The organism is Micromonospora sp. NPDC005174, assembly GCF_040608495.1.
Classification (GTDB): Bacteria; Actinomycetota; Actinomycetes; order Mycobacteriales; family Micromonosporaceae; genus Micromonospora.
On record NZ_JBEXIJ010000020.1, the window covers coordinates 7,156 to 64,826 of the forward strand.

51 protein-coding genes (1 of these 51 running past the window's edge) are annotated in these 57,671 nt (G+C 72.0%); 48 read left to right on the forward strand and 3 right to left on the reverse strand.

The features are described from left to right. Positions 1-204 precede the first annotated feature (204 nt). The gene (locus tag ABZU91_RS21405) at positions 205-1,620 is read left to right on the forward strand and encodes an MFS transporter (RefSeq protein WP_355243058.1); all 1,416 of its coding nucleotides are present in this window, start codon (positions 205-207) and stop codon (positions 1,618-1,620) included. Here ABZU91_RS21405 and ABZU91_RS21410 read toward each other — a convergent pair. Further along, the gene (locus tag ABZU91_RS21410) at positions 1,617-2,366 is read right to left on the reverse strand and encodes a GNAT family N-acetyltransferase (RefSeq protein ID WP_355243061.1); all 750 of its coding nucleotides are present in this window, start codon (positions 2,364-2,366) and stop codon (positions 1,617-1,619) included. The two genes, ABZU91_RS21405 and ABZU91_RS21410, sit on opposite strands and share 4 nt — an antisense overlap. 252 nt (positions 2,367-2,618) lie before the next feature. Here ABZU91_RS21410 and ABZU91_RS21415 point away from each other — a divergent pair, with 252 nt between their 5' ends. The 28 genes from ABZU91_RS21415 (at position 2,619) to ABZU91_RS21550 (ending at position 36,280) form a co-directional block, all read left to right on the forward strand. Next, entirely contained in the window at positions 2,619-2,840 is a 222-nt protein-coding gene (locus ABZU91_RS21415; protein WP_355243064.1) for a hypothetical protein, read from the forward strand. Between the two features lie 75 nt (positions 2,841-2,915). Continuing rightward, on the forward strand, positions 2,916-4,493 hold the full coding sequence (locus ABZU91_RS21420) for a replication-associated recombination protein A (RefSeq protein ID WP_355243066.1): 1,578 nt from the start codon (positions 2,916-2,918) through the stop codon (positions 4,491-4,493). A 2,519-nt stretch (positions 4,494-7,012) separates the two neighbouring features. Further along, the gene (locus tag ABZU91_RS21425) at positions 7,013-7,711 is read left to right on the forward strand and encodes a hypothetical protein (protein WP_355243313.1); all 699 of its coding nucleotides are present in this window, start codon (positions 7,013-7,015) and stop codon (positions 7,709-7,711) included. A gap of 150 nt (positions 7,712-7,861) precedes the next feature. After that, complete coding sequence (locus ABZU91_RS21430; RefSeq protein ID WP_355243069.1) at positions 7,862-8,326, forward strand: DUF948 domain-containing protein; 465 nt, start codon at positions 7,862-7,864, stop codon at positions 8,324-8,326. 28 nt (positions 8,327-8,354) lie between these two features. Next, positions 8,355-8,660, forward strand: a complete 306-nt coding sequence (locus tag ABZU91_RS21435) for a hypothetical protein (RefSeq protein WP_355243072.1) — start codon at positions 8,355-8,357, stop codon at positions 8,658-8,660. Then, a complete protein-coding gene (gene alaS, locus ABZU91_RS21440; RefSeq protein WP_355243075.1) occupies positions 8,657-11,335 on the forward strand; it encodes an alanine--tRNA ligase in 2,679 nt (892 codons plus the stop codon). The genes ABZU91_RS21435 and alaS overlap by 4 nt, the downstream gene beginning before the upstream one ends. Positions 11,336-11,408: 73 nt before the next feature. Further along, positions 11,409-11,867, forward strand: a complete 459-nt coding sequence (ruvX, locus tag ABZU91_RS21445) for a Holliday junction resolvase RuvX (protein WP_355243078.1) — start codon at positions 11,409-11,411, stop codon at positions 11,865-11,867. Next, the gene (mltG, locus tag ABZU91_RS21450; RefSeq protein WP_355243081.1) at positions 11,867-13,060 is read left to right on the forward strand and encodes an endolytic transglycosylase MltG; all 1,194 of its coding nucleotides are present in this window, start codon (positions 11,867-11,869) and stop codon (positions 13,058-13,060) included. Before ruvX ends, mltG begins: the two co-directional genes overlap by 1 nt. A gap of 236 nt (positions 13,061-13,296) precedes the next feature. Next, positions 13,297-14,130 (forward strand): shikimate dehydrogenase, encoded by an 834-nt coding sequence (locus ABZU91_RS21455; RefSeq protein WP_355243084.1) that lies wholly within the window; start codon positions 13,297-13,299, stop codon positions 14,128-14,130. Between the two features lie 194 nt (positions 14,131-14,324). After that, the gene (locus ABZU91_RS21460) at positions 14,325-15,581 is read left to right on the forward strand and encodes an ammonium transporter (protein WP_355243087.1); all 1,257 of its coding nucleotides are present in this window, start codon (positions 14,325-14,327) and stop codon (positions 15,579-15,581) included. A 50-nt stretch (positions 15,582-15,631) separates the two neighbouring features. Next, positions 15,632-16,717: a hypothetical protein gene (locus ABZU91_RS21465; RefSeq protein WP_355243090.1), complete on the forward strand. Its 1,086-nt coding sequence runs from the start codon at positions 15,632-15,634 to the stop codon at positions 16,715-16,717. Beyond that, positions 16,710-19,379 carry a nitrate- and nitrite sensing domain-containing protein gene (locus tag ABZU91_RS21470; RefSeq protein ID WP_355243093.1) on the forward strand — a complete coding sequence of 890 codons (2,670 nt, stop codon included), beginning with the start codon at positions 16,710-16,712 and terminating at the stop codon, positions 19,377-19,379. Before ABZU91_RS21465 ends, ABZU91_RS21470 begins: the two co-directional genes overlap by 8 nt. Beyond that, positions 19,376-19,810, forward strand: coding sequence for a roadblock/LC7 domain-containing protein (locus tag ABZU91_RS21475; protein WP_355243096.1), 435 nt, complete (start codon positions 19,376-19,378; stop codon positions 19,808-19,810). Before ABZU91_RS21470 ends, ABZU91_RS21475 begins: the two co-directional genes overlap by 4 nt. 62 nt (positions 19,811-19,872) lie before the next feature. Next, positions 19,873-20,199 (forward strand): DUF742 domain-containing protein, encoded by a 327-nt coding sequence (locus tag ABZU91_RS21480; protein ID WP_355243099.1) that lies wholly within the window; start codon positions 19,873-19,875, stop codon positions 20,197-20,199. Next, positions 20,177-20,797 carry an ATP/GTP-binding protein gene (locus tag ABZU91_RS21485; protein ID WP_355243102.1) on the forward strand — a complete coding sequence of 207 codons (621 nt, stop codon included), beginning with the start codon at positions 20,177-20,179 and terminating at the stop codon, positions 20,795-20,797. Before ABZU91_RS21480 ends, ABZU91_RS21485 begins: the two co-directional genes overlap by 23 nt. A gap of 169 nt (positions 20,798-20,966) precedes the next feature. Continuing rightward, complete coding sequence (locus ABZU91_RS21490; protein ID WP_355243105.1) at positions 20,967-22,673, forward strand: glycosyl hydrolase; 1,707 nt, start codon at positions 20,967-20,969, stop codon at positions 22,671-22,673. A 225-nt stretch (positions 22,674-22,898) separates the two neighbouring features. Further along, positions 22,899-24,836, forward strand: coding sequence for a hypothetical protein (locus ABZU91_RS21495; RefSeq protein ID WP_355243316.1), 1,938 nt, complete (start codon positions 22,899-22,901; stop codon positions 24,834-24,836). 94 nt (positions 24,837-24,930) lie between these two features. After that, on the forward strand, positions 24,931-25,482 hold the full coding sequence (locus tag ABZU91_RS21500; protein ID WP_355243108.1) for a DapH/DapD/GlmU-related protein: 552 nt from the start codon (positions 24,931-24,933) through the stop codon (positions 25,480-25,482). Positions 25,483-25,567: 85 nt separating this feature from the next. Next, positions 25,568-27,073 (forward strand): lipopolysaccharide biosynthesis protein, encoded by a 1,506-nt coding sequence (locus ABZU91_RS21505; protein WP_355243319.1) that lies wholly within the window; start codon positions 25,568-25,570, stop codon positions 27,071-27,073. A gap of 93 nt (positions 27,074-27,166) precedes the next feature. After that, on the forward strand, positions 27,167-28,435 hold the full coding sequence (locus tag ABZU91_RS21510) for an O-antigen ligase family protein (RefSeq protein WP_355243322.1): 1,269 nt from the start codon (positions 27,167-27,169) through the stop codon (positions 28,433-28,435). Further along, positions 28,432-30,042: a lipopolysaccharide biosynthesis protein gene (locus ABZU91_RS21515; protein ID WP_355243111.1), complete on the forward strand. Its 1,611-nt coding sequence runs from the start codon at positions 28,432-28,434 to the stop codon at positions 30,040-30,042. Before ABZU91_RS21510 ends, ABZU91_RS21515 begins: the two co-directional genes overlap by 4 nt. An 8-nt stretch (positions 30,043-30,050) precedes the next feature. Further along, positions 30,051-30,953, forward strand: a complete 903-nt coding sequence (locus ABZU91_RS21520) for a sulfotransferase domain-containing protein (RefSeq protein WP_355243325.1) — start codon at positions 30,051-30,053, stop codon at positions 30,951-30,953. Further along, positions 30,950-32,212, forward strand: coding sequence for a hypothetical protein (locus ABZU91_RS21525; RefSeq protein WP_355243114.1), 1,263 nt, complete (start codon positions 30,950-30,952; stop codon positions 32,210-32,212). The genes ABZU91_RS21520 and ABZU91_RS21525 overlap by 4 nt, the downstream gene beginning before the upstream one ends. A 215-nt stretch (positions 32,213-32,427) precedes the next feature. Further along, positions 32,428-32,904: a UDP-N-acetylglucosamine--LPS N-acetylglucosamine transferase gene (locus ABZU91_RS21530; RefSeq protein ID WP_355243117.1), complete on the forward strand. Its 477-nt coding sequence runs from the start codon at positions 32,428-32,430 to the stop codon at positions 32,902-32,904. After that, positions 32,901-33,578 carry a glycosyltransferase gene (locus tag ABZU91_RS21535; RefSeq protein WP_355243120.1) on the forward strand — a complete coding sequence of 226 codons (678 nt, stop codon included), beginning with the start codon at positions 32,901-32,903 and terminating at the stop codon, positions 33,576-33,578. Before ABZU91_RS21530 ends, ABZU91_RS21535 begins: the two co-directional genes overlap by 4 nt. Continuing rightward, on the forward strand, positions 33,575-34,495 hold the full coding sequence (locus tag ABZU91_RS21540) for a glycosyltransferase family 2 protein (protein WP_355243123.1): 921 nt from the start codon (positions 33,575-33,577) through the stop codon (positions 34,493-34,495). The genes ABZU91_RS21535 and ABZU91_RS21540 overlap by 4 nt, the downstream gene beginning before the upstream one ends. Before the next feature lie 103 nt (positions 34,496-34,598). Continuing rightward, positions 34,599-35,777 (forward strand): chorismate synthase, encoded by a 1,179-nt coding sequence (gene aroC, locus ABZU91_RS21545; RefSeq protein WP_355243126.1) that lies wholly within the window; start codon positions 34,599-34,601, stop codon positions 35,775-35,777. Further along, complete coding sequence (locus tag ABZU91_RS21550) at positions 35,777-36,280, forward strand: shikimate kinase (protein ID WP_355243129.1); 504 nt, start codon at positions 35,777-35,779, stop codon at positions 36,278-36,280. The genes aroC and ABZU91_RS21550 overlap by 1 nt, the downstream gene beginning before the upstream one ends. 71 nt (positions 36,281-36,351) lie before the next feature. On the opposite strand, the gene ABZU91_RS21555 is transcribed toward ABZU91_RS21550, so the two are convergent. Next, on the reverse strand, positions 36,352-37,080 hold the full coding sequence (locus tag ABZU91_RS21555) for an alpha/beta hydrolase (RefSeq protein ID WP_355243132.1): 729 nt from the start codon (positions 37,078-37,080) through the stop codon (positions 36,352-36,354). 80 nt (positions 37,081-37,160) lie between these two features. Here ABZU91_RS21555 and ABZU91_RS21560 point away from each other — a divergent pair, with 80 nt between their 5' ends. The 5 genes from ABZU91_RS21560 (at position 37,161) to nusB (ending at position 41,083) form a co-directional block, all read left to right on the forward strand. Then, positions 37,161-38,159: a YafY family protein gene (locus ABZU91_RS21560; protein ID WP_355243135.1), complete on the forward strand. Its 999-nt coding sequence runs from the start codon at positions 37,161-37,163 to the stop codon at positions 38,157-38,159. Positions 38,160-38,169: 10 nt separating this feature from the next. Continuing rightward, positions 38,170-39,249 (forward strand): 3-dehydroquinate synthase, encoded by a 1,080-nt coding sequence (gene aroB, locus ABZU91_RS21565; protein WP_355243138.1) that lies wholly within the window; start codon positions 38,170-38,172, stop codon positions 39,247-39,249. Continuing rightward, positions 39,246-39,677, forward strand: a complete 432-nt coding sequence (gene aroQ, locus ABZU91_RS21570) for a type II 3-dehydroquinate dehydratase (RefSeq protein WP_355243141.1) — start codon at positions 39,246-39,248, stop codon at positions 39,675-39,677. The genes aroB and aroQ overlap by 4 nt, the downstream gene beginning before the upstream one ends. A gap of 414 nt (positions 39,678-40,091) precedes the next feature. After that, complete coding sequence (gene efp / locus ABZU91_RS21575; protein ID WP_355243144.1) at positions 40,092-40,649, forward strand: elongation factor P; 558 nt, start codon at positions 40,092-40,094, stop codon at positions 40,647-40,649. Between the two features lie 23 nt (positions 40,650-40,672). Beyond that, the gene (gene nusB / locus ABZU91_RS21580; protein ID WP_355243328.1) at positions 40,673-41,083 is read left to right on the forward strand and encodes a transcription antitermination factor NusB; all 411 of its coding nucleotides are present in this window, start codon (positions 40,673-40,675) and stop codon (positions 41,081-41,083) included. 72 nt (positions 41,084-41,155) lie between these two features. On the opposite strand, the gene ABZU91_RS21585 is transcribed toward nusB, so the two are convergent. Next, positions 41,156-41,644 (reverse strand): transcriptional regulator, encoded by a 489-nt coding sequence (locus ABZU91_RS21585; protein ID WP_007458348.1) that lies wholly within the window; start codon positions 41,642-41,644, stop codon positions 41,156-41,158. Between the two features lie 289 nt (positions 41,645-41,933). Between ABZU91_RS21585 and pyrR the strand changes: the two genes are divergently transcribed. The 14 genes from pyrR to ABZU91_RS21655 all read left to right on the forward strand — a co-directional run. Further along, a complete protein-coding gene (gene pyrR / locus ABZU91_RS21590) occupies positions 41,934-42,518 on the forward strand; it encodes a bifunctional pyr operon transcriptional regulator/uracil phosphoribosyltransferase PyrR (RefSeq protein ID WP_355243147.1) in 585 nt (194 codons plus the stop codon). Further along, positions 42,515-43,441 (forward strand): aspartate carbamoyltransferase catalytic subunit, encoded by a 927-nt coding sequence (locus ABZU91_RS21595; RefSeq protein ID WP_355243150.1) that lies wholly within the window; start codon positions 42,515-42,517, stop codon positions 43,439-43,441. The genes pyrR and ABZU91_RS21595 overlap by 4 nt, the downstream gene beginning before the upstream one ends. Beyond that, positions 43,438-44,715: a dihydroorotase gene (locus ABZU91_RS21600; RefSeq protein ID WP_355243153.1), complete on the forward strand. Its 1,278-nt coding sequence runs from the start codon at positions 43,438-43,440 to the stop codon at positions 44,713-44,715. Before ABZU91_RS21595 ends, ABZU91_RS21600 begins: the two co-directional genes overlap by 4 nt. After that, on the forward strand, positions 44,712-45,881 hold the full coding sequence (carA, locus tag ABZU91_RS21605; protein ID WP_355243156.1) for a glutamine-hydrolyzing carbamoyl-phosphate synthase small subunit: 1,170 nt from the start codon (positions 44,712-44,714) through the stop codon (positions 45,879-45,881). Before ABZU91_RS21600 ends, carA begins: the two co-directional genes overlap by 4 nt. Then, positions 45,874-49,221 carry a carbamoyl-phosphate synthase large subunit gene (gene carB / locus ABZU91_RS21610; protein ID WP_355243159.1) on the forward strand — a complete coding sequence of 1,116 codons (3,348 nt, stop codon included), beginning with the start codon at positions 45,874-45,876 and terminating at the stop codon, positions 49,219-49,221. Before carA ends, carB begins: the two co-directional genes overlap by 8 nt. Further along, complete coding sequence (locus ABZU91_RS21615; RefSeq protein ID WP_355243162.1) at positions 49,218-50,276, forward strand: quinone-dependent dihydroorotate dehydrogenase; 1,059 nt, start codon at positions 49,218-49,220, stop codon at positions 50,274-50,276. The genes carB and ABZU91_RS21615 overlap by 4 nt, the downstream gene beginning before the upstream one ends. 289 nt (positions 50,277-50,565) lie before the next feature. Then, a complete protein-coding gene (locus tag ABZU91_RS21620; protein WP_355243165.1) occupies positions 50,566-51,840 on the forward strand; it encodes an adenosylmethionine--8-amino-7-oxononanoate transaminase in 1,275 nt (424 codons plus the stop codon). 67 nt (positions 51,841-51,907) lie between these two features. Beyond that, positions 51,908-52,744, forward strand: coding sequence for an orotidine-5'-phosphate decarboxylase (gene pyrF / locus ABZU91_RS21625; protein ID WP_355243168.1), 837 nt, complete (start codon positions 51,908-51,910; stop codon positions 52,742-52,744). Positions 52,745-52,922: 178 nt separating this feature from the next. After that, complete coding sequence (gene mihF, locus ABZU91_RS21630; protein ID WP_007458370.1) at positions 52,923-53,240, forward strand: integration host factor, actinobacterial type; 318 nt, start codon at positions 52,923-52,925, stop codon at positions 53,238-53,240. Positions 53,241-53,265: 25 nt separating this feature from the next. Further along, positions 53,266-53,799, forward strand: a complete 534-nt coding sequence (locus ABZU91_RS21635; RefSeq protein WP_355243172.1) for a guanylate kinase — start codon at positions 53,266-53,268, stop codon at positions 53,797-53,799. 64 nt (positions 53,800-53,863) lie between these two features. Further along, the gene (gene rpoZ / locus ABZU91_RS21640; protein ID WP_074318577.1) at positions 53,864-54,127 is read left to right on the forward strand and encodes a DNA-directed RNA polymerase subunit omega; all 264 of its coding nucleotides are present in this window, start codon (positions 53,864-53,866) and stop codon (positions 54,125-54,127) included. A 14-nt stretch (positions 54,128-54,141) separates the two neighbouring features. Continuing rightward, complete coding sequence (gene coaBC, locus ABZU91_RS21645) at positions 54,142-55,350, forward strand: bifunctional phosphopantothenoylcysteine decarboxylase/phosphopantothenate--cysteine ligase CoaBC (protein WP_355243175.1); 1,209 nt, start codon at positions 54,142-54,144, stop codon at positions 55,348-55,350. 86 nt (positions 55,351-55,436) lie between these two features. Beyond that, positions 55,437-56,630 carry a methionine adenosyltransferase gene (gene metK, locus ABZU91_RS21650; protein WP_355243178.1) on the forward strand — a complete coding sequence of 398 codons (1,194 nt, stop codon included), beginning with the start codon at positions 55,437-55,439 and terminating at the stop codon, positions 56,628-56,630. Continuing rightward, positions 56,627-57,671, forward strand: the 5' portion of a protein-coding gene (locus tag ABZU91_RS21655; RefSeq protein WP_355243331.1) for a primosomal protein N'. The gene runs 938 nt beyond the window's last position; the window shows 1,045 of its 1,983 coding nt (coding positions 1-1,045); the start codon lies at positions 56,627-56,629; the stop codon falls past the right edge of the window. Before metK ends, ABZU91_RS21655 begins: the two co-directional genes overlap by 4 nt.

The following is a 57,671-nucleotide window of genomic DNA, read 5'->3' on the forward strand; positions in this document are numbered from 1 at the left end:
CCCGCAGTCGCGAATCGGGGTGGCGTCGTGAGCGCGAGGAGTGAGCCGGGTTTGCGAGCCCCGCAGTCGCGAATGGAGGTGGCGTCGTGAGCGCGAGGAGTGAGCCGGGGTTGCGAGCCCCGCAGTCGCGAATCGGGGTGGCGTCGTGAGCGCGAGGAGTGAGCCGGGTTTGCGAGCCCCGCAGTCGCGAATGGAGGTGGCGTCGTGAGCGCGCTGACCGTACGCCAGGTTCGGCGTCGCTACCTGACGTTGTACGGCCTGCGTTGGCTGCCCACGGGGTTGATGATCCCGGTGATGATCCTGCTGATGCAGGAGCGCGGCCTGTCGCTGCCGCAGATCGGCCTGGTCAGCACCGCGCAGGGGCTGCTGGTGCTCGCGCTGGAGCTGCCCACCGGTGGGTTCGCCGACGCCCTCGGCCGCAAGCCGGTCCTGCTCGCCGCCGGAGCCCTCAACCTCGCCTCCCTCGCGGTGTTCGCGGTGGCCGACTCGTTCGCCCTGTTCTTCCTGGTCTGGGCCCTGCAGGGCGTCTACCGCGCGCTGGACAGCGGCCCGCTGGAGTCCTGGTACGTCGACGCGACACTGGCCGCCGACCCGCAGGCCGAGTACGAGAAGGGCCTCGGGTACGCAGGCACCGTCGTCGGTGTGGCCATCGGCGGCGGCGCGCTGCTCAGCGGTGGCCTGGTCGCGCTCGGGCCGGTCGGTCCGGTCAGCGCGCTCACCGTGCCGGTGCTGGCCGCGATCGTCGCCCAGGCGGCCGCGCTCGTCGCGCTGCTCGTCCTGCTGGTCGAGGAGCGGCCGGCCACCGGGGTCGCGGCGGTGCGGGCGTCGGTGGTCCAGGCGCCTCGGATGATCGGCGAGGCGGTCGGGCTGCTGCGCCGGTCCCGGGTGCTGCTGGCCCTGGTGGCGGTGGAGCTGTTCTGGGGCTTCGGCATGGTCACGTTCGAGTCGTTGCTGCCGGTCCGGCTCGCCGAGGTGATCGGCAACCCGGACCGGGCCGCCGCGCTCCTCGGGCCGGCCAGCTCGGCCGCCTGGATCGCCAGCGCGGCCGGCGCGGCACTGACCCCGCTGCTGCTGCGCTGGTTCGGGGCGGCTCCGGGCGCGGCCCTGCTGCGCATCCTGCAGGGCGTCACGGTGGTCGGGATGGGGCTGTTCGCCGGGCCGGTCGGCGTGCTGGTGGCCTACCTGGCCTGCTACGCCGTGCACGGCGCGTCGAACCCCCTGCACAGTGGTCTGCTGCACCGCCAGGTCGACGGCCCGTACCGGACCAGCGTGCTCTCGCTGAACTCGATGATGGGACAGCCGGCCGCAGCGTTCGGCGGGGTGGTGCTGACCGCGCTCGCGGCCGCCACCAGCGTGGGTACGGCGATGGTGGTCGGCGCGGTCGTGCTGGCCGTCGCCGCCCCGCTCTACCTGCCCGCCTGGCGGGCCGGCCGACGGGCCGCCTCCGACCCGGCCGGCGTTCGGCCCGCGTCGGACCCGGCTGTCCCTCGGCCCGCGTCGGACCCGGCCGGCGAACAGGTCGCGGTGGACCCGGCCGGCCCTCGGACCGCCGACGCCCTGCCCGGCCCGCGCCGCGACGGCACGGACCCCACCGCCGCCGTTCCGGTCGAGCGGCGTTAGCGCTCGGGGCCGAGGCGGATCGAGGTACGGGACAGGGTGCTGGTGAAGCCGAGGCGACGGTAGAGACGGACCGCCCCGACGTTGTCCGGGTAGACGCCCAGCGCGACGGTGTCGTGCCGGGACAGCAGCGCCCGGGTCATGCCGGCGGTCAGCGCCGCGCCCAGCCCTCGACCGCGCTGGTCGGGGGCGACCGTCAGGCCGGCCAGGAACCCGATGTCACCCCGGCTGCGGTCCGCGCCGCACGCCACCACACGGTCGCCGGCTCGGATGCCGTACCAGTCGACGACGGTCGGGTCGCCCGGACGCGTGGTGGTGCTCGGGAACGCCTCGTCGACGAGCGCCTCCAGCGCAGGGCGATCGGCGGCGGTCAGCCGTACGACCCGCTGCTCGTCCGGCTGGCGTGGGGGAGCGACGGTGGTCCAGTGGAAGTCCCAGTCGACGTGGTGGGCCACCGCCACCCGCCCGACCGCCAGAGCGGGGTCGAATCGGGGCAGGTGCAGCCGGTGCTCCGGCCGTAGCAGCCCCTCGGCGACCAGCGAGGCGCAGAGGTCCAGCACCGGTCCGGCCGGGCCGACGGCGTCGGCGCCGAAGCCGCGCTCGGGTGGCAGCAACCACAGCACGGCGCCGTCGCGCCGCCAGCCGCGCGCCGGGATGCCCGGCGAGAGCGAGTGCCGGACGAACGGATGCGCGCCGGCGGCGGCCAGGATCGTGGCCCGGTCGTGGAGCGCCTGGTCCTCGATGATCATGCTGGTCAGCCTAGGAGCCGGCGTACCGGGCGACCGCGCCGGGCTGCCAGTGCGCCTCGCGCCTCGCGCCCGAGATCAGCACAACTTCCGGGATGTTGCTGCCTCAGCGGCGCCGGAAACAGCAACATCCCGGACGTTGCGCGGATCTTGATGGGGGAGCCGTCCGCACCCGATCCACGGTGGAGATTGGCGAGCCGACCGATTGGGTACATCACGCGCCGACCCACTGGGAACCCCCACCGGAGGACCGACATGCTCGCCATTCTCGCGGCCATCGTCTTTGGCTTCGCACTGCTGCTCGACCTGCTCGACACCGACTTCGGCGCGCCCGACCTGTTCAACTGGAACACCCTCGTACTCATCGGCCTCTTCCTGCTCTCGCTCTACCTCGGCGGCGTCGGCAGCGGCCCGCGCGGCGGTGGCGGCGGTGGCGGCGGCCGCTGGTACCGGGGTCGCCGTCCCGGTCGTGGCTGACCGAGACCGATCAGCGGTGGCCCGGCCCGCAGCGCGATTCCAGCGTCGCGGGTCGGGCCCGGTACTGTCTTCGTGATGGAGTCCGACGCTCTCTTCTCCCTCGGTGCCCCCACCGGGTCGCGCGGCGCGCCCGAGGGTCCCGCCGGTGTCGACGGCTTCACTCCGGTAGCGGACGATTCGCCCCTTCCTGTCCGCATGCGGCCCGCGAGCCTGGACGAATTGATCGGGCAGGACCACCTGCTCGCCCCCGGCGCGCCGCTGCGGCAACTGGTCTCCGGCGGCGCCGGGATGTCGGTCATCCTGTGGGGACCGCCGGGAAGCGGCAAGACCACCATCGCGCACCTGGTGGCCGGTGCCACCGACCGCCGCTTCGTCGCCCTGTCGGCGCTGTCCGCCGGCGTCAAGGACGTCCGCGCGGTGATCGAGACGGCCCGCCGCCAGCGCCGTTCGGGCGGCCCGCAGACGGTGCTGTTCATCGACGAGGTGCACCGGTTCAGCAAGACCCAGCAGGATTCGCTGCTCGCCGCCGTCGAGGACCGCACGGTCACGCTGCTCGCGGCGACCACCGAGAACCCGTACTTCTCGGTCATCTCACCTCTGCTCTCGCGGTGCGTGCTGCTCACCCTGCAACCGCTCGACGACGATGCCGTACGCGGCCTGTTGCGCCGCGCCGTCGCCGACGAGCGTGGCCTCGGCGGCACGCTCACCCTGGCCGCCGAAGCCGAGGACCATCTCGTCCGGCTCGCCTCCGGTGACGTCCGCAAGGCGTTGACCGCGCTGGAGGCGGCGGCCGCCTCCGCCTCGGCCCTCGGCGTCGAGCGCATCGACCTGGCCACCGCCGAGCAGGCGGTCGACGTGGCGGCGGTGCGCTACGACCGTGACGGCGACGCCCACTACGACGTGGTCAGCGCGTTCATCAAGAGCATGCGTGGCTCGGACGTCGACGCCGCGGTGCACTGGCTGGCCCGGATGCTGGTCGCCGGTGAGGACGCCCGGTTCATCGCCCGGCGGCTGGTGATCTTCGCCAGCGAGGACGTGGGCATGGCCGATCCCACCGCGTTGAGCGTGGCCACCGCCGCCGCGCACGCGGTGGAGTACGTCGGCCTGCCCGAGGTGCAGCTCAATCTCGCCCAGGCCGTGATCCACCTGGCCACCGCGCCGAAGTCGAACTCGGCCACCACCGCGATCGGCGCGGCCATCGCCGACGTACGGGCCGGTCGGGGTGGTTCGGTACCCCGGGGTCTGCGCGACGCGCACTACTCCGGTGCCCGCGGTCTGGGTCACGGCACCGGCTACCGATACCCGCACGATGACCAGCGCGGCGTCGTCACCCAGCAGTACGTCCCCGACGACCTCGTGGGCGTCGACTACTACCAGCCCGGCCCGCACGGTGCGGAACGGTCCGTGGCGACGCGGCTGCCGTTGCTGCGCCGGATCGTACGCGGGCTGCCGGCACCACCGGCCCGCCCGGAAGCCCCGACCGCCGCGCCACCCGCGGCGACCGCCGTAGCCGGGTCGTCCGACGGCTCACCGGTAACGCCGCAGGCCGCGCCAGCGCTTGCCGTTCGGAACGGTCGGGCGGCGACGGGTGTGGACGGTCCCGGCACGACGCAGGACGACGGCACGAACGCCGCAGGAGAGGGTCAACAGTGAGATCGCGTGGTGCGGACCGCCCCGACGAGGGCCCGGACGAGCGGCGTGATCCCCGCGCCAAGGGCCGCCGCTGGGGTCGAGGGCGAGCCGAGGCCGAGCCGGAGGAGCCGGTGGCCGGCGAGGAGTTCGGCTGGATCGACGACCTGCGCTCGGCCAAGCAGCAGCGCGGCGAGTTGAGTCCGGACGGCATGCCCGCCGAGCCCGTACCCCCGCGTGCCGGCCTGCCGACGCCGCCGGACGCGCCGCCCGGCCCACGTCGCCCGGACGCCGAGGCCGCCGGGGTGCGCCGCCCGGTCGACGGACCCTGGCCGGGCGAGGCGCCCCCACCCGGTCGTCGCCCGGACGCCCGCCCGCCCGCCGACCGGCCCCCTGTCGAACGGCCGCGTGATGCCGGGCCGCCCGGCGTCCCCGACCAGCCGGCGTCGCGTGGCCCACAGTCGGTTCCCGGTGTCGGCCCGCACCCCGCCGCCCCGCCCCGCACACCGCCGGCCGCCCGTCCAGGCGCGGGTGACCCGGCGAACCCCGCAAGCTCCCGCCCGGCCTCCGGCGCTCCCACCGGCCCGACGCGACCGCGTCCGACCGTGGGCCCGTCCGGCCCGCCCCCGGGGTCACCGGCCGCGGGTGCTCCGACCAGCCCCCGTCCAGAGATTCCCGCGCCGACCGGCCGGGCGGAAGCCGTTCCGCCGCTGCGCCGGCCGGACGCCGTACCGCCGGGTCGTCGACCCGCGCCCGATCCGAGTGAGGGCGGCCGGCCGCGCAGCGGTGACGGACTGCCCCCGCCGGGACGGCGTACGACCGAATCGGCCCGACCCGCCGCCGGCGCTCCCCGCTTCGACGGGCCTGCGCCCGGCGTCGCCGCGCAGGTCGCCGACGGTCTGCGACCCGACCCCGCGATCGCTCATGACCCGCGTACGGCCCGGCGTCGTCCCGGGCCCGTCGACCCGGGGGCACCGGAGCCAGGCCGCCCCGCCGGGGGCGGCCACCGCCGCGCCGCCGAACCGGACGAGCCGGTGGTGCCCCGCTCGGGTAACGCTCCACCGTTGCCCGCCGCGACGCCCACCGGCGCTGTCCCCACCGGCGGCACGGCCACCGATGGCACCGGTCGCCGTCGAGCGGTAGCCGACGAGCAGGACCGACGCGTGCCGACCGGCGCTGAGCCGCAGCCGGACCTGCGGGACCGTCCGGAACGACCGGCCGACTGGCTGCGCCAGGCCGGCCGGTTGCCGCACACCGACCCGGGCCTGCCGGTGGTCAACCGCCGAGGGAACGCCCCACCGGCCGGCGAGCGGCCCGTCGGCCGACGGGCCGCCACACCGCCTGCCGGTGACCTGAACGACCGCTCCGGTGGTCCGCTCGCCGTACCCGATCCGGCCGCGGAGCGTGCCACCGGCCGCCGTGCCGCCGGGCCGCCCGCCGACCCGGGCGCGGACGCGCCCACCGGCCGCCGGGCCGCCCGTGCTCCGGAATCCACCGGCGAGCACCCGACCGGTTCGGTGTCGCAGCCGTCGGTCACTGGTGAGCGTCCCGTCGGCCGCCGGGGTGCCCCGGGGACCGCCCCGGACCCGATCAACCGACGTCGCCGCCCGTCAGCCGAGCCCGCCTCCGAGGGACGGCCCGGCCCGGCGGGCGAGCGCGGCGACGACCCGTACGCCGGTCCGCCCGGCGGCGGACGAGCCGCGCCCGGCGCTCCCGTGCGGGGCGCCCGCTCCGGCCCGCCCGGCGGTCGGGCCCGGCTCGCGCCCGGTGACGCGCCGGTCTCCGGCGCCGGCCGCCGTGGGCCCGACGGTGCACCCCGACCCGACGTCGCCAACACCGACGGTCCGGCGCGTTCGGCGGTGCCGCCGGGTGCCGGCCCCGACGGTCCGTCCCGGTCCCGCCCCGACGGTCCGGCGCGCGCCGCTGTTCCGCCGGGCGGTCCGGACGCCGCGGCCCGCGCCGCTGCCCCACCCGGAGTCGATCCGCAGCGTGCGGCCCGTGGGGCGGCACGACCGGGCGTCGGCCCGGATGGTCCACCTCGGCCCGGTACGGCCCGGCCGCGCCCGGACGGCCCGGCGCGCGCTGCCGTCCCGCCGGGCGTCGGTCCGGATGGTCCACCCCGGCCCGGTACGGCCCGGCCGCGCCCGGACGGCCCGGCGCGCGCTGCCGTCCCGCCGGGCGTCGGTCCGGATGGTCCGTCCCGTCCCGACGGTCCGCCACGTCCGGACGGTCCGGCGCGCGCCGCCGTCCGCCCGCCAGGGGTCGCCCAGCCGCCTGGCGGTGACGTCCGTCCGGGCGCCGAGCAGACTGGCCCCGGGTCGCCCGTGGCCGCCCGTGCCGCTGCCCCGCGACCGGCGGACCGCGCTGCCGGCCGGGCCCTGCCGCCGCCTCGCGAGGGTGTCCGCCCCGAGCCCACCGGTGTCGCCAGCGTGCCGCCGTCCGGCCGTCCCGGCGAGCCGGTCGCCCGCGCCGCCGTCGTGCCCCCGGCCACGGCGGGTCCGCTGGACCGGCCGCCCTCCGAGCCGACCGATGGGCCGCCGGCGCTGCGCGCGGCTGGCCACGACGGCTCGGACGACGACGATGCGGCCCCGGGCGCCCGATCCGAGCAGCACCGGCAGTCGCGTGAACGACGTCGGCTGCGGGTCGCCGTCCTGGCACTGGTCAGCGTCGTGCTGCTCGGTGCGGTGCCACTCTTCTTCGGCATCCGCACGCTGGGCAGGGACCCGGTCTTCGACAATCTGGACCAGCTCGCCGTGCCCGCGTGGGCCGCGACGAAGACGGTCGACGACGTCAGCGGCAGCCGCTGGTGCCTGCTCGACTGTCGGCTACGCGAGCGCACGGTCACCTCGGAGAAGTCGCCGGAGGAGACGGCGACGGTCTACGAGGAGGCGCTGCGCAACGACGGTTGGCGACCGTGGAAGGTGAGCCGCTGCCCCGAGCAGGGGACGAAGGGCAGCTACACGTGCTGGCGTCAGGACGAGCTGACGCTTGACCTGTGGGTGCGCGCGCCGGCCTGCGTGCCGCCGCCGGTCGACGGGGAGCCGGCGATCGTGCCGTCACCCGCACCGTCGGCCGCTGCGGGGGAGTGCACCGGCTCGTTGGTGTCGGTGAAGGTGCGCAACGCGATCGACGACGAGCGGACCAGGCCGCAGCCCAGCACCGATCCGTCACTGACCGGGGAGGATCCGTTCCCGACGGTCAGCGGCGATCCGCTGGGCGACGTGACACCCTCACCGTCCTGAGCCGCTCTCCATCACGGACGGTAGGGTCTGGGGCTGGCGGACCCACCCGCGCCCGTCGACGGGCGACGGCCCGGTGGGTTCGGTGGGCACCACGGTTGTTGCGTTCCGAGGACGTCGGGTCCGGCGGAAATCTGCTTGAGGAGGACACGCGTGGGCGACATTTTAGAGGTCGCGGCGCTGATCGCGGCGAGCGCGTTCGCGGTGCTGGTGCTCATCCTGACGCTGCCGATCCTGCGGCTGCGGCACACGGTGGACGCCACCACCCGGATGATCAACGACCTCAACGACCGGACGGCACCGCTGCTCGGCGACGTCAACACCACGGTGAAGAACGTCAACATCGCTCTGGAGCAGGTGCAGACCTCGCTCGACGGTGTGAACCTGCAGCTGGCCAAGGTCGACACGATGACCAGCCACGCCCAGAACGTCACCGCCAACGTCGCCAACCTGGCGACGGTGGTCTCCGCCGCAGCCGCGAACCCGCTGGTCAAGGTCGCCGCGTTCGGCTACAGCGTGCGCCGGGCCGCCGCGAGCCGTCGGCACGCCGAGACCGAGCGCGAGGTGCGCGACACCATCAAGCAGCAGCGGCGGGCCGCCCGGCGCGGCAACCGCTGACCGGCCCGGCCACAGGAGGTAGCACGACATGAAGCGTCTGTTCTGGCTCGGCATCGGCGTGGCCGTGGGCGTGGTGGTGGTCCGCAGGGCGACCCGGACCGCACAGGCGTACACCCCGGCCGGCATCGCCAGCTCGTTGTCGGAATCCGCTGGCAGCCTGGCGGAGTCGGTGCGTAGCTTCGTGGAGGACGTCCGGGTCGGGATGGCCGAGCGCGAGCAGGAGATCCACCAGGCGTTCGTCCAGGGCGAGGCGTTCGACGACCAGTTCGCCGAGCTGCGGGAGTCCCCGCGGATCGGCGATCGAGAGATTTTTCCGGAGGAACACCAGCGATGAAGACGGCGGAGATCAAGCGGCGGTACCTCGCGCACTTCGAGGCGAACGGCCATGCCGTGGTGCCGTCCGCTCCGCTGCCCGCCATCAGCGACCCGAACCTGTTGTTCGTCAACGCCGGCATGGTGCAGTTCGTGCCCTACTTCCTGGGCCAGCAGACCCCGCCGTACCAGCGGGCGGTCAGCGTGCAGAAGTGCATCCGTACCCCGGACATCGACGAGGTCGGCAAGACCAGCCGGCACGGCACGTTCTTCCAGATGAACGGCAACTTCTCCTTCGGCGACTACTTCAAGGCCGGGGCGATTCCGCTGGCGTGGGAGTTGTCGACGAAGCCGGTCGCCGAGGGTGGTTACGGGCTTGATCCGGAGCGGATCTGGCCGACGATCTACCTGGACGACGACGAGGCGTACGAGATCTGGCGGTCGGTGGGTGTGCCGGCCGAGCGGATCGTGCGTCGGGGCAAGGCGGACAACTTCTGGTCGATGGGCATCCCCGGGCCGTGCGGTCCGTCGTCCGAGCTGTTCTACGACCGGGGCCCGGAGTACGGCGCCGAGGGTGGTCCGGCGGTCGACGAGGACCGGTACATGGAGTACTGGAACCTCGTGTTCATGCAGTTCGAGCGGGGTCCGGGCACCAACAAGGAGGACTACCCGATCCTGGGTGAGTTGCCGGCGAAGAACATCGACACCGGCATGGGCCTGGAGCGGATGGCCTCGATCCTGCAGGGCGTCGACAACCTGTACGAGATCGACGAGGTCCGGCCGATCCTGGCGCGGGCGGCGGAGCTGACCGGCAAGCGGTACGGCGCGCACTCCGGGCACGTGGCGAGCGAGTCGCACCCGGACGACGTGCGGCTGCGGGTGGTCGCGGATCACGTGCGGACCGCGCTGATGCTGATCGGTGACGGTGTGACCCCGTCGAACGAGGGTCGCGGGTACGTGCTGCGGCGGATCATGCGTCGGGCGATCCGGTCGATCCGGCTGCTGGGCTGGCAGGACCGGGCGCTGCCCGAGCTGCTGCCCGTCGCGCGGGACTGCATGGCGCCGTCGTACCCGGAGCTGGCGACCGACTTCGACCGGATCGCGCAGTACGCGTACGCCGAGGAGGAGGCGTTCCTGTCGACGCTGCGTGCCGGGACGACGATCCTGGACACGGCGATCGCCGAGACCCGCACGGCGGGTGGCACGGCGTTGTCCGGGGCGAAGGCGTTCCAATTGCACGACACGTACGGCTTCCCGATCGACCTGACCCTGGAGATCGCGGCCGAGCAGGGCCTGAAGGTCGACGACGAGGGCTTCCGCCGACTGATGGCCGACCAGCGTACCCGTGCCAAGGCCGACGCGCAGGCCCGCAAGACCGGGCACACCGACGTGTCGGCGTACCGGTCGGTGCTCGACGAGGGCGGCCCGGTGACGTTCACCGGCTACAGCGAGGTGGCCCGCGAGTCGCGGGTGCGCGCGCTGCTGGGCTCGGACGGGCGACGGGCGGCGGCGACCGAGGGCGAGACCGTCGAGCTGGTGCTCGACACGACCCCGTTCTACGCCGAGGGCGGCGGCCAGCAGCCGGACCACGGCATCATCACGGTCGGCGACGGTCAGGTCGAGGTGCTCGACGTGCAGCAGCCGGTGCCGGGCCTGATCGTGCACCGGGCCCGGGTGATCCGGGGCGAGGTGCACCCCGGCGACACCGGCTACGCCGAGATCGACGCCACCCGTCGACGGGCGATCTCCCGGTCGCACACCGCCACCCACCTGGTGCACCAGACCATGCGCAATTTCCTCGGCGAGTCGGCGACCCAGGCGGGTTCGCTGAACGCGCCGGGCCGCCTGCGGTTCGACTTCAACACCCCGACCGGTGTGTCGCCGACCGTCCTGCGCGACGTGGAGCAGCAGGTCAACGAGGTTTTGCTCGCCGACCTGGAGGTGCACGCCTTCATCACCTCGCTGGACGAGGCGCGGCGGATCGGCGCGATGGCGCTCTTCGGCGAGAAGTACGGCGAGGAGGTGCGGGTCGTCGAGGTGGGTGACTACGCCCGCGAGCTGTGCGGCGGCACGCACGTGGCCCGCTCGGCGCAGCTCGGTCTCGTGAAGATCCTCTCCGAGTCGTCGATCGGCTCCGGTGTGCGCCGGGTCGAGGCGCTGGTCGGCATGGACGCCTTCGGCTTCCTGGCCAAGGAACACCTGCTGGTGTCCCGGCTGGCCGAGCTGTACCGGGTGCCCAACGACCAGGTCGCCGACCGGGTGGAGCAGACCGTCACCCAGCTCCGCGACGCGGAGAAGGAGCTGGAGAAGCTGCGCGCCCAGCTCGTGCTCGGCGGGGCGGGTGCGCTCGCCGCGCAGGCCAAGGACGTGCGCGGAGTGGCGTACGTCGGCACCGAGGCGCCGGAGGGCGCGGCCGGTAACGACGTACGGACCCTGGCGCAGGAGATCCGCGGCAAGATCGACCCGGCGCGACCGGCGGTCGTCGCCGTGGCGGCCCGGGCGAACGGCAAGGCGTCGCTGGTGGTGGCGGTCAACGCGGCGGCCCGCAGTCGGGGCATCGCCGCGTCGGACCTGGTGAAGGCGGCGTTCTCCGGGCGCGGCGGGGGAAGCCCCGACCTGGCCCAGGGTGGCGGCCTGCCCGCGACCGAGGCGCCGAACCTCCTGCTCACGGTCGAGAAGGCGATCACCGAGGCGTGATGGACAGTCAGTGTCGACCAGGGCGGGCCATTCGGTCCGCCCTGGTTCGTCGACAGCCTACGGGTGACCGACGGTGACCGGGTTCACACGGGGCGTTCGCCTCGGTGTGGACGTCGGTCAGGTGCGCGTCGGCGTGTCGCGCTCCGATCCGCACGGGGTGCTGGCCACGCCGGTGGTCACCCTCGCCCGCGACCTCACCGCCGCGCCGGACGCGGTGCCGACCGACATTGCCCAGCTCGCGGCACTTGTGGTCGAGCACGAGGCCGTCGAGGTGGTCGTCGGTCTTCCGGTCAACCTGGCCGGTAAACACGGCCCGGCGGCGGTCAGTGTCAAGGCGTACGCTGACCGATTGGTCAATGTGATAGCGCCGATCCCGGTAACGCTTACCGACGAGAGGATGTCGACCGTGGTCGCTTCTCGTAGGCTTGCCGAGCGTGGCGTTCGTGGCAAGCGTCAACGTGCGGTTGTCGATCAGGCGGCCGCGGTGGAGATCCTGCAGAGCTGGCTGGATGCGCAGCGGAGGCGGACGTAATGATCGACGATCTGGACCTTGGGTTCGACGAGCCGGAGCGAGGTGAGAAGGGCCGGCACCGGCGTAGCTTCCGCAAGCGCAAGGGAGGCTCCGGCGGCAGCCGGGGCAAGACGTTCCTGGCTCTGTTGATGGCCCTGGTTCTGCTGGGCGCCATCGGCGGCGGCGCGTTCTACGGGTTCGACCGGATCCAGAACTACTTCGTCACGCCCGACTACGACGGCGCCGGGTCCGGTGAGATCACCGTCGAGATCAAGAACGGCGCGTTGCTGGCCGACATGGCCGACGCCCTGGTCGCGGCCGACGTGGTCAAGAGCCAGAAGGCGTTCATCGAGGCCGCCGAGGCCAACTCGCGCAGCAAGAACATCCAGCCGGGCACGTACAAGCTGCGCAAGCAGATGAGCGGCGCGAGTGCCGTGACGGCCATGCTCGACCTCAAGAACAAGATCGTCAACGGGTTGACCATTCCCGAGGGTCGCACCAGCAAGAACATCTACAAGCTGCTCTCCGACAAGACCAAGATCCCGGTCAAGGAGTTCGAGGCCGCCGCGAAGGACCCGGAGGGGCTCGGCGTCCCGGACTGGTGGTTCAAGCGCGACGACGGCAAGAAGGTCGTCAAGTCCGTTGAGGGCTTCCTCTACCCGGACACGTACGAGATCCCGCCGAAGGCCACCGCCGAGAGCATCCTCAAGCTGATGGTGGACAACTTCCTCTCGGTGACCGGTGAGATGAAGTTCGCCGACCGGGTGCAGAAGGAGCGCAAGGTCAGCCCGTACGAGGCGTTGATCGTGGCGTCGCTGGCCCAGGCCGAGGCCGGTAACAAGGACGACCTCGGCAAGGTCGCCCGGGTGGCCTACAACCGGGCGTACGGCGAGTTCCCGTGCAACTGCCTGGAGATGGACGTCACGGTCAACTACTACCTGGAGTCGATCGGCAAGCCGACCAAGTCGTCGAAGCAGATGACGGCGGCCGAGTTGGACGACCCGAAGAACCCCTACAACCGCAAGCTGTCCGGCATGATCCCGACCCCGATCAACAACCCGGGCAAGCAGGCCCTGGAGGGGGCGATGGCCACGCCGGTGGGCAAGTGGCTGTACTTCGTGGCGATCGACAAGCAGGGGCACTCGGCCTTCGCCGAGACATACGCCGAACACCAGCGCAACGAGGCCAGGGCCCGGGAGGCCGGCATCATCTGACGCTGCACACCGCGAAAAGGCTCCCTTTGCGGCGACCGGAGACATCGGTCGCGCTGGAAAGGGAGCCTTTTCGCGTCAGATCACCTGGGGTGCCACGGTCAGTGGCTCGTCCCCGTCCACGTGCCGGTGCGCGGGTTGAGGAACGTCAAGCAAATACCATCGCCACCGCCGGTGCTGGCTGGTGCGGTCGTCCGTGCGGTCGGTAGGGTCGAGGCGACGTGTACGAAGGGGCGGACATGACGCGGACCGGGACGGCCCGTCGGGCCGCGGTGCTGGGCAAACCCATCGCACACTCGCTCTCCCCGGTGATCCACACCGCCGGGTACGCCGCCGCCGGGTTGACCGGGTGGTCGTACACCCGGATCGAGTGCGCGGCCGCGGAGCTGCCGGATCTGGTCGCCGGCCTGGGCCCGGAGTGGGCCGGGCTGTCGGTGACGATGCCGGGCAAGGAGGCGGCGCTCGCCGTGGCCGACGCCGCGTCGCCCGTCGCCGTCGCCGTCGGCGCGGCCAACACGTTGGTACGCCGACAGGACGGCTCCTGGTACGCGGACAACACCGACGTCGGCGGCATGGTGGACGTGCTCACCGAGGCCGGCGTCACCACCGGCGCGGCGATGACCGTGCTCGGTGCGGGCGGGACGGCCCGCGCCGCGCTCGCCGCCGCCGCACGGTTGGCCTGCTCGTCGGTGAGGGTGGTGGCCCGTCGGGCCGAGGCGGTCGAAGGCCTGCGACCGGTCGCCGAGGCGGTCGGCGTTGCGGTGAGCGCCGGCGCCTGGGTGGACGCCCGCCGCCACCTCGCGGCCGACGTGGTCGTCTCCACGGTGCCGAAGGGGGTGGCCGACTTCCTCGCCGGTGAGGCGGACTGGCACGCCGGCGGGGTCTACTTCGACGCGCTCTATGACCCGTGGCCGACCCCCCTGGCGGCGTCCGCGCTCGGGGCCGACGTGCGGGTGACGTCTGGACTGGATCTCCTTCTGGCTCAGGCGGTGGGCCAGTTCGAACAGTTCACTGGCGTACGCGCCCCGGTGGGGGCCATGCGCGCCGCGTTGAAGTCGGCCCGGCCCGACTGACACCCGGAGGTCCAACCTCTCCTTCCATCGACGACGGGCACCTTCGTGTGGCGTGCGCCCGTGGGCTGCACCTATGTCAGGTGCCCTCAGCTCTGGAGCGAAGCGGTAAATATCCGGGTTCGCCGTGAACCAAGGCCGGATCTGGCCCGTTTGGGGGCACGGCGATCTGGCTGTACGGGTGGGGGTGAGTGGGGATGAGTCAAGCGGGTCTTGATGGCGGGGCAACCGCCTGGGTGTTGGTGTCGGCCGTCTTGGTGCTCTTGATGACGCCAGGAGTGGCTTTCTTCTACGGTGGCATGGTTCGCGCCTCCAACGTCGCCGGAACCGTGATGCAGGGTTTCATGACGATCGGTGTCGTCACGGTCCTGTGGTTACTGCTCGGTTACTCCCTGGCCTTCGGGCCGAGCAACTCGGTCGTCGGCGGGTGGTCATTCGTCGGGCTCACCGATCTCGCGGCCGAGGTACCGGGGATCGACCTCGCCGGGGTACCGCCAATGGCCTTCGTGCTGTTCCAGATGATGTTCGCGGTGATCACCCCGGCGCTGATCCTCGGAGCTGGGGCGGAGCGATGGCGTTTCAGTGCCTCGATGATCTTCGTCGCGCTCTGGTCTCTGTTGGTCTACGCGCCGGTGGCGCACTGGCTGTTCTCGCCGCTTGGTTGGGCGCACCAGCTCGGCGCGCTCGACTTCGCCGGTGGAGCGGTGGTACACGCGAACGCCGGTGCGGCGGCGCTTGTCGTCGCTGCGCGTCTGGGGCGTCGGGCGCGCGCGGAGCACCGTCCGCACAACCTGCCGATGATGCTGCTCGGCACGGCGCTGCTCTGGGTCGGCTGGTTCGGCTTCAACGGGGGTTCGGCGCTCCGCGCCAACGACCTGGCCGTGCTCGCGGTCATCAACACGCAGGCGGCCGCCGCAGTGGCGATGATCGCCTGGGCGCTCGTGGAGCGACTTCGGTTCGGCAAGCCGACCACGCTGGGGGCCGCGTCCGGGGCAGTGGCCGGCCTGGTCGCGATCACTCCGGCGGCCGGGTACGTGACGCCTACGAGTGCGCTGCTGATCGGTCTCGCGGCAGGCGTCCTGTGCCACTTCGCAGTGGGGCTCAAGGCGCTCCTCCGACTCGACGACGCGCTCGACGTTGCCGCCGTCCATCTGGGCGGCGGGTTGATCGGCGCGCTCTCGGTCGGCCTCTTCGCCACCGCTTCGGTCAATCCTGGAATAGCGAACGGCCTGTTCTACGGGGGCGGGTACCGGCTGCTCGGAGTGCAGGCGCTGAGCGTCGGCGTGGTGGTCGTGTACTCCGCGGTGGTCTCCTTGATCATCATGGTCTTCGTGTCTCGGATTCGCGGCAACCGCATCGGTGGCCGCGCGGAGAGCGTCGGGGTGGACCTGTCACAGCATGGCGAGACCCCGTACGCGTTCCCGTCGACGCCGCAGCCGGCGGTCCGGTCGTGACCAAGCCAGTTGCCCTCCGCCAACGGCGTGGGCCATGGATCGCAGTCGCGTTGCTGCTGATCACCGTTCTGACCACGGTGTACGCGATGCTCGCCGTGCAGTCGCGCCGCCAGATCGACGCCGACGCAGCTCGGGTCACGAGCGAGCAGCAGGGATTGCGCTACCTGCGGGCAACCACCGACCTGATCAGCGAGTTGACCCGGCTCAGGGCGCAGACGGTGCGCAATACGGTGGTCAACCCCGGCGCGATCCAGCGGGCGGTCGGCGAGCTCGATGCGCTCGACGGACGCGAGGGTCAGGCGCTCGGCCTTGGCCAGCGTTGGTCCGGATTACGTCCGAAGGTCAAGCAGCTCGTGGACGACAGGCCGACCGGGCGTCAAGCGCTCGACCGGTACAGCGAGGTGCTCACTCTCGCGGTGGACATGGCCGCCAAGGTATTGCGTCTCGCACATCTGAACGGCAGTGCGGACAGCTACGGCAGCTTCCTTGCCGATGCGAGTTTCTTTCAGCTGCCCATCGTGCTGACCGGCGCGAATCTGGTGGCTGACCAGGCTTACCTCGGTGACAAGTCCGGGTCGACCGCGGTCGCCATCGCGGTGACCCGCGCGCAGGTGGCGGCTGCGGCCGCCGCGATTGAGGCCGGTCTGCGGGTCGTGACCGAAGCGGCTGGTCACGCTGCGCTGATCGAGCCCCTGGACTCGTTCCGCGACACCGTCAGCCGGTTCGGCGACACTGCGCTGGCCGGTACGGCCGGGAAGAACGCAAGCGCTGCCATGGCGGTACAGCTGCAGGACGCGAGCCTGAACGTGGCCGACGCGATGTCCAGCGAGCTGGATCGGCTACTCAAGGACACCGTTCGCTCCCTCGACAGGCTCCGGCAACAGCAAATGGCTATGGTGATCGTCGGGGCATTGGTTGGGCTGCTGCTGTTCTGGTGGGCGGTGCCCGCCCGCGAACGGGAGTCGGGTGACGAGCGGGACGAGGAGGTTGGCACGCAGCCGATCGCCGACATCGCGTCCCTGTCCGTCGCGATGCCGGAGGTTGATGCTCGGGAACTGCTCGCAACCGAAGAACTGCTTCGAGTCGGGCGCGGGGTACGACCTCGAGCGGATGACGAAGAGTTGTCAGATGCTTAGCGGACTCCGCGTTACGCAGCGACTCAGTCTCCTCTCGCTGCTGTCGGTGGCCGTGGCGCTGTGCGCCACCGTGCCGCTCGTCGCGCGGGGCATCGACCAGGCGCGCTCGGCTGCCGTCGTCGCGGACAGTGCGAAGACTGCGCGGTCGGTGAGTCGGCTGATCCGGGACCTACAGCGAGAGCGCCTGCTCGTCGTGGGACGGCTCGGCGGAGCGCCGGTCGGGCACGATGCGCTTCCTGTGCAGATGCAACAGGTGGACGACAGCTGGGAGAGCGTGGCACGTGTGCTGCCGTCCACCGCCGGCACCGAGCTCCGTACGGTGCTGGACCAACCGGGTCGCCTGCGAGAGCTTCGCGCCCCAGGTTCGGCGGGCGCCCGCGACGCGGCGAAGCTCGCCCTTGGCTACGACGATCTGATCCGGGAACTGCTCGATGGTCTACGGCTGACCGCCTCAGCAGGTGTCGACGCGTCGGGGCTGCGACGGACGGCGGCGGTGGATTCCCTGCTGCGACTGGATGAGGCGACCAGCCAGAGCCTCACCGCGGTGCTACTCGAGCTGGTGGACCCGAGCGAAGCCCAGCGGTGGGCGGCCTCGGCGGAGTCTGCGGCGGTGGTATATCGGGAGATTTTCCGGCAGCAGGGGGACGCGCACCACCAGGCGTTGGTAGCTGCGGCGGAGACAGGACCAACGTTCGGGCGAGCACGAGCGGCGGTGGCCGCTGTGACGAGTCGTCGCGCATCAGCACGGGTTCCTCCGATCAGTCGGCAGATGTCGATGGTTGAGGCTGCGCTCTCCACTCGGCAGGAGGTCCAGGACGAGATCACCCGCGATACGACGCAGCGGGCGGTGGACGCCGCCGTCGCTGCCCGCCGCGCCGCCGGCCTGGAGGTCGGGGTGGTCGCGGGACTGCTAACCGCGATCTGGCTCTTCGCTGTCGCGGTGAACAGGTCTGTGGCACGGCCCCTGCGGCGGATGACGCGCGCGGCCAACGCGGTAGCCGACCTCGCTGCTCACCAGATGACACGGATCAACGAGCTCGAGTACGACGAAGATGAACGTCAACCCAAGTTCGCCGCCGTGATGCTGCGGTCGGCTGATGAGATCGGCGAACTCGCATCAGCGTTCAACCGTGTGCAGGCGACCGCAGCGCTGCTGTTGCAGCAACAGGCACTCAACCGGCGCAACGTGTCGATGATGTTCGTCAACATCGCGAACCGCACTCGTAGCCTGGTCGAGCGGCAGGTAGCTCGTATCGACCAGTTGGAGCGCGACGAGTCCAGTGAAGAGCGGCTTGCCCAGTTGTACCAGTTGGACCACCTGACCAGCCGGCTCCGGCGGGGGACCGAGAGCCTGCTCGCGATCGCCGGCCGACGGGACGATGAGCAGTTGGGTGCGCACTCCCCGACACCTTTGATCGACGTCATTCGCTCCGCGATCGGCGAGATCGAGCGTTATGAGAATGTTCACCTGGAATCGGTGGCCAACGCAACGGTGGCGGCGGGTGCCGTGGCCGACCTGACCCTGATCCTTGCCGAGTTGCTGGAAAACGCGACATCATTCTCGCCGCCGTCCGCGCCAGTCGTCGTCTCGGCGAGCCTGACTTCGGAGTGCATGATTCGCATCGTCGACTCCGGTATCGGCATGAGGCCGGCCCGGATCGTCGAGGAGAACAGTCGACTTGTCTCGGTGGGACGGCCTGACGTCGCGCCGACCACCATGCTCGGATTGATCGTGGTGGGGCGGCTGGCCCGGAGGCACGGGATGACGGTACGGCTGATGCCGTCGCCGGTCACCGGGGTGACCGTCGAGGTCACGGTTCCGCAGCACATGTTGTTGCACCTGAACGTTGATCAACCGGCGGCCCGGCCGCCGCGAGGAGGGGCTGAGCCCGCGCCGGTGCGACGGGCAGCGCCGAATGCCCCCGCCCTCACCCCCGTCGCCGTGGGTGTCGAAGCGTCGCCTCGACCGCTGACCGAGGCGTTCGGTGACCGTGCCTTCAACTGGTGGACTGGCCGGTTGGACGCTGCTGCCGAGACGCCTGGCCATCAGGTTCGGCTGCCAACTGTTCCGCGTGGTGGTCAGCCCGAGACGACACCACCCCGAACGGCACCAGATTCGGAAGCTGCCGAAGTGCGTGCTGGGCTGCGGCGACGCCGGCCGGGTGCAACCCAGGCGACCCTGGACTGGGATGGTCCGGCCCGGTCCGAGCCCGCAGGTTGGAGCGGGCAGCACGAAACTCCGCCGTACCCATCCCGACGTCCGGAGGTGGAGCGCGCCGAGTTGGACGAGATGGTCCGTGCGGAGGCGCGAGCTGCGGGCGCGGTCGAGCCCGGTCCGCGTGGGCCAGGTCGTGACACGCAGACGTCAGCCGGGCGGGCCGCGGATATCGGGCCATTGCCGCCGCGCGTTGTCGACTTCTCGACGGCTCGCGGGACCGCGCAGGTCAGCCCCGGTGGTTTGCAACGGCGCCGCCCGGGAGAGCATCTCAACCTGGAGTTGGCCGAGGAACTCAGCGCCGACACACGCTATCGGGCGGCAGAGCCACCCACCGAAAGGCTGAGCGTGCGGCGTGATCCCGAGGCCGAACGGGCAGCACTCGACGATTTTCACGATGGGCTCGCTCGGGCGGCGACCCTCCACAACAACCGGAGCGGACGATGACAGCAGGCGGGCACCAGACAAGCAACGAGGCGCAGCAGTTCAACTGGCTGCTCGAGAGGTTCGCCAGCGATACCGCGGGCGTCCTGGAGGCGATCGCGGTCTCCTCCGACGGGTTGCTCGTGGCGCTCTCCGCCACCCTCTCTCGCACGGACGCCGACCGACTCTCCGCCATCACCTCCGCCCTCTCGAGCCTGGCGAGCGGCACCTCGCGTGTGTACGACCTCGGTGCCACGAACAAGGTCATCATCGACATGCAGCGGGGCTATCTGCTGGTCAGCGCTATCAACACACGTTGTTCACTCGGAGTGCTCGCGCAGAAGGACGCCAGCCTGGGCAACCTCGCCTATGAGATGGCGGTCTTCGCCAATCACGCCGGCCCGGTACTCACGCCGCAGCTCATTGACGAACTGAAGCTCACGGTCCGGGTCTGACCGGGGTGGTCGCGGACGGGGCTCACGAGACGGCAGGAGCACGACATCGCCAGGTGTCCCGGGTGCGGCCTTATCTGCTGACCGGCGGTCGAGTACGCCCCATGGGGGTGACGTTGAACATGGCAGCGCAGGTGATGGCTACCCGCGACGGCCTGCTAGGGGCGTCCCGCCTGCACTACGAGCATCGGGACATCGTGGAGTTCTGCAGGGAGTGGGTAGCGATCGCCGAGATCTCCGTCCACGTCGGGCTGCATCTCGGAGTCACGCGAGTACTGGTCGCCGACCTGATCGCGCTGAAATTTCTCACCACTCGCGGATTGGACCTCCCCGAGGACCGGCAGACGCAGATCATCGAAAGGGTTATCCGTGGACTTACCGCAATTCGCTGACCCGGCTGCCGAAAGCGCCCGGCCGCCCGTACCGGTAAAGATCGTCATCGCGGGTGGTTTCGGAGTGGGCAAGACCACTGCGGTCTCTCAGGTCTCCGAAGTTCCCGTGCTGACCACCGAGGCGCCGATGACCGAGGCCGCGGCCGCACTCGACCGCGCCGAGGAGGTGCCGGACAAGACGACCACGACAGTTGCGCTGGACTTTGGTCGCATCACCATCGACGACGAGATCAAGCTCTACCTCTTTGGCACGCCGGGCCAGGACCGTTTCGGTTTCATGTGGCGCGATCTCACCGAGGGGGCGCTCGGCGCTCTGGTGATTGTCGACGCGCGTCGCCTCGACGACTGTTATCCAGCAGTCGACTATTTCGAGCGAACCGGCATTCCCTTCGGGGTGGCCGTCAACCTGTTCGACGGCATGTTGACCCATGATCTTGACGATGTGCGGTGGGCTCTGGCGGTCTCCGACGACACGCCGCTGATCACCTTCGACGCCCGCGACCGTGGATCGGTGCTGGATGCACTGCTGGTGGTGCTGCGCCGCAGTCTGACGATGCCGCGGCGGGTGGGCCTACCGGTCGACGTTGCGGGCCTGTGAGTGAGGGCCCGATGCTGCTACCCCGCCGCGCCTCCGGGAGCGACTAGCCTTCCGCGAGCTTTCTTAGCTGAGAGTTAAGACGCGCTTACGGAAAACTGTCCTACCGACGACATGCCCTGGTCATCGATACGCTGCTGACGGTTATCGCACCAGACACAGGGAGTTCTCCTTGACCAGGCATGGACTGCACCGCATCACCCGGTTCCGCAACGGCCCCCGACGCAAGGCGATCGCCATCGGCGTCGTCGGCGGTTCGGTGGTGGCCGGCATCGTGGCGACCATGATGCCCCTGTTGGCAAGCGACGACCTGTCGATCCGCGCGGTGGCCGACACCACCGCGACAGTGGTCTCCCAGGACGGCGACAACTCCACCAAGGGGACCCTGGCGACCTGCGCGGCGCGCTGCGACGGCAACCCGCGCGGTGGTCGGGAGGCGGTCGTCGAGTTCGCGGTGACCACGCTCCCCGCCGCCGCCGTCAACGTCCGGGCGACCCTGCGCATGCACGCCTGGCAGCAGTTCGCCGCCACGGTGACCGCGCACGCCTCGTCGGTGAGCGCCCGCGAGGCGCGGCCGGCCCCGGCGAAGGCGGGAGCCGTGCTGGACACCGTGTCCGGTGTGGCCAAGGGCGCCAACGAGTGGGACGTCTCCAAGCTGGTCACCGGCAACGGCACCTTCACGGTGTCGCTGGCCCAGACCGGCCTGGAGACCCGCGTCTACTGGGCCTCGGTCGAGAACCGCAACACCGATCTGCGGCCCAGCCTGGTGATCAAGTACGACCTGGGCAGTGGGCCGACGTCGGCGCCGACGACGCGACCGGCGCCGCCGCCCTCGCCGACGGTCGCGCCGACGACAGCAGCACCCCGGCCCACGCCGACGGTGGCCCCGACGCGTACACCGACGCCGACCGGGAGCCCCACCCTCCCGTCCGGCAAGTGCGGTCAGGTGTCCGACACGCTCGTGCCCTCCTGTGGCGCCTGGTGGGGGATGTACTCACCCGCCAACGCCGGCAGCGGCTGGGACCACGGTAAGGCGATCACCGACGTGGAAGCCCAGGTCGGGCGCAAGTTCGACATCGTGCACCGGTACCACGACTTCTCCAACGCCGGCAGCAACGGGGCGTTCCCCGACGCCTACGAGCAGGAGCAGATGCGCCAGGGCCGGCTGATGTTCTTCGCCTGGGAGTCGCGCGACTTCTCCGCCGGCACGACGCTGAAGTGGTCCGACATCTACAGCGGCCGGCAGGACGCGACAATCGACGCGGTCGCCGGTCGCATCCGGGCCGCCAAGGTGCCGGTGTTCATGGGCTTCGACCACGAGCCGGAGGACGAGCCGGGCAAGGGGAGCGACGCCGAATTCGTCCAGGCCTGGAAGTACGTGTACGAGCGGTTCGCCAAGGCGGGCGCGGACAATGCCGTCTGGGTGTGGACGATGATGGGCTGGTCCGGTCACTACTCGCGGTACGCCGGCCTCTACCCCGGTGACCGGTACGTCGACTGGGTGGCCTACGACCCGTACAACTTCCACGTCTGCAACGGCAGCACGGTGTGGAAAAGCCCGAGCACGACAGTGGACGGCTTCTACCGGTGGCTCGACGAGAACGGCATCGGTGCGGGCAAGCCACGGATGCTCGCCGAGTTCGGTACGAACTTCGACGCCAAGGACCCGGGCGCGAAGCAGCGCTGGTTCCAGGAGTTCCCGGCGGCCCTGAAGGCGCACCCGAAGATCAAGGCCGCCATCTACTTCAATTCGCCGGGCATGACGACCCGCACGGCGACCTGTGACATGACGATGAACCACGACGCCTCCGCCGTGGCCGGGTTCACCCAGGCCGGCAAGGACGACTACCTGCGGCAGCCGACCGGGGGGAGCCGCTGACACGTGTGACGACACTGTGAACACAGCCGCCGTTCATCGGAGATCTACCAGCTGATCTTCCGGCGTTCTGTCGGCTAGCAGATTCACGCACCGCCCAATCGGCGGATGCGCCTACCAGGCTGGGCGAGGCACGCTACCTCGGGTTCTCATCCATCTTGGAGGCGTAGCGTGCCCACACTCTCGCACTCATGGCGTTTGTCAGGTCGACGTCGTACCCGGGCGGGGGTGGTCGCGCTGGCGGTCGCCGCCGCCGTGCTCAGCGCCCCCACGGCCTCCTCGGCGGCGGTGGTACCGGCCCCCGGAACCGCGACCCTGGTGTCGGGGAATCCCGCCGACATCACCCCGCACGCCCGCGACGGTGAGACCCGCGCCTTCGCGCAGGTGGGCAACACCGTGTTCGTCGGCGGCAGCTTCACCCAGCTCCGGCAGACCGCCACGTCCGCGTGGGTCACGCAGCGCTACCTCTTCGCGTACGACCGCACCACGGGCACGATGTCCACCAGCTTCCTGCCGGTGCTCGACGGCGCGGTCAACACGCTGCTGGCGGGGCCCGGCGGCACGCTGATCGTCGGCGGCGCCTTCAAGAACGTCAACGGGGTCTCCCGCAAGAACCTGGTCGCGCTGAACCCGAGCACCGGCGCGATCATCGACAGCTGGGTGGGCCGCTCCGACGGCGGCACCGTCCGGGATGTGGCGCTGTCGGGCAACTGGCTCTACGTGGCCGGCGCGTTCAACTGGCTCAACGGCACCGCGCACTCCGGTCTCGGCCGGCTCAACGCGACCACCGGCGCGATCGACCCCACGTTCTCCGTCGACGCCACCGTCGGGCGGCACAGCACCACCTCGTACGTGTGGACCATCGACGTCACCCCCGACGGCAACACCCTGGCGGTCGGCGGCAACTTCACACTCCTCAACGACCTGCCGCGCAACCAGATCGCGCTCGTCGACGTCTCCGGCACCCCGACGGTGCTGGACTGGAGCAGCGAGAAGTACGTCGCGCCGTGCGCCGCCCCGACGACCTTCGTGCACTACGTGCAGGACATCAAGTTCGGCGAGGACGGCACCTGGTTCGTGGTCGGTAGCAACGGTGGTGGTGGCTGGCCGACCGCGTACTGCGACGCGCTGGCCCGCTTCGAGACCGCGGCGCGCGGCACCGGTCAGGTCGGCACCTGGATCAACTTCACCGGCAACGACACCATCACCTCGGTCGAGGTGGCCGACAACGTCATCTACCTTGGTGGGCACTTCCGCTGGTTGAACAACCCGAACGCCAGCGACAACGCCGGTACGGGCGCGATCGACCGGCTCGGCATCGGCGCGGTCACCCCGGCCACCGGCATGCCGGTGAACTGGAACCCGCGTCGCAGTGGCAGCGCCTCGATGCCGTCCGGCACCACCGCCTGGGGCTCGTCGGTGCCGGTGCTCTGGCGCGGCTCGGACGGTCTCTACTTCGGGCACAACTCGGACGGCATGGGCGAGGAGTACCACGGGCGGCTCGGTATGTTCCCGCTCGCCGGCGGTCGCACCTTCACGGCGAAGAATCCGCCGAGCGGTAGCAGTGGCTACCTCTACCTGGGCACCGGTGCGGGCGCCGTGTCGAAGGTGCCGTTCGACAGCGCGACGCTGGGTGCGGCGACCACCGTCAGCCAGCCCACGTACACCGCGTCCGGTGCGACCTGGCGGGTGGACGACCGGATCTACTGGTCGCACACGGTGGCCGGTACGCCCACCGGTAGCCGGATCGACGTCTCGTTGTTCAACGGCGGCGCGATCGGCTCGCCGTGGGAGGCGTCCGGCTACAACGACTGGTTCAACCCGGCGGCTCTCACCGGCGCCTTCTATCTCGACGGTCGGCTCTACTACACCCGTACCGGGGCCAACAGCCTCTACTACCGCTACTTCGAGATCGACGGGAACTACCTCGGCGCCACCGAGTTCGCGTTGCCCACGAGTGGTGTCACCTGGTCGAGCGTGCGTGGCATGGCCTGGGTGGACGGTCGGATCGTCTACGGTGCGACTGACGGCGGGTTGCGCAGCGTCCCGTTCGACCCGACGGCCGCGCCGACCGCTGTCGTCAACGGCACCGCGACGACGCTCATCGCCGCAGCGACACCCGAGTTGTCCTGGTCCGTCCCCTCAATGTTCTTCTCCGTACAGTGACGGTCAACCAAACGTAACGGAGGATCGGTAGATTGTTCACGTCGGGTCGGCGGCGGTACCACCGCCGCCGGCCCCGCGATGTGGGGAGGGGTCGTTGGTCGGCGGCGCTGGATTCCGCGCGAAACGGGCGGTACACCTGGTTTTCGCGCTCAAACGCGCCTGGTACAGGTTGCGTTACCGGCGGTTGACCCTCGGGCGGGACGTGCAGATCCGAGGCCGGATCAGGTTGCGCAGGGGCGTACGGGTCAGCATCGGTGACCGTACCCGTCTCAACAAGCTGGTCCGCTTCGCCGGCCCCGGCGAGGTACGCGTCGGCGCCGACTGTCTGCTCAACGCCACCTGGATCGGCACCTGGACGTCGGTGACCGTCGGGGACCGGTGCCTGCTGTCCGACTGCGAACTGCTCGACAACGACTTCCACAACCTGCCGCCCGACCAGCGACACGCGCCACCGGGGCCGGCGACCCGCGCCCCGATCGTGCTGGAGGAGAACGTGTGGGTCGGCGCGCACGCCCTGGTGCTCAAGGGGGTCCGTGTCGGCCGGGACAGCGTCGTGGGCGCGGCAGCGGTGGTGCGGACCGACGTGCCGCCGGGCGTCGTCGTGGTGGGCAATCCTCAACAGACGGTGAAGAAGTTCCATGACTGACGCGACACCCGCCTCCTGGCCACCCGCCTCGTCGAGCCCCGACGCCACCCGCGTCGTCACGCTCTCCGACCTGCTGCGGGTGCCGATGCACCGGCTGCGCCTGGTGGCCGCCGTCGCCCTGGTCGGCCTGCTCGCCGCCCTGGGCTACGTGCTGCTGGTGCCGGCGGCGGTGACCGCCAGCGCGGTCGTGGCGGTCCGACCGGTGGTCACCGACGCCTTCACCCCCAGCGGCGCCGGCGCCGACCGCGCCGTCAACATGAACGTGGAGAGCGGCCTCGCCACCGGCACCGAGGTGGTCCAGCGGCTCGCCAACGCCCTCGGGGCCGCGCCGCGTGACATCCGCAACGGCCTCGAGGTCGAGGTGCCCACCGGCGGGCAGATCCTGCGCTTCACCTATCAGACGCACGACGCGCAGCGGGCCGTGCAGGGCGCCAACCTCGCCGCGCAGGCCTACCTCGACGTGCGACGCGCCATGTACGAGCAGCAGCGTGCCGAGATGCTGCGCTCCTACGACGCCAGCATCACCAAGGTCGTCGCCCAGCAGGCAGCGGTGCAGAAGCGCGCGAGCAGCGCCAAGGGCACCGCCGCCGGCGATGCGGCACTGGCCGAGCTGTCCGGCATCAACAACCAGCTCACCCAGCTCAACGCGGCCCGCACCGAGATCGCCGCGGTCGACATCAACCCCGGCTGGGTCACCCAGACCGCCGAACAGGCGCTGGTGACCTCCGCCGGGCACCGGCCGCTCTACCTGGTCGCCGGCCTGCTGGGCGGCGCGCTGATCGGCGTCGTGCTGGCGTACGCGTGGGAGTCCGCGGACCGGCGGGTCCGCTCGGTCACCGACGGCCGTGCGGCCACCGGCCTGCCACTGCTCGGCACGGTACGCCGGCCGCCGTTCCGGGGCAGTCCGCGGGCGGTCGACGCGGACATCCGCTATGTGGCGATGGCGGTCGCCGAACGGGTGCGCCAGCCGGCCCGGGTCGCGCTGGTCACCTCCCGCGAGGACGCCACGGCGCTCACCGCCGGGCTGGCCGTGGCGCTCGCCGCCGACGGTCGGGAGGTCTTCGTCGCCGACGACAGCGGCCGCGTCGAGCGCCTGCGCGCCGGCGTCCTCGCCGACCGTGGGCGGCTGCCCGTCGACCCGTCCCGACCGCTGGTGCCCAAGCCACGCCCGGCCGGCACCCCGGCGGCGAGCGGTGCTTCCGCGGAGAACCCGGCACCCCGGCGGCCCTCCCCGCATCCGCCCGGCGCACGTCCGTCCACCGATCCGGACGCCACGCTCACCCTGCCCCGGGTGGCGTCGGCCCGCCCCGACAACGCAAAGCCGGCCTCGGCGGACGAGGTGACCGTGGGGGTGGGCAGCGTCCGCTTCGGCACCTGGCGGCAGGGCGCCGACCATGGACTGGTGCTGTTCAACGCGCCGCCGGCGGAGTCCGACGAGCGCGGCGTGGCAGTCGCCCGGCAGGGCAGCGCCGTGGTGGTCATCGAGCGGGACCGCACGCGTCAGAGCGACCTGCGGCGGCTCGTCGAGCGGCTGCGTGCCGCCGGAGTCACCCCGCTGGGCTTCGTCCTCACCCGCAACGGCCGGGCCTGACCGGTGTCGGTCACCCGCGCCCCGGCGACCGAGCAACCACCCGGCGGCACACCGACCGCCGCCGCGCCGCCGCCGACACCGGCTCCGGCCCGGTTGCCGCTCTGGCCCCTGGCGTTGATGTTCGGGCTCGTGCCGCTGTGGTGGTTGCTCGGGGCGTTCTACCTGGGCTGGCCACTGCTGGGCGCGTTGCTGCTCGCGTTGCTGCTCGCCCGGGGCCGGGTGCCGCTGCCTCCGGCGGCCGGCATCTGGCTGCTGTTCCTGGCGATCGTGGTCGTCAGCGCCACGCAACTTCCCTCGCCGGCCTCGCTGCTGACGTTCGCGCTGCGTCTGGCCTTCTACCTGACCGCGTTGGTGGTCGGCGTCTACGTCTACGTCGCCGCCCGGGAACGGGCCGACCTCGTGGCGGTGCTCACCCCACTCTGCGCGTTCTGGTTCGCGCTGGTGGTGCTGGGCTGGCTCGGGGTGCTGGTGCCCCGCTTCGCGCTGGCGACCCCGATGGAGGTGCTGCTGCCGGCCGGCGTCGCCCGTACCCCGTTCATCCAGGACATGGTGCACGTGACCACAGCGGAGTACAGCCCCCGCTCGCTCAACCCGATCTACCGGCCCGCCGCGCCGTTCGCGTACACCAACAACTACGGCAGCGCGTACGCGATGACGCTGCCGTGCGTGGTGGCGTACACCATGCTGCGCCGTCGCGGGCTGTTGCGGTGGACGCTGCTGGCGTCGTTGCCGCTGTCGTTGGCCCCGGCGTTCCTCACCCTGAACCGGGCGATGTTCCTCAGCCTCGGCGCGGGGCTCGCGGTGCTGGGGGTGCGGGCCAGCCTGCGCGGCAACGTCCGCGTCGCCGCGTCCATCGTCGGCGTGGTGGTGATCGGAGGGCTGGCCACGCTCGTCATCCCGATCACCGAGTTGATCAACAAGCGCGTCGACTCCAGCGACACCAACACCGACCGGCTGTCGCTCTACACGGAGGTGATCCGCCGGGTGCAGGATTCCCCGTGGCTGGGCTACGGCGCTCCGGTGAACGTGGACACCGTCTCGGCGGACGCGCCGATCGGCACCCAGGGACAGCTGTGGATGGTGCTGTTCAGTCACGGCGTACCGGCGCTGCTCTGTTTTCTCGGTTGGTTCGTGGCCGCCGCGGTGATCTGCGCGCGGGCGACGTCGGCGGCCGGTCAGTGGCTGGCGGTGGTGCCGGTGGTGTGCCTCGTGCAGATCCCGTTCTACGGCATGGCCAACCAGAACCTGGCGGTCGCCTTCTTCGCGGTCGGCTTCGCCATGGCGCTCACCGAACGCGAACGCGCGCCCCGCCCGCAGCCGTGGCGTCCGCCGCTCGCGCCCGCCCTGGCGGCGCCGGCATGACCGCCGCCACCCGGGAGCCGGCCGGCGTCGGCCGGGACGGCCCGTCGGGCGGCGCGGCTCCCGACACCGGCGCGGTCGAGACGCGCCGCAGCGCCCGCAGCGGGGTGGCCGGGCTGCTCGGTGCGGCCACCAGCGGCCTGTTCGGGTTCGTGCTGGCCGTGGTGATAACCCGGGGGTACGGGACGGCCGGCGCGGGGGCGTTCTTCGCCGCGATCGGCGTGGTGACCGTGGCCACCGCGGTCTGCACGCTCGGCGCGGAGACCGGTCTCATGTGGGCGGTGCCCCGGCGGCGTCTCGGCGTCCGGGGGGACGCGGCCCGGGTGCTGCCGGTGGCGCTGATCCCACCGCTGCTGGCCGGGTTGGTCGTCGCCGTCGGGGGAGCGCTGAGCGCCGACGCGCTCGCCCCCCGCCTGCTGAGCGGGTCGGGCGACGAGGGCCACGGGTTGCTGACGCTGACCTTCGCCGCCGTGCCGGTGGTGGTGGCGATGACCCTGCTGCTGGCCGCGTTGCGCTGCGTGCGACCCATCCGCGCGTACGTCGGCGTGCAGTTCCTCCTGCTCCCGGTAGCCCGCCCGGCGCTGGTCGGCGCCGCCGCGCTGGTGGGTGGCGGCCTGCTCGCCGGCATGACCGGCTGGTTGGTGCCGGCGGCGCTGGCCCTGCTGGTCTGCCTGGTGCTGGTGGCCGGGCCGCTCGGGCTGGGCCGGGGCGCCGCGTGGCGGCCGGACCGCGCCGACTGGTCGACGTTCTGGCGCTTCGCGCTGCCGCGGGCCGCCTCGGCGGCCATCGACGCGGGCAGCATGTGGGTGGGTGTGCTGCTGACGTCGGTGCTGGCCGGACCGACCGACGCGGGTGTGTTCGGCGCGGTCGGCCGCTACGTGCTGGCCGGCCAGCTCGCCATGCAGGGCCTGCGGGTCGCGGTGTCACCACAGCTGTCCCGGCTGCTCGGGCGCGGCGAGCGGGCGGCCGCGGCGGCCGTGCACCGGCACCTGACCATCTGGGGGCTGGTGCTGTCCTGGCCGGTGTACCTGCTGCTGGCGGTGTTCGCGCTGGCGTTCCTGCAACTGTTCGGCCCGGAGTTCACCGCCGGTGTGCCGGCGATGACGGTGCTGGCGCTGGCGATGCTGGTGAACACCGGCGTGGGCAACGTGCAGAGCCTGCTGCTGATGGGCGGGCGCAGCGGGCTGCACCTGGTGTCCACCCTGGCCGGGCTCACCGTGACCGTCTCGCTCGGGCTCTGGCTGATCCCCGGTCACGGCGCGACGGGCGCCGCCCTGGCGTGGGCCGCCGGCATCGCCACCGAGAACCTCACCGCCGCCGGCTTCGCCCGGTCGGTCATCGGCGAGCCGCTGGTCGACGCCGCGACGCTGCGCGCGGCGGCGGCCACCGTCGGTGGTGTGGGGATCGCGGCGGCGGTCGGTGTGCTGGCGGGGGGACGTGGCCTACCCGGCCTGGCGGTGGCACTCGGCGTGCTGCTGGCCGGTTGCGTCGGCTTGTTGACGTTGCCCCGGGTGCGCGCCGGCATCCGGGTGACCATGAGGCAGATCCGTGGGTCCGACGAGGCGGCCACGGCCGCCGGGTCGGCCCCGGCATCGACGAGAGGCAGGTGAGGGCCGTCGTGGCGTCCATCCGTGACCGGGTCAAGCAGTTGGTGCCGACCCAGGTGACCACCCGGGTGAGGGAGTCCCTGGTCGACTACGGGGTGCGCACCAGTGACCGGCGACCCCTGCCGGACTTCCTGATCATCGGCACCAAGCGGGGCGGCACCACCTCGCTGTGGAACTACCTCATCCAGCATCCGCTGGTGCCCCGGCTCTTTCCCGCCTGGAACACCAAGTCCGCGCACTACTTCGAGGAGCACTGGGGTCGCGGCGAGGCGTGGTACCGCTCGCACTTTCCGACCGAGCGGCAGCGCGAGGCCCTCGCGAAACGGCACGGCGGGTCGGTCCGCGTCGGCGAGGCCGCGCCCCTGTACATGTTCCACCCGCTCGCCGCGCAGCGGGTCGCCGCGCTGATGCCCACCGTGAAGCTGATCGTGCTGCTGCGTGATCCGGTCGAGCGGGCGTACTCGCACTGGAAGGAACGCCGCACGCACGGCATCGAGCCGCTGGACTTCGCCGCCGCGCTGGCCGCCGAGCCGGAGCGTACGGCGGGGGAGCGGGAGCGCCTCATCGCCGAGCCGGAGGCGTTCAGCGAGGCGTACGACTGGTACACGTACCGGGCGCGGGGGCGTTACCTGGAGCACCTGGAGCCGTGGCTGGACCGGTTCGACCCCGCCCAGATCCTCTTCCTGCCCAGCGAGGACCTGTACCGCGACTCGCGCGCCACCTATCGGCGCACCCTCGACTTTCTCGGGCTGCCCCCGTACGAACTGCCGAACTTCAAGGTCTACAACGACCGGCGCTCGGCACCGCTGGAGCCGGCGGTACGCACCGAGCTGACCGAGTACTACCGCCCGTACAACGACGCGCTGCGGAAGCGGCTCGGGTTGGAACTCGACTGGGCGGACCGGGCGGCGTGACGACCGGGGTCGCCCCGGCCACGGACCCCCGGTCGCGGGCGGACGGGCTGGGCTGGGTGAGCCGTGCGGTGTTCCCGGACGACCGGGTCCAGCTGACCGTGGACGCCGCGGTGCCGGCCGGGCAGCGGACGGTGGCCCGGTACGCCGTGGTGCCGTCGGTGGCGCGGGCGCGGTTCCTCGTACCGCTGGGCTCGCCCCGGGCCGGCGCGGCGTCGCTGCTGGCGTACAACGCGTTGCGGCCACCGAAGGTGCGGGCCCTGCGGGCGGCGCTCGGTGGGCTGGCCCGCTTCGGTGCGGCGGGCCTCGCGCCGTTTCCCACGCTGACCGTGTCGGTGCCGGTGGGGGCGTCCGTTGCCGACCTGGTGCTGACCGAGCGGCTCGCCGCCGCGCTGGGCGGCACGCCCCTGCTGGCCGCGTGTGGTGTGCGTCCACCGGACCCGAACGTCAAGCCCACGCTGCAACTGTTCACCGTCGACGGTCGCCCCCGCGGCTACGCGAAGATCGGTTGGAACGACGCCACCCGCGCCCTGGTCACCGCCGAGGCCGGCGCGCTGCGGGCGCTGCGCGCCGTGACCGGTGTGCCCGACCACCCGGTGCCGCCGGGGCTGCTCACCGAGACGGCATGGGCCGGCCAGGTCGTCGCGGTGATCGAGCCACTGCCACCCGACGTACGCGGAGTGCCGGCCGACGACCCGCCGCGGATCGCGGCGCTGCTCGCGGTCGCCCGCCGGGGCGCCGCCCCCGGTGTGCCCCGGACGCTGAGCTCGTCGACGTTCCTCTCCCGACTGGCCGCCCAGGCGGAGCGGGCCGCGTCGACCGCGCCGGCCGGGGCGCGGGCGGTGGCGGGGGTCGCCGCCCTGGCCCGTCGGCACGGCGACACGAGCGTCGAGTTCGGCCACTGGCACGGGGACTGGGTGCCGTGGAACCTGGGCACGCACGACGGCCGGCTGGTCGCCTGGGACTGGGAGCACAGTGGTCCGGACGTGCCGGTCGGCTTCGACCTGGCCCACGACGCGTTCCAGCGCTCGTTGGTGCTGCGCGGCGAGCCGGCGGCCGTGGCCGCCGCGGCGGTGGACGCACACCTGGGCCGGCACGGCGAGCGGCTGGGCCTCGACGCGGCGGGGCGCGCTCTGGTGGCCGACGCGTACCTGCTGGAGATGTGGCTACGCACGTGGCGCCTGGCGGACGCCGGCGCCGGGTGGAACGCCGCGCTGCATCCCGCACTGTTGGACGTCATCGAGAAACGACATAGCGAGTGAACGGGAGAATTTTCGACGCCGGGTGCGCGTCGTAGCGTGACGACATAATGGCAGGTCGTGACGGCGGTCGATGGGCTGTGGGGTCGACAATGGGCCTGAGCACGCTGAAGAGAGATCGTCGCCTCCTCCGGTCGCGCTATTCAACGACCGGGAAACCTGTGATCTGCTTCTGCCTTGCGTGAATCGGAATTCCAAGCGGACTTGTGGGGAGTCGCGTGGACACGAACAACGACGACGAATCGCCGGTGCTGCTGCTGGTCGGATCCAGCGGTGGCCACCTGGCCCAACTTCTCGCCCTGCGGCCCTGGTACGAACGGTGGCGGCGCTGCTGGGTCACCTTCGACACCCCGGAGGCAGTGTCGCTGCTGACCGGCGAGGACCTGGTGCCGGCGCACCACCCGACCACCCGCAACGTACCCAACCTGCTGCGCAACGCGCGGCTGGCCTGGCGGGTGCTGCGGCGTCGGCGGGTCGCGGCCGTGGTCACCACCGGCGCCGGCGTGGCCGTGCCGTTCGTGGTGCTGGCCCGGCTGCGTCGCATCCCGACCGTCTACATCGAGGTGTACGACCGGATCGACACCCCGACGTTGACGGCCCGCCTCTGCCGCCCGTTCCTGTCCGCGATGCTCGTGCAGTGGGACGAGCAGCGCCGGCAGTACCCGGAGGCCACCGTCGTCGGGACGCTGCTGTGAGCGGGGAGGCGGGCACCACCCGCCGCGCCCAGTCGCACCGGCCCGACGACGCCGAGTCGTCCCGGCTGCCGCGCCAGCGCGACACGAACCCCGTCGAGCAGCTCCAACTGCTCGTCGCGGTCGGCACCGACAAGCACCCGTTCGACCGACTGGTGGGCTGGCTGGCTCAGTGGCACGAGAGCGCCGGCCCGATCGGGCTGACCGTGCAGCACGGGCACACCGCCGCGCCGCCCCTGCCCGGCGCGGTGCCGTTCCTCGGCCACGACGCCCTGCAACAGGCGATGGCGGACGCCGACCTGGTGGTGTGTCACGGCGGCCCGGCGACGATCCTGGAGGCGCGCCGGCACGGCCACCTGCCGATCGTGGTGCCCCGCGACCCGGCACGCGGCGAGCACGTCGACGACCACCAGCAGCTCTTCGCGCGTCGGCTCGGCGCGGCCGGGCTGGTGGCGCTCTGCGAGACGCGCGAGGAGTTGCACGATGCTCTCGTCGCCGGACAGGCCGACCCGTCCCGGTACGCGGTCCAGGCCGACCCGGCCGCGCACGAAGCCCGCCGCGCGGCCGTCGCCCGGGTCGGGCAGATCGTCGACGACCTGGTGGCCCGGTCGAGCCGGCACCGACCCCGCTGGCGGACCTGGCCGCGCGCCGGCCAGCCGACGAAGGAGACCCGATGACCCGCCAGCCGAGCGTCAGCGTCGTGGTGCCCACCCGGGACCGCCCCGAACTGCTGCGCGCCGCCGTGGCCGCGATCCTCGCCCAGGAGTACGCGGGCACGATCGAGGCCGTGGTCGTGTTCGACCAGTCCACGCCGGACGAGTCGCTGACCGGCCTGGGCGGGCCGGACCGGACGATCCGCGTCATCGCCAACGGACGCGCGCCCGGGCTGGCCGGTGCGCGCAACAGCGGCACCCTCGCCGCCGAGGGCGACCTGGTCGCGTTCTGCGACGACGACGACGAGTGGCTGCCCGGCAAGCTGGCCGCCCAGGTCGAGGCGTTGGCCGCCGACCCGAGCGCCGAGTTCGTCTGCTGCGGCATCCGGGTCAGCTACGACGGGCACACCGTCGACCGGGTGCTCGACAAGGACCGGATCACCCTGGACGACCTCCTGCGGGACCGGTTGACCGAGCTGCACCCGTCCACCTTCCTGATCCGGGCGGCGGCCCTGCGCGACGGCTTCGGCCTGGTGGACGAGGAGATCCCGGGCAGCTACGCGGAGGACTACGAGTTCCTGCTGCGCGCCGCCCGCAGCGCGCCTTTGATCAACCTGCGGACGCCGTCGGTGCTGGTGCGCTGGCACAAGCGGTCGTACTTCGCCCAGCGGTGGGACACCATCTCCGAGGCGTTGCAGTGGCTGCTGCGGCGCTACCCGGAGTTCGCCGGGCAGCCGGCCGGCGAGGCCCGGGTCACCGGCCAGATCGCCTTCGCGCGGGCCGCCTCCGGTGATCGGCGGGGCGCGTTGCGTTGGGCGCGACGCACCCTGCGCAGCAATCCCCGCGAGCCGCGCGCCTACCTGGCGCTCGCGGTCGCCGGTCGGGTGGTACGGGCCGACTCGGTGCTCCGCACCCTGCACAAGCGCGGCCGGGGCATCTGATCCGTCGTGCGAAGCCGCCCTGCGGACGGTCCCGGCCGTCCGCAGGGCGGGACGCGGCGGGCAGCGCGACGTGCCCGTCGCGCGCCGTGACAGACTGACCGCTGTGTTGCGCTGGTTGACTGCAGGTGAATCGCACGGCCCCGCCCTCGTCGCGTTGCTGGAGGGGGTGCCGGCCGGCATCGAGGTGAGCACCACCGAGATCGCGGGCGAGCTGGCCCGCCGCCGGCTGGGCTACGGCCGCGGCGCCCGGATGGCGTTCGAGCAGGACGAGGTCGAGGTGATCGGCGGGCTGCGGCACGGCGTCACGCTGGGCAGTCCGGTGGCGATCCGGGTCGGCAACTCCGAGTGGCCCAAGTGGCAGACGGTGATGGCCGCCGACCCCGTCGACCCCGACGAGCTGGCCCGACAGGCCCGCAACGCGCCGCTGACCCGCCCCCGGCCCGGCCACGCCGACCTGGCCGGCATGCAGAAGTACGGCCACACCGACGCGCGGCCGATCCTGGAGCGCGCCAGCGCCCGGGAGACCGCCGCCCGGGTGGCCGTCGGCACCGTCGCCAAGGCGCTGATCCGGCAGGCACTCGGCATCGAGATCGTCTCGCACGTCGTCGAGTTGGGGCCGGTGGCCGCGAAGCCCGGGCTACGGCCGACCCCGCAGGACGCCGACCGCATCGACGCCGACCCGCTGCGCTGCCTCGACCCGGAGGCTAGCGCCCTGATGGTGGCCGAGGTCGACGCCGCGAAGAAGGCCGCCGACACTCTCGGCGGCGTGGTGGAGGTGCTGGCGTACGGGGTGCCGCCGGGCCTGGGTAGTCACGTGCAGTGGGACCGCAAGCTCGACGCCCGACTGGCCACCGCGCTGATGTCCATCCAGGCGATCAAGGGTGTGGAGATCGGCGACGGGTGGCAGCAGGCCCGCTCCCGTGGCTCCGAGGCGCACGACGAGATCATCCCGTCAGCCACCGGAGTCCGTCGCGTCACCGACCGGGCCGGCGGTCTGGAGGGTGGCATCACCACCGGCGAGCCGCTGCGGGTCCGCGCCGCCATGAAGCCGATCTCCTCGCTCAACCGGGCGCTGGCCACCGTGGATGTCCTCACCGGCGAGCCGGCGACCGCCATCAACCAGCGCTCCGACGTCTGCGCCGTGCCCGCCGCCGCGATCGTCGCCGAGGCGATGGTGGCCCTCGTGCTGGCCGAGGCGGCCACCGAGAAGTTCGGCGGCGACTCGGTCGCCGAGATCCGCCGCAACGTCGCCGGCTACCTCGACGCGTTGGTCATCCGCTGATGGCGCCGGTCGTCGTCCTGGTCGGGGTGCCCGGCTGCGGCAAGACCACCGTGGGGCAGGCGCTCGCCGCCACCCTCGGCGTGGAGTTCCGGGACACCGACACCGACATCGAGCAGATGGCCGGCAAGAGCATCCCGGAGATCTTCATCGACGAGGGCGAGGAGCACTTCCGGGCCCTGGAACGGGCGGCCGTCGCTGCGGCGCTCGCCGCGGGCACCGGCGTGCTCGCCCTCGGCGGCGGGGCCGTCCTGGCCGAGGAGACCCGCGCCGCCCTGGTGGGGCACCGGGTCGTCCACCTGTCGGTGGAGCTGCCCGACGCGGTACGGCGAGTCGGCCTTGGCGCGGGCCGGCCGCTGCTGGCGATCAACCCGCGAGCCACCCTGAAGCACCTGATGGACCAGCGCAAACCCCTCTACGCCGAGGTCGCCACCGAAACGGTGGCCACCGACGGCCGAACGCCGGCCGCGGTCGTCGCCGAGGTCGCCGCCCTGCTTCCGCGCTGACCCCGGCCCGCCGGGGATCGGCGGCCCGGGCGGCGACCGGTGCGCTCGCCGCCCGGTGTGCGGGTCCCTGCTCAGCTCTGCGCGATCAGGTCGAGGACGTCGGCCAGCGCCTTCGGCTCGCTGAGCATCGGCCAGTGCCCGGTGGGCAGCTCGTGCAGCTGGCCGTCGGCCAGGCCGGTGAAGAACGGGTGCCCCTCGTCGATCATCTGACGCACCACGGCCAGTGGGAAGGTGCTCGCGACGAGCGCGGTCGGCACCGGACGGCCACCCGTGCGGCGTACCGGATCGGTAGCCGTCCGCAGGGGCTGTGCGGTGCAGCGTTCGCGCAGGAGGGACAGCGTCGACTCGTCCAGGCCGGCCAGGTTGGTCGGGTCGGTCGCCGGGTCCCAGGCCGGCGGTGGCAGCAGGTGGCCGCCGCCGATCGCCGCGCGCAGCCGCTGCTGCTCCTGCGGCGGCACCGTGTCGAACTGCGCCGTGCCGTCCGGAAGCGGCCCACTCTCCACGTAGACCACCCGGGCGATGCGGTCCGGGACGAGGTCGGCTGCCTGGGCCACCGGCATACCGCCGCCCGAGTGCCCGACCAGCAGCACGTCGTGCAGATCCTCGACCTCGATCAACGAGACGATGTCGGTGGTGTGCGTCCGCAGGGTCACCTGCGGCCCGGCGAGGTGCTGGCGCTCGGCCAACCCGGTCAACGTCATCGGGTACACGTCGTGCCCCTGCGCGCGCAGCAGACCGGTCACCTCCCGCCACGCCCAGGCACCCAACCAGAACCCCGGCACCAGTACGAACGTCGCCATCTGTCACTCCTTCTCTCGGTTACCGACCGACCGTACGATCGAATCCGGACAGAACCCGCCCGGTTTCGAGGAGTGGCCCGTTGTCTCATCCCGCCGGTCGGGTGCTGGCCCTGCTCGAGCTGCTCCAGGCTCGGCACCGGGCGACGGCAGGCGACCTCGCGAGCCGGCTCGGTGTGGACGAACGGACCGTGCGCCGCTATGCGGCCACACTGGTCGAGCTGGGCATCCCGGTGCTCGCCGACCGGGGCCGCCACGGCGGCTACCGGCTGCACCCGGGCTTCAAGCTGCCACCGCTCATGCTCACCGACGACGAGGCGATGGCCGTGCTGCTTGGCCTGGTCGTCGCCGAACGGGTCGGGCTGACCACCGAACTGCCGGCCACGGCGACCGCGCTGGCCAAGATCCGCCGGGTGCTGCCGGCGGCGCTCGCCGACCGGCTGACCGCCGTGCAGGAGCACCTCGGCTTCACCCTGCGGCGGCCCGAGCCCCAGGCGCGACCGGCGTCGGGCACCCTGCTGGCCCTGGCCACGGCCGCCCGGAACCGGCGGCGGGTGAGCCTGGACTACCGCTCGTGGCGCGGTGAGCGGTCGCATCGTGACCTCGACCCGTACGGGCTGGTCTTCCACGCCGGCCGCTGGTACGTCACCGGTCACGACCACCGGCGCGGCGAGGTGCGCACGTTCCGGCTGGACCGGATCGCGACCGTCACGCCGGGCACGGCGACGTTCACGGTGCCGGACGACTTCGACGCGGTGGCGTGGCTGACCCGGTCGCTGGCCGGCGTGCCGTATCGGCACGAGGTCGAGGTGCTGCTGGAAACCGATCTGGTCGCTGCCCGGCGACGCATCCCGGCCAGTGTGGCCGAGCTGACCCCCAGCGGCGACGGTGTGCTGCTCCGGGCCCGAGCGGAGAGCCTTCCCGGCATGGCGGCGCTGCTCGCGGGGCTCGGCTGCCCGTTCACCGTGCGCCACCCGGACGCGTTGCGCGCCGCCGTGGCCGAGCACGCGCGTCTGCTGGCCGACTGGGCCGCCCGGCCAGCAGGTGGACAGACGCCCTCGCCACGTCGTCCGCTGGACTAGGCTGCCGGCGATGGACGAGGTGACCCGGATTCCGGTCGGCGGCGAACGACCGTACGACGTGCTGGTCGGACGCGACCTGCTGGACGCGCTGCCCGGGCTGCTGCCCGGCGCGACCAGGGCGGCGGTGCTGCACACGCCCCCGCTCAAGACCCTGGCCGACGCTGTCGGTGAGCGGCTGCGCGCGGCCGGCGTCGACCCGCTGCCGATCGAGGTGCCCGACGCCGAGTCGGGTAAGCAGATCGACGTGGCGGCCGCCTGTTGGGACCGGCTCGGCGCGGCCGGCTTAACCCGTACCGACGTGGTGGTCGGCGTGGGTGGCGGCGCGGTGACCGACCTGGCCGGGTTCGTCGCGGCCTGCTGGTTGCGCGGGGTGCGCTGGGTGCCGGTCGCCACCTCGCTGCTGGGCATGGTGGACGCGGCCGTGGGTGGCAAGACCGGAATCAACACCGCCGCCGGCAAGAACCTGGTCGGCGCGTTCCACCCGCCGGTCGGTGTGCTCGCCGACCTGGCCACCCTCGACAGCCTGCCCGGCGTCGACCTCGCCGCCGGGCTCGCCGAGGTGGTCAAGTGCGGGTTCATCGCCGACCCGGTGATCCTGGATCTCGTCGAGCAGGACCCGGTGGCGGCCACCGACCCGTGCGGGCCGGTGGCCCGCGAGCTGATCGAGCGGGCCGTCCGGGTCAAGGCCGACGTGGTCGCCGGCGACCTGCGCGAGTCGGGCGTCCGGGAGGTGCTCAACTACGGCCACACCCTGGCGCACGCGATCGAGCAGAACGAGGGCTACCGCTGGCGGCACGGGCACGCGGTCGCGGTCGGCCTGGTGTACGCCGCCACGCTGGCCCGGCTCGCCGGCCGGCTGGACGCCCCGACCGCCGACCGGCACCGGAGCGCTTTGACCGCGCTCGGCCTGCCGGTGAGCTACCCCGCCGACGCCTGGCCGCGACTGCTGGCCGCGATGCGGGTGGACAAGAAGGCGCGCGGCAGCCGGTTGCGGTTCGTGGTGCTGGACGGGCTGGCCCGCCCGGCGATGCTGGAGGGTCCGGACGACGCCCTGCTCGAAGCCGCCTACCGCGAGCTGGCCACTCCATGAGGGTGTACGTGCTGAACGGCCCGAACCTGGGCCGGTTGGGCACCCGGGAGCCGGCCGTGTACGGCTCGACCAGCTACGCCGACCTGGTGGCGCTGTGCGAGGCCACCGGTCGGGAGCTGGGGCTCGACGTGACGGTCCGGCAGACCGACGCGGAGCACGAGCTGCTCGGTTGGCTGCACGACGCCGCCGACGAGGACGCCGCCGTGGTGCTCAACCCGGCCGCGTGGTCGCACTACTCGTACGCGGTGCGCGACGCCTGCGCGATGCTGCGCGGGCCGCTGGTGGAGGTGCACATCTCCAACATCCACACCCGCGAGGAGTTCCGACACCACTCGGTGATCTCGGCGGTGGCGACCGGGGTGATCTGTGGTCTCGGCATCGACGGCTATCGTCTCGCGCTGCACCACCTGGCCTCCCGTCCGGCCTGACCGGTCAGCCTCCCGAATTTTCATCCACCGTTTTCACCGACCGTGAGGTCGTCCACCGGCGGTGACGTCACTGTTGGTTGTCGCCCTCCTCCCGCCCCGCGGGGCTCGCCCTGCTGGTGCACGCCCTTTGCTCTGCTTCAACCGGCGCAACACCTACTCTGACCTGCGGGTCCATTGATTGGTCGGCGTGCGGGCCGATCGCGGGTGCAGCACGGACCGTGACTGTTGCGTCCGTTGAAGCAGTGCAAAGGGGCGAAGGCGCGCGGCCGGGGCTGAGTCGAAGGTGACGGAAAGTAACCGTGCGTGCGCATCGGACATCCGTGCACGCGGACGGACGACCACGGCGGGTAACGCGCCTCGGCGCAGCTAGTAGACTCCTAGGGTCTGTCCGCCAATTGATGATCAAGGCAGGAAATGGCCTCCACCAACGACCTCAAAAACGGCCTGGTACTCAACCTCGACGGCGAGCTCTGGGCCGTCGTCGAGTTCCAGCACGTCAAGCCCGGTAAGGGTGGTGCCTTCGTGCGCACCACGCTGAAGAACGTGCTGTCCGGGAAGGTGGTCGACAAGACCTTCAACGCGGGCACCAAGGTCGAGACCGCGACCGTGGACAAGCGCACGATGCAGTACCTGTACGCCGACGGCGAGGACTACGTCTTCATGGATCTGGAGACGTTCGACCAGATCACCGTGCCCGGCGGCACCGTCGGGGAGGCAGCCAACTACCTGCTGCCCGAGGCGGAGGCGACCGTCGCCACCCACGAGAGCGTGCCGCTCTACATCGAACTGCCCACCAGCGTCGTGCTCGAGGTCACGTACACCGAGCCGGGTCTGCAGGGCGACCGCTCCACCGGCGGCACCAAGCCGGCGACCGTCGAGACCGGCGCCACCGTGCCGGTTCCGCTGTTCATCACCACCGGTGAGAAGATCAAGGTCGACACCCGCGACGGCCGTTACCTCGGCCGCGCCTGATGGCTGAGGGTCCCAAGCAGCAGATGCCGGCGCGCCGCAAGGCGCGCAAGCGGGCGCTGGACGTCCTCTACGAGGCCGACCTGCGGGATCGGCCGCCCGTCGAGGTCCTGGCCGGTTACCTCCAGCGCATCGAGCAGCCCCGCCCGGAGCACCTGGGCTACGCGGTGGGGTTGGTCGAGGGAGTCGCCGAGCACCTCGACCGGATCGACGAGTTGATCGCCAGCTACGCCGAGGGCTGGACCCTGGACCGGATGCCGGTCGTCGACCGCAACCTGGCCCGGATCGCCGTCTACGAGCTGCTCTACGTCGACGAGATCGACGACGCGGTGGCGATCAGCGAGGCGGTCGAGCTGGCCCGGCAGATGTCCACCGACGATTCGCCGCGGTTCCTCAACGGCGTGCTCGGCCGCATCGCGGAGTACGCCACCCGCTGACCAGCTCGCGTACCCGCGCCACGAAAAGGGCCCGTGCCGGACGGCACGGGCCCTTTCGGGTGAAGCGACAGATCAGGAGGCGAAGAACGCCCGGGGGTCGGCCACCAGCACGCCGTGCTCGGTGAGCCGCTCGATCAGGCCCGACGGTGAGGCGTCGTACACGATCGCGAGCGCACGGAGGTCGTCGGCGCGGATGGAGAGCACCCGGCCGTTGTAGTCACCGCGCTGCTGCTGGATGGCGCGGGCGTAGCGGGCAACGTAGGCCAGGTCCTCGGAGGCCTCGTCGTAGAGCCGCTCCAGGTCCAGGACGATCTTGCTGGTGGGCTCGTGCCGGACACCGCTGCCGTCGGGCAGCAGCTCCGAGACGGGCACACGGTAGAACTCGGCCAGCTCGGCCAGACGGGACACCGTCACGGCCCGGTCGCCACGCTCGTACGAGCCGACGACCACGGCCTTCCACCGCCCGTTCGACTTCTCCTCCACACCCTGCAGGGAGAGGCCCTGCTGCTGGCGGATGGAGCGCAGGCGGGCGCCCAGAGATTTGGCGTATTCAGAGGGCATTCGGACACTCCCAGTGCTGCTCGGGGTTCTCCCGTCGATCGCTACGGAGCGTGACGGTACGGGGAATGGGACACCTGGTCAAGTGGTCGTGACCTTACCGTTGGGGAGCGCCGGGGCGGCCATCGGCATTTGGTGGATCTGATCCGGGGGTCAGCGGCCGCCGTCGGTCGGTGCGGTGACCACTGGTAACGTGGCGTGAAGCCCCGGTCAGGGCGGCTCCTGCTCCCCGGCCGGTGGTGCCCGACATCCTTTAACGACCCGTCCCGTGAGGCGGGGAAGGAGGTCCGCCGTGGCGTACCCGCCGGCTGCCCGCCCGTCACCACCGCGACAACCCTCGGTGAAGGTGATCCTCGCCAGCGCCGACGTACAGCGGGTGGTCGACCGCATCGCCCACCAGATCCTGGAGAAGACCCAGGGCGCGGCCGACACCGTGCTTCTTGGGATTCCCACCCGTGGCGCCCCCCTCGCGCGGCGGCTCGCCGCCCGGATCAGCACCTTCGAGGACGTCGTCGTGCCGGTCGGTGTGCTCGACATCACGCTCTACCGCGACGACCTGCGCCGGCACGCCACCCGCGCGATCGGCCCGACCCAGGTGCCCACCGGCGGCATCGACGGCAAGAGGGTGATCCTCGTCGACGACGTGCTCTTCTCGGGGCGCACCGTGCGGGCCGCCCTCGACGCGCTCAACGACGTCGGCCGCCCGGCCTCCGTCCAACTCGCCGTCCTGGTCGACCGTGGCCACCGCGAGCTGCCGATCCGCGCCGACTACGTCGGCAAGAACATCCCCACCGCGCTCGCCGAGAGCGTCAAGGTGACGCTCGCCGAGACCGACGGGACGGACGAGGTCAAGCTCTTCGGGGGAGCCCACTCATGATCAAGCACCTGCTCTCCGGCGCGGACCTGGACGCCGACACCGCCACCGAGATCCTGGACACCGCCGCCGAGATGGCCACCGTCGCCGGGCGGGAGATCAAGAAGCTGCCCGCGCTGCGCGGCCGGACGGTGGTGAACCTCTTCTACGAGGACTCCACCCGGACCCGGATCTCGTTCGAGGCGGCGGCGAAGCGGCTCAGCGCCGACGTGATCAACTTTTCCGCCAAGGGGTCCAGCGTCGCCAAGGGCGAGAGCCTGAAGGACACCGCGCTGACCCTGCAGGCGATGGGCGCGGACGCGGTGGTCGTACGACACCCCGCCTCCGGCGCCCCGCACCGGCTCGCCAACTGGGTCGACGGGTCGGTCGTGAACGCCGGCGACGGCACCCACGAGCACCCCACCCAGGCGCTGCTCGACGCGTACACCATGCGGTCCCGGCTGGGCCGACTGGCCGGCCTGTCGGTCGCGGTGGTCGGGGACGTGCTGCACTCCCGGGTGGCCCGCTCGAACGTGCTGCTCCTGTCTACCCTCGGCGCGAAGGTCACCCTGGTCGGCCCGCCCACCCTCATCCCCGTCGACATCGCCGGAGCGCTCGCCCCCGGCATCGACGTGTCGTACGACCTCGACGCGGTGCTGCCGAACGTGGACGCGGTGATGATGTTGCGTGTGCAGCGGGAGCGGATGCAGGACTCCTACTTCCCCTCCGCCCGCGAGTACGCCCGCCGCTACGGGCTGGACGGCCCGCGGATGCGCCGCCTGCCCGAGCACGCCATCGTCATGCACCCCGGCCCGATGAACCGGGGGATGGAGATCACCCCCGAGGTCGCCGACTCACCCCGCTCCACCATCGTCGAACAGGTCACCAACGGGGTCTCCGTACGGATGGCTGTTCTATACCTGCTGCTCGGAGGGAACAACCGGTGACCGCGTACCTCATCACCAGCGTGAGCATCGTCGGCGCCGCGCCGACCGACCTGCTGATCCGCGACGGCGTCGTCGCCGAGGTCGGTCCGGGGCTGTCCGCGCCGGACGCCACAGTCATCGACGGCACCGGCCTCGTCGCCCTGCCCGGCCTGGTCGACCTGCACACCCACCTGCGCGAGCCGGGCCGCGAGGACGCCGAGACCGTCGAGTCCGGGTCACGGGCGGCGGCGCTGGGCGGCTACACGGCGGTCTGCGCGATGGCCAACACCTCGCCGGTCGCGGACACCGCAGGCGTGGTCGAGCAGGTCTGGCGACTCGGCCGGGAGGCCGGGCTGGTCGACGTGCAGCCGATCGGCGCGGTCACCGTCGGCCTGGCCGGCGAGCGCCTCGCCGAGCTGGGCGCGATGGCCGACTCCGCGGCCCGGGTGCGCATCTTCTCCGACGACGGGCACTGCGTCGCGGACCCGCTGCTCATGCGCCGCGCCCTGGAGTACGTCAAGGCGTTCGACGGGATCATCGCCCAGCACGCCGAGGAACCCCGCCTCACCGAGGGCGCCCAGATGCACGAGGGTGAGGTCTCCACCCGGCTCGGGCTGATCGGCTGGCCGGCGGTCGCCGAGGAGGCGATCATCGCCCGGGACGTGCTCCTCGCCGAGCACGTGGGCAGCCGACTGCACGTCTGTCACGTCTCCACCGCCGGCAGCGTCGAGGTGCTGCGCCAGGCCAAGGCCCGCGGGGTACGCGTCACCGCCGAGGTCACCCCGCACCACCTGCTGCTCACCGACGAGCGTGCGGAGAGCTACGACCCGGTCTTCAAGGTCAACCCCCCGTTGCGTACGTCCGCCGACATCGCCGCGCTGCGCGCCGCGCTCGCCGACGGGGTGATCGACATCATCGCCACCGACCACGCCCCGCACGCCGTGGAGGACAAGGAGTGCGAGTGGGCGTACGCCCGGCCGGGGATGCTCGGGCTGGAGACGGCGCTGTCCATCGCACTGGACGTGCTCGGCCCCGAGTGGGACCTGATCGCCGAGCGGATGTCCCGCACCCCCGCCCGGATCGCGGGGCTCACCGGGCACGGCGTCGACCCGGCGCCCGGCGTACCGGCAACCCTGACCCTTATCGACCCGGCCGTCCGGCGCACCATCGAGCCGTCGGAGCTGGCCAGCCGCAGTCGTAACACCCCGTACGCCCGCATGACGCTGCCGGGTCGCATCGTGGCGACCTTCCTGCGCGGCGAGCCGACGGTCCTGGACGGAAAGGCCATCAAATGAGTAAGCGCAGGCCCGCGATCCTCGTGCTCGAGGATGGGCGCACGTTCCCCGGTGAGGCGTACGGCAGCGTCGGGGAGACCTTCGGCGAAGCGGTCTTCACCACCGGCATGACCGGTTACCAGGAGACGCTGACCGACCCGTCGTACCACCGCCAGGTGGTCGTGCAGACCGCCCCGCACATCGGCAACACCGGGGTCAACGGCGAGGACGACGAGTCCAGCCGGATCTGGGTGGCCGGTTACGTCGTCCGCGACCCGGCCCGGATCGGCTCGAACTGGCGGGCCACCGGCGGCCTCGAGGACCGCCTCGCCACCGAGGGCGTGGTGGGCATCAGCGGTGTGGACACCCGGGCGCTGACCCGGCACCTGCGCGAGCGGGGCGCCATGCGGGTCGGCATCTCCAGCGTCGAAAAGGACCCGCAGAGCCTGCTGGCCCGGGTCCGGCAGTCACCGCAGATGGTCGGCGCGGACCTGTCCACCGAGGTCAGCACCCCCGAGCCGTACGTCGTCGACGCGATCGGCGAGCACCGGTTCACGGTGGCGGCGCTGGATCTGGGCATCAAGCGCAACGTCCCGCGTCGGCTCGCCGTACGCGGGGTGACCACCCACGTGCTGCCGGCCTCGTCGAGCATCGAGGACCTGCTCGCCACGGGCGCCGACGCGATCTTCCTGTCGCCCGGCCCGGGCGACCCGGCCACGGCCGACGCCCCGGTCGCGGTGGCCCGGGAGGCGCTGCGGCGGGAGGTGCCGCTGTTCGGCATCTGCTTCGGCAGCCAGATCCTCGGGCGGGCGCTCGGCTTCGGCACCTACAAGTTGGGCTACGGCCACCGGGGGATCAACCAGCCGGTGCTCGACCGGGCCACCGGCAAGGTCGAGGTGACCAGCCACAACCACGGCTTCGCTGTCGAAGTGCCGGGCGTGGGGGTCGGTGCCGGCGCGGTGGTTCCCGACCAGGTGATCGACACCGACTTCGGTGGCGTGCGGGTGTCGCACGTCTGCCTCAACGACAACGTCGTCGAGGGGCTGCGGGCCGTGGACGTGCCCGCCTTCACCGTCCAGTACCACCCGGAGGCGGCGGCCGGTCCACACGACGCGGACTACCTCTTCGACCGTTTCGCCGAGCTGATCGAAGGCCGGCAGCACAGCAAGGGGCGCAGCAATGCCTAAGCGGACCGACCTCAAGCACATCCTCGTCATCGGCTCCGGGCCGATCGTCATCGGGCAGGCCTGCGAGTTCGACTATTCCGGCACCCAGGCGTGCCGGGTACTGCGCAGCGAGGGCATCCGGGTCAGCCTGGTCAACTCCAACCCGGCCACGATCATGACCGACCCGGAGTTCGCCGACGCGACCTACGTCGAGCCGATCACCCCGGAGTTCGTGGAGCTGGTCATCGCCAAGGAGCGGCCGGACGCGATCCTGGCGACCCTCGGTGGGCAGACCGCGCTGAACACGGCCGTCGCCCTGCACGAGAACGGCGTCCTGGAGAAGTACGGCGTCGAGCTGATCGGCGCGAACATCGACGCCATCAACCGGGGCGAGGACCGCCAGCTCTTCAAGGAGATCGTCGCCAAGGCCGGCGTACGTCTCGGCGTCGACGACCCGACCGGTCTGGTGCCCCGCTCCCGGGTGTGCCATTCGATGGACGAGGTCGAGGCGACCGTCGCCGAGCTGGGCCTGCCGGTGGTGATCCGGCCGTCGTTCACCATGGGCGGCCTGGGTTCGGGAATGGCGCACACCCCGGAGGACCTGGCCCGCATCGCCGGCGACGGCCTGGCGGCCAGCCCGGTGCACGAGGTGCTCATCGAGGAGAGCGTGCTCGGCTGGAAGGAGTACGAGCTCGAGCTGATGCGCGACCGGCACGACAACGTGGTGGTCGTCTGTTCGATCGAGAACATCGACCCGATGGGCGTGCACACCGGCGACAGCGTCACCGTGGCCCCGGCCATGACGCTTACCGACCGGGAGTACCAGCGCCTTCGTGACCTGGGCATCGCGGTGCTGCGCGAGGTCGGGGTGGACACCGGCGGCTGCAACATCCAGTTCGCGGTCAACCCGGTCGACGGCCGGATCGTCGTGATCGAGATGAACCCCCGGGTGTCCCGCTCCTCGGCGCTGGCCTCCAAGGCGACCGGCTTCCCGATCGCGAAGATCGCCGCGAAGCTGGCCATCGGCTACACCCTCGACGAGATCCCCAACGACATCACGCTGAAGACCCCGGCGGCGTTCGAGCCGACCCTGGACTACGTGGTCGTGAAGATCCCCCGGTTCGCGTTCGAGAAGTTCCCCGGCGCGGACCCGGAGCTGACCACCACCATGAAGTCGGTGGGCGAGGCGATGAGCCTCGGGCGCAACTTCACCGAGGCGCTGAACAAGGCGATGCGGTCGATGGAGACCCGATCATCTGGTTTCTGGACCACTCCAGATCCGCAGGGCGCCACCCGCTCGGACACCCTCGCCGCGCTGCGGATCCCGCACGACGGCCGGCTCTACACGGTGGAACGGGCGCTGCGCCTCGGCGCGTCGATCGCCGAGGTCACCGAGGCGTCCGGCGGCATCGACCCCTGGTTCCTGGACCAGATCGCCGCGCTGATCGAGCTGCGGGCCGAGATCATCGACGCGCCGGTGCTCGACGCCGAGCTGCTGCGTCGCGCCAAGCGGGCCGGTCTGTCCGACCGGCAGCTCGCCGCGCTGCGCCCGGAGTTGGCGGCCGAGGACGGCGTGCGTGTCCTGCGGCACCGCCTCGGCGTGCGCCCGGTCTACAAGACCGTCGACACGTGCGCGGCCGAGTTCGAGGCCACCACGCCGTACCACTACTCGTCGTACGACTCCGAGACCGAGGTCGTGCCGTCGGACCGTCCGAAGGTGCTGATCCTGGGCTCCGGCCCGAACCGGATCGGGCAGGGCATCGAGTTCGACTACTCCTGCGTGCACGCCGTGCAGGCGCTGCGGACGGCCGGTTACGAGACCGTCATGGTCAACTGCAACCCGGAGACGGTCTCCACCGACTACGACACCGCCGACCGGCTCTACTTCGAGCCGCTGACGTTCGAGGACGTGCTGGAGGCCTGGCACGCCGAGGACTCGTCCGGCCGGGCGGCCGGCGGACCAGGTGTGGTCGGCGTGGTCGTGCAGCTCGGCGGGCAGACCCCGCTGGGGCTGGCGCAGCGGCTCAAGAACGCCGGCGTGCCGATCGTCGGGACCTCCCCGGAGTCGATCCACCTGGCCGAGGAGCGGGGAGCGTTCGGCGCGGTGCTGGCCCGTGCCGGGCTGCGCGCGCCGGCGCACGGCATGGCCACGTCCTACGACGAGGCCAAGACGATCGCCGACGAGATCGGCTACCCGGTGCTGGTTCGTCCGTCGTACGTGCTCGGTGGGCGGGGCATGGAGATCGTGTACGACGACCCGACGCTGCGCGACTACATCGGACGGGCCACCGACATCTCCGGTGACCACCCGGTGCTGGTGGACCGGTTCCTCGACGACGCCATCGAGATCGACGTGGACGCCCTGTGCGACGCCGACGGCGAGGTCTACATCGGTGGCGTGATGGAGCACATCGAGGAGGCGGGCATCCACTCCGGAGACTCGTCCTGCGCGTTGCCGCCGATCACCCTCGCGGGCTCGCACCTGGCCGAGGTCCGCCGCTACACCGAGGCCATCGCCCGTGGTGTCGGCGTGCGGGGGCTGCTCAACGTGCAGTACGCCCTCAAGGACGACGTCCTCTACGTCCTGGAGGCCAACCCCCGCGCGTCGCGGACCGTCCCGTTCGTCTCCAAGGCGACGGCGGTGCCGCTGGCCAAGGCGGCGGCCCGGATCGCGCTCGGCGCGACCATCGCCGAGTTGCGCGCCGAGGGACTGCTCCCGGCCACGGGGGACGGCGGAACGATGCCCGCCGACGCGCCGGTCGCGGTCAAGGAGGCGGTGCTGCCGTTCAAGCGCTTCCGGACCCGCGCGGGCAAGGGGATCGACTCGCTGCTCGGCCCGGAGATGAAGTCGACCGGTGAGGTGATGGGCATCGACACCAACTTCGGGCACGCGTTCGCCAAGAGCCAGTCGGCCGCGTACGGCTCGCTGCCGACGGCCGGGAAGATCTTCGTCTCGGTGGCCAACCGCGACAAGCGCGGCATGATCTTCCCGATCAAGCGGTTGGCCGATCTGGGCTTCGAGATCGTCGCGACCGCCGGCACGGCCGAGGTGCTGCGCCGGCACGGCATCGCCTGCGAGCAGATCCGCAAGCACTACCAGGCGGGCGAGGGCGACGACGCGGTGTCGCTGATCGGCGGCGGCCACGTGGCACTCGTGATCAACACGCCGCAGGGCTCTGGTGCGAGTGCCCGCTCGGACGGCTACGAGATCCGCAGCGCTGCCGTGACCGCGGACATCCCCTGCATCACCACGGTTCCCGGCGCGGCCGCGGCCGTGATGGGCATCGAGGCGCGCATCAGGGGCGACATGCAGGTCCGGCCCCTGCAGGATCTGCACGCCACCCTGCGAGCGGCGCAGTGACGCTGTTCGAGCGGGTCGTACGGCCGCGGTTGTTCCGTCTCGGCGGCGGTGACGCCGAGACGGCGCACGAGTGGACGCTGCGGCGGTTGGCCGCCCTGTCGCGGCGTCCGGCGGCCCTGGCCGCGCTGCGGGCCAGGTACGCCGTCGACGCGCCGCGCACGGTGTTCGGCGTGCGGTTTCCCAACCCGGTCGGGCTGGCCGCCGGCATGGACAAGGACGGCGCGGCACTGCCGGCCTGGCCGGCGCTCGGGTTCGGTTTCGTCGAGGTGGGCACGGTAACGGCGCACGCCCAGCCGGGTAACCCACGGCCCCGGCTGTTCCGGCTGCCGGCCAGCGAGGCGGTGGTCAACCGGATGGGCTTCAACAACGCCGGCGCCGCCGCGTTGGCCGTCCGACTGGCGGCGCTGCCGCGCCCGCTCGGGGTGCCGTTGGGCATCTCCCTGGGTAAGTCCAAGGTGACACCACTCGACGAGGCGGTCGAGGACTACCTCGCCTCGTACCGGGCCCTGCGTGGGCACGGCGACTACTTCGCGGTGAACGTGTCCTCACCGAACACCCCGGGTCTGCGGTCGTTGCAGGACCGCGCCCACCTGGACGCGCTGCTCGGCGCGCTGGTGGGGGAGAAGCCGGTGCTGGTCAAGATCGCGCCGGATCTGACCGAGGCGGCGATCGCCGAGCTGCTGGAGGTCTGCCTGGCCCGGGGCGCCGCCGGGGTGATCGCCACCAACACCACCCTGGCCCGTACCGGGCTGGCCCCGGCCGACTCCGCACGCGGTGCGGAGACCGGTGGCCTGTCTGGTCGACCGCTCACCGGCCGCGCGCGGGACGTGGTGGCCTTCGTGCACTCCGAGACCGGTGGCCGGCTGCCCATCGTCGGGGTCGGCGGAGTGCTCGACCCGGACGACGCCACCCGCATGTTCGACGCCGGTGCCTCGCTGGTGCAGCTCTACACGGGCTTCATCTACCGGGGGCCGGCCCTGGTACGCGCTGCGGCCCGCGCGGCGGCCCGCGCGAGCGACACGGCGTCGACACCGGCTCCCGCCGCCGGCCGGTGATCCGCCCCCGGCCCGGCGTCACCGCCGGGCCCGTGTGTCGGTCGGCCGGGGACCGCGACAGGTCAGTGCGCCCTTTGCTCTGCTTCAACGGAGGAAACGGCAGGCGTCCGGTATCCGGACATCCAGTGTCGCCTCCGCTGAAGCAGAGCAAAGGCGGCGGGTGGGAGGTTCGGTCCGCCCGCCCGGGCCGCCGCCTGGGCCGCCCCCCGGCCCGCCGCCCGGACGGCGCTGCCGTCGCGGATCACCCCCGTCGGACCGGTCGGCCCGTTCGGGTCCGGAAGGAGCACGCGTGACACCCGAGGAGATCCTGGCCGGCGACCGGGCGCACGTCTGGCATCCGTACGCCGCGCTGCCGCCGGCGAACGCGCCGTTCGTGGTCCGCAGCGCCGAGGGGGTACGGCTGACCCTGGCCGACGGTCGGGAGCTGGTGGACGGGATGTCGTCCTGGTGGGCGACTGTCCACGGCTACCGGCACCCGGTGCTGGACGCGGCCGTGACGGACCAGCTCGGGCGGATGAGTCACGTGATGTTCGGTGGACTCACCCACGAGCCCGCGGTGCGGCTCGCGCGGACCCTGGTCGAGGTGGCCCCCGAGGGGCTGGAGCACGTGTTCCTGGCCGACTCCGGCTCGGTCAGCGTCGAGGTGGCCGTGAAGATGTGCCTGCAGTACCAGCGGGCCGTCGGCCGGCCGGAGCGGCGTCGCCTGGCCACCTGGCGGGGCGGCTACCACGGGGACACCTTCCACCCGATGAGCGTCTGCGACCCCGAGGGCGGGATGCACCACCTCTGGGGCGACGTGCTGCCCCGGCAGGTGTTCGCCCCGGTGCCGCCGGGCGGGTTCGCCGATCCGCCCGACGAGGCGTACGTGGCGGCGTTGGTGGACGCCGTCGAGCGGCACGCCCACGAACTGGCCGCGGTCATCGTGGAACCGGTGGTGCAGGGCGCGGGTGGGATGCGCTTCCACCACCCCGGTTACCTGCGGGTGCTGCGCGAGGTGACCCGCGCCCACGGGGTGCTGCTGATCTTCGACGAGATCGCGACCGGGTTCGGCCGTACCGGCACGATGTTCGCCGCCGAGCACGCCGGGGTGTCGCCGGACGTGATGTGCGTGGGCAAGGCCCTCACCGGGGGGTACCTGACCCTCGCGGCGACGTTGTGCACACCGGAGATCGCGCGGGGGATCTCCGTCGACGGTGTGCTGGCCCACGGTCCGACGTTCATGGGCAACCCGCTGGCCTGCGCGGTCGCCAACGCCTCCATCGAGCTGCTGAGGGCCGGTGACTGGGCGGCGCAGGTGTCCAGGATCGGTGCGGGCCTGCGTACCGGCCTGGAACCGCTGCGTGCCGCGCCGGGCGTGGCCGACGTGCGGGTGCTCGGGGCGATCGGCGTGGTCCAGCTCGACCACGAGGTCGACCTCGGCGCCGCCACCGCGGCGGCCGCCGAGCGCGGCGTCTGGCTGCGGCCCTTCCGCGACCTGATCTACACGATGCCGCCGTACGTCACCGACGACGCCGACCTGGCCCGGATCGCGGCCGGGATCGCGGCGGCCGTGGCGGCCGGCTGAGCGGGCATCGACGAGTACCCCGGGGGGCGGTCCCGCCACCCGGACGGAGAAGAGGGGAAGTACGCCGATGGAGAGCTTCGGCACCCGGCTGCACCGCGCCGTCACCGAGCGCGGACCGCTCTGTGTGGGCATCGACCCGCATCCCGGTCTACTGGCCCGCTGGGGCCTCGCGGACGACCTCGACGGTCTGGACCGGTTCACCCGGACAGTGGTGGATGCCCTCGGTGACCGGGTTGCGGTTGTCAAGCCTCAGTCGGCCTTTTTCGAGCGATTCGGATCCCGCGGTGTGGCGATTCTTGAGTCAACTATCCGACAGTTACGAGAAGCCGGATCGCTCGTTCTGCTCGACGTCAAGCGCGGCGACATCGGCTCAACGGTCAGCGCGTACGCCTCCGCGTACCTTGATCCATCCAGCCCGCTGTATGTCGACGCTGTTACGGCCAGTCCCTACCTGGGAGTAGGTTCGCTGGCGCCGATGTTCGAGTTGGCCACCCGACACGGCGGCGGGGTCTTCGTGCTGGCCCTCACCTCGAACCCCGAGGGCGCGGCCGTGCAGCGGGCCCGTACGGCCGACGGGCGCACTGTCGCGCAGACCGTGATCGACGAGATTTCCCAGCTCAACAGCGGTGCGGACCCCCTCGGTAGCTTCGGTCTGGTGGTCGGGGCCACCATCGGTGACACCGGCCACGACCTCTCCGGCGTGGGGGGTCCGCTGCTCGCTCCGGGGCTCGGCGCGCAGGGTGCGGGCGCTGCCGATCTGCGTACCGTCTTCGGCTCCAGCCTCGCCGCGGTGCTCCCGTCGTACTCCCGTGAGGTCCTGTCGGCAGGACCGGACGCCGACGCACTGCGGGCCGCCGCGGACCGCGTGTTGGGTGAGTGTCGGGCCGTTCTGGCTGCCCGGTGACTGACTGACGGCTCGGTCACTTTGCGATGATCTTCGCGCGCCCACGTTGCCGAAAGCTCCGTTGACCGCTAGTTTTCCCCGCGCTGGGAACCATGGACCCCTTGGTTCACAGCGACACCACGTTTCACAGATGCGGCGGTGCGCCCCGCCCGCCGCGATAGGGACCTGAGGAGAACTGGTGCCGCTCCCGTCACTGACCCCCGAACAGCGCGCTGCCGCGCTCGAGAAGGCTGCGGAGATCCGCAAGGCCCGTGCCGAGCTGAAGGAGCAGCTCAAGCAGGGCAAGACCACCCTTGGTGCCGTCCTCGAGCGCGCCGAGAGCGACGACGTCGTCGGCAAGCTCAAGGTTTCGGCCGTCCTGCAGGCGATGCCGGGCATCGGCAAGATCCGGGCTACCCAGATCATGGAGAAGCTCAAGATCGCTGACAGCCGTCGTCTGCGCGGCCTCGGCGAGCAGCAGCGCAAGGCACTGCTTGGAGAGTTCGCCGCCAACTGAACCTGGCAGCGTGTAGAAACAAGCAGTGAGCACGGATGACGAGGCGCGCCCGGCGGCTCGGCTCACTGTCCTGGCTGGACCTTCGGGTTCCGGCAGGGAGAGTGTCGTCGAGTTCGTTCGGGCGCGTTTCCCGTCCGTGTGGGTCCCGGTGCCGGCAACGACAAGGCCGCGCCGGGAACCGGAGGTCGACGGCGAGCAGCGGGTGTTTCTGGCCCCGGCCGAGTTCGAGCGGCGGGTGGCCGCCGGCGAGCTGCTGGAGTGGTCCCGGATCGGCGAGTACCGCCGGGGCACCCTGCACCCACCGTTGCGCGCCCGGCTCGACGCCGGGCAGCAGGTCCTGCTCCCACTCGACGTGAGCGGGGCCCGGCTGGTGCGGGTGCGACTGCCCGACGCCCGGTTGGTGCTGCTGATCCCGCCCGGACGCCGACCCGACGCCGCCGTGGCCACGGCCTTCGCGCACACCCTCACGCACGACTGCACCGATCGGGTGGCTGACGAGCTGGTAGGCTTACTCGGTTCAACTCATCCGGATCCGGCCTGGTCGCGTGTGCGCGGCTGAGGGCCGGCCGCCGTCGGGACTCAGCACCGCGTCCGCGCGGCTCGAAAGACGCAGAGGTTAATTCGTGGGATCCATCGCCAACCCCGAAGGCATCACCAACCCGCCGATCGACGAGCTCCTCGAGAAGACGACGTCGAAGTACGCGCTGGTCATCTTCGCCGCCAAGCGTGCGCGCCAGGTCAACGCCTACTACAGCCAGCTCGGCGAGGGCCTCCTGGAGTACGTCGGTCCGCTCGTCGAGACCACCCCGCAGGAAAAGCCGCTCTCCATCGCCATGCGCGAGATCAACGGCGGCCTGCTCACCGCCGAGCCGACCGACCAGCCGTAGGTCCGTACCCGTCGATGTCCGCCTCGATCGTCCTCGGGGTCGGCGGCGGCATCGCCGCCTACAAGGCCTGCGAGCTGCTGCGACTCTTCACCGAGTCGGGCCACCGGGTCCGCGTCGTGCCGACCGCGTCGGCGCTGAGGTTCGTCGGCGCGCCGACCTGGGCGGCACTCTCCGGCCAGCCGGTCGCCGACGACGTCTGGTCCGACGTGCACGAGGTGCCGCACGTCCGCCTGGGCAAGCAGGCCGACCTGGTGGTGGTCGCGCCGACGACGACCGACCTGCTCGCCAAGGCCGCCCACGGGCTCGCCGACGACCTGCTGACCAACACGTTGCTGACCGCGCGCTGCCCGGTGGTGCTGGCCCCGGCCATGCACACCGAGATGTGGGAGCACCCGGCCACCGTCGCCAACGTCGCCACGCTGCGCTCCCGGGGCGTCCGGGTGATCGAGCCGGCCGTCGGGCGGCTCACGGGCGTCGACACCGGCAAGGGTCGGCTCCCGGACCCGGCGGAGATCTTCGCGATCGCCCGGCAGGTCCTCGCTCGGGGTGCCTCCGCGCCGGCCGACCTGACCGGTCGCCGGCTGGTGGTCACCGCCGGTGGCACCCGTGAGCCGCTGGACCCGGTCCGCTTCCTCGGCAACCGGTCCTCCGGCAAGCAGGGCTACGCCTTCGCGCGTTCGGCGGTCGCCCGGGGCGCCCAAGTCACGCTGATCGCGGCCAACGTGTCCCTCGCCGACCCCGCCGGGGTCGACCTGGTCCGGGTCGGCACCACCGCCGAGCTGCGCGAGGCGACCCTGAAGGCCGCCGACGAGGCCGACGCGGTCGTGATGGCGGCGGCTCCGGCCGATTTCCGACCGGCGACGTACGCGACTGGCAAAATCAAGAAGTCGGACGACGGTGTCGCTCCCACCATCGAGCTCGTCACGAACCCGGACATCGCGGCGGAGCTCGGCCAGCGCAAGCGACCGGAACAGGTGCTGGTGGTGTTCGCCGCCGAGACCGGCGACGCGGAGGCCAACGGCCGGGCGAAGCTGGCCCGGAAGCGGGCCGACCTCATCGTGGTCAACGAGGTCGGTCCGGACCGGGTCTTCGGCGCCGACACCAACACGGTGACGGTCATCGGCGCGGACGGCTCGGTGAGTCGTCTGCCGGAGCAGGCCAAGGAGGCTGTGGCCGACCACGTGTGGGACCTCGTCGTGGCGCGGCTGGCCAATCGCTCCTGACGGGTGGAACAGGCGCGACCGATCCCGACACCGGCCGCAGCGGTGACTAGACTGCCGCGGAACGACATCACACGCTTAGGAGTGCCGTGACACGCCGCCTTTTCACGTCCGAATCGGTCACGGAAGGCCACCCGGACAAGATCGCCGACCAGATCAGCGACGGCATCCTCGATGCGCTGCTCGCCGAGGACCCGCACAGCCGGGTCGCGGTCGAGACCATGATCACCACCGGCCAGGTGCACATCGCCGGCGAGGTCACCACCAAGGCGTACGCCGACATCCCCACCATCGTCCGCCGGACCATCCTCGACATCGGCTACGACTCGTCGAAGAAGGGTTTCGACGGCGCCTCCTGCGGGGTCAGCGTCTCGATCGGCGCGCAGTCCGAGGACATCGCGCAGGGCGTCGACAACGCCTTCGAGCTGCGCACCGGCGCGTCGGAGAGCGCGTTGGACGCGCAGGGTGCCGGCGACCAGGGCATGATGTTCGGCTTCGCCTGCTCCGAGACGCCGGAGCTGATGCCGCTGCCGATCGCCCTGGCCCACCGGCTGGCCCGCCGGCTCGCCGCGGTCCGCAAGGACGGCACGATTCCCTACCTGCGCCCGGACGGCAAGACCCAGGTCACCATCGAGTACGACGGGCTGCGCCCGGTCCGTCTGAACACGGTGGTGGTCTCCAGCCAGCACGCGGCGGACATCTCGCTGGAGTCGCTGCTCACCCCCGACGTACGCGACTCCGTGATCGCCCCGGAGCTGGAGAGCCTCGGTCTGGACACCGACGGCTACCGGCTGCTGGTCAACCCGACCGGCCGGTTCGAGATCGGTGGCCCGATGGGCGACGCCGGTCTGACCGGCCGCAAGATCATCGTTGACACCTACGGCGGGTACGCCCGGCACGGTGGCGGCGCGTTCTCCGGCAAGGACCCGTCCAAGGTGGACCGCTCGGCCGCGTACGCGATGCGGTGGGTGGCCAAGAACGTGGTCGCCGCCGGCCTGGCCGAGCGCTGCGAGGCGCAGGTCGCCTACGCCATCGGCAAGGCGCACCCGGTGAGCCTGTTCATCGAGACGTTCGGCACCGAGACCGTGCCGGTCGCCTCGATCGAGAGCGCCGTCTCCGAGGTGTTCGACCTGCGGCCGGCCGCGATCATCCGGGACCTCAACCTGCTCCGCCCGATCTACCAGCAGACCGCCGCGTACGGCCACTTCGGCCGGGAGCTGCCGGACCTGACCTGGGAGAGCACCGACCGGGCAGCCGACCTCAAGTCGGCTGCGGGAGCCTGACCGCCACCAGGCCCAGCGACCGGCGACCCGCGGACGGGTCGCCGGTCGCTCGCGTCTGCGTGGACGTGCCGCTGGCCCACCTGGACCGCCCGTTCGACTACCTGGTGCCGGCCGAGCTGGACGACGTGGCGGTGCCCGGCACCCGGGTCAAGGTCCGCTTCGCGGGGCAGGTGGTCGACGGCTGGCTGCTGTCCCGTGCGGACGACTCCGGGCACACCGGTCGGCTCGCCTACCTGGAGAAGGTCGTCTCGCCCGAGCCCGTGCTGACGCCCGAGGTCGCCGGTCTGGCCCGCGCGGTCGCCGACCGGTACGCGGGCAACCTCGCCGACGTCCTCCGGCTCGCCGTGCCACCCCGGCACGCCCGCGTCGAGAAGGAGCCCCACGACGAGCAGCCCACGCCGGCGGACGTCGCCGCGCCGGGGGAGCCCGTCGACCCGCGCGGCTGGCGGGACTATCCGGCCGGGCCGGCACTGCTGCGGGCGCTCACCGAGGGTCGGCCGGCCCGCGCGGTCTGGTCCGCGCTGCCCGGTGAGGATTGGGCCGCCCGCTATGCCGACGCGGTCGCCGCCACCGTGGCCGGTGGGCGCGGCGCCGTGGTCGTGGTGCCCGACGCGCGTGACCTCGACCGTCTCGACGCGGCGCTGACCGCCGTGCTGGGACCGGGGCGGCACGTCAGTCTCTCCGCCGCCCTCGGGCCGGCCCGGCGCTACCGGGCATTCCTCGCCGCCCGGCGGGGACAGGTGCCCGTGGTCGTCGGTACCCGGGCGGCGATGTTCGCCCCGGTGCGTCGGCTCGGTCTCGTCGCCGTCTGGGACGACGGGGACGACCTGCACTCCGAACCCCGCGCTCCCTATCCGCACGCCCGTGACGTCCTGCTCACCCGGGCGCGGCTCGGCGAGACCGCCGCGCTGGTCGGCGGGTACGCGCGTACGGCCGAGGCGCAGTTGCTGCTGGAGACCGGCTGGGCGCGTGAGGTGGTCGCCGACCGGGCGACGGTGCGGGCCCGGATCCCGACCATCGCGCCGACCGGCGACGACCCAC

Bases quoted from the DNA above. Each gene is read 5' to 3' on its own strand.
- ABZU91_RS21410 (WP_355243061.1), bottom strand. From the start codon at position 2,366: ATGATCATCGAGGACCAGGCGCTCCACGACCGGGCCACGATCCTGGCC.
- ABZU91_RS21415 (WP_355243064.1), top strand. From the start codon at position 2,619: ATGCTCGCCATTCTCGCGGCCATCGTCTTTGGCTTCGCACTGCTGCTC.
- ABZU91_RS21420 (WP_355243066.1), top strand. From the start codon at position 2,916: ATGGAGTCCGACGCTCTCTTCTCCCTCGGTGCCCCCACCGGGTCGCGC.
- ABZU91_RS21435 (WP_355243072.1), top strand. From the start codon at position 8,355: ATGAAGCGTCTGTTCTGGCTCGGCATCGGCGTGGCCGTGGGCGTGGTG.
- alaS (WP_355243075.1), top strand. From the start codon at position 8,657: ATGAAGACGGCGGAGATCAAGCGGCGGTACCTCGCGCACTTCGAGGCG.
- mltG (WP_355243081.1), top strand. From the start codon at position 11,867: ATGATCGACGATCTGGACCTTGGGTTCGACGAGCCGGAGCGAGGTGAG.
- ABZU91_RS21455 (WP_355243084.1), top strand. From the start codon at position 13,297: ATGACGCGGACCGGGACGGCCCGTCGGGCCGCGGTGCTGGGCAAACCC.
- ABZU91_RS21460 (WP_355243087.1), top strand. From the start codon at position 14,325: ATGAGTCAAGCGGGTCTTGATGGCGGGGCAACCGCCTGGGTGTTGGTG.
- ABZU91_RS21470 (WP_355243093.1), top strand. From the start codon at position 16,710: ATGCTTAGCGGACTCCGCGTTACGCAGCGACTCAGTCTCCTCTCGCTG.
- ABZU91_RS21475 (WP_355243096.1), top strand. From the start codon at position 19,376: ATGACAGCAGGCGGGCACCAGACAAGCAACGAGGCGCAGCAGTTCAAC.
- ABZU91_RS21505 (WP_355243319.1), top strand. From the start codon at position 25,568: ATGCACCGGCTGCGCCTGGTGGCCGCCGTCGCCCTGGTCGGCCTGCTC.
- ABZU91_RS21515 (WP_355243111.1), top strand. From the start codon at position 28,432: ATGACCGCCGCCACCCGGGAGCCGGCCGGCGTCGGCCGGGACGGCCCG.
- ABZU91_RS21540 (WP_355243123.1), top strand. From the start codon at position 33,575: ATGACCCGCCAGCCGAGCGTCAGCGTCGTGGTGCCCACCCGGGACCGC.
- ABZU91_RS21550 (WP_355243129.1), top strand. From the start codon at position 35,777: ATGGCGCCGGTCGTCGTCCTGGTCGGGGTGCCCGGCTGCGGCAAGACC.
- ABZU91_RS21555 (WP_355243132.1), bottom strand. From the start codon at position 37,080: ATGGCGACGTTCGTACTGGTGCCGGGGTTCTGGTTGGGTGCCTGGGCG.
- aroB (WP_355243138.1), top strand. From the start codon at position 38,170: ATGGACGAGGTGACCCGGATTCCGGTCGGCGGCGAACGACCGTACGAC.
- aroQ (WP_355243141.1), top strand. From the start codon at position 39,246: ATGAGGGTGTACGTGCTGAACGGCCCGAACCTGGGCCGGTTGGGCACC.
- efp (WP_355243144.1), top strand. From the start codon at position 40,092: ATGGCCTCCACCAACGACCTCAAAAACGGCCTGGTACTCAACCTCGAC.
- nusB (WP_355243328.1), top strand. From the start codon at position 40,673: ATGCCGGCGCGCCGCAAGGCGCGCAAGCGGGCGCTGGACGTCCTCTAC.
- ABZU91_RS21585 (WP_007458348.1), bottom strand. From the start codon at position 41,644: ATGCCCTCTGAATACGCCAAATCTCTGGGCGCCCGCCTGCGCTCCATC.
- ABZU91_RS21595 (WP_355243150.1), top strand. From the start codon at position 42,515: ATGATCAAGCACCTGCTCTCCGGCGCGGACCTGGACGCCGACACCGCC.
- carA (WP_355243156.1), top strand. From the start codon at position 44,712: ATGAGTAAGCGCAGGCCCGCGATCCTCGTGCTCGAGGATGGGCGCACG.
- carB (WP_355243159.1), top strand. From the start codon at position 45,874: ATGCCTAAGCGGACCGACCTCAAGCACATCCTCGTCATCGGCTCCGGG.
- pyrF (WP_355243168.1), top strand. From the start codon at position 51,908: ATGGAGAGCTTCGGCACCCGGCTGCACCGCGCCGTCACCGAGCGCGGA.
- coaBC (WP_355243175.1), top strand. From the start codon at position 54,142: ATGTCCGCCTCGATCGTCCTCGGGGTCGGCGGCGGCATCGCCGCCTAC.